Origin of the sequence: Jiangella aurantiaca (genome assembly GCF_004349105.1) — a bacterium.
GTDB lineage: Bacteria > Actinomycetota > Actinomycetes > Jiangellales > Jiangellaceae > Jiangella > Jiangella aurantiaca.
In genome coordinates this window covers 1-53,391 of the sequence record NZ_SMLB01000044.1, presented here as the reverse complement: position 1 = coordinate 53,391, position 53,391 = coordinate 1, and the positions used below count along the sequence as shown (strand labels likewise).

46 protein-coding genes and 1 pseudogene are annotated in these 53,391 nt (G+C 72.3%); 37 read left to right on the top strand and 10 right to left on the bottom strand.

Features of this window, described 5'->3' with window-relative positions; genetic code table 11:
• The first annotated feature begins 281 nt into the window (after nucleotides 1-281).
• The 9 genes from E1262_RS23520 to E1262_RS23485 all read left to right on the top strand — a co-directional run bounded on the left by E1262_RS23520 (nucleotide 282) and on the right by E1262_RS23485 (nucleotide 8,275).
• Nucleotides 282-782: a mycothiol transferase gene (locus tag E1262_RS23520; protein WP_132106195.1), complete on the top strand. Its 501-nt coding sequence runs from the start codon at nucleotides 282-284 to the stop codon at nucleotides 780-782.
• A 195-nt stretch (nucleotides 783-977) separates the two neighbouring features.
• On the top strand, nucleotides 978-1,106 hold the full coding sequence (locus tag E1262_RS31810) for a hypothetical protein (protein ID WP_275261804.1): 129 nt from the start codon (nucleotides 978-980) through the stop codon (nucleotides 1,104-1,106).
• Between the two features lie 578 nt (nucleotides 1,107-1,684).
• Nucleotides 1,685-1,960, top strand: a complete 276-nt coding sequence (locus E1262_RS23515) for a helix-turn-helix domain-containing protein (protein ID WP_132106193.1) — start codon at nucleotides 1,685-1,687, stop codon at nucleotides 1,958-1,960.
• A complete protein-coding gene (gene argS, locus E1262_RS23510; RefSeq protein ID WP_132106191.1) occupies nucleotides 1,957-3,615 on the top strand; it encodes an arginine--tRNA ligase in 1,659 nt (552 codons plus the stop codon). The genes E1262_RS23515 and argS overlap by 4 nt, the downstream gene beginning before the upstream one ends.
• Before the next feature lie 2 nt (nucleotides 3,616-3,617).
• On the top strand, nucleotides 3,618-5,027 hold the full coding sequence (lysA, locus tag E1262_RS23505; RefSeq protein WP_132106189.1) for a diaminopimelate decarboxylase: 1,410 nt from the start codon (nucleotides 3,618-3,620) through the stop codon (nucleotides 5,025-5,027).
• Nucleotides 5,028-5,275: 248 nt separating this feature from the next.
• A complete protein-coding gene (locus E1262_RS23500; RefSeq protein WP_132106187.1) occupies nucleotides 5,276-6,220 on the top strand; it encodes a S1C family serine protease in 945 nt (314 codons plus the stop codon).
• Nucleotides 6,221-6,288: 68 nt separating this feature from the next.
• The gene (locus tag E1262_RS23495) at nucleotides 6,289-6,516 is read left to right on the top strand and encodes a hypothetical protein (RefSeq protein WP_132106185.1); all 228 of its coding nucleotides are present in this window, start codon (nucleotides 6,289-6,291) and stop codon (nucleotides 6,514-6,516) included.
• A gap of 23 nt (nucleotides 6,517-6,539) precedes the next feature.
• Nucleotides 6,540-7,673, top strand: coding sequence for a sensor histidine kinase (locus tag E1262_RS23490; RefSeq protein ID WP_203454275.1), 1,134 nt, complete (start codon nucleotides 6,540-6,542; stop codon nucleotides 7,671-7,673).
• Nucleotides 7,670-8,275: a response regulator transcription factor gene (locus E1262_RS23485; RefSeq protein WP_132106181.1), complete on the top strand. Its 606-nt coding sequence runs from the start codon at nucleotides 7,670-7,672 to the stop codon at nucleotides 8,273-8,275. Before E1262_RS23490 ends, E1262_RS23485 begins: the two co-directional genes overlap by 4 nt.
• Before the next feature lie 36 nt (nucleotides 8,276-8,311).
• Here E1262_RS23485 and E1262_RS23480 read toward each other — a convergent pair whose 3' ends face one another.
• A complete protein-coding gene (locus tag E1262_RS23480) occupies nucleotides 8,312-10,672 on the bottom strand; it encodes an ATP-binding cassette domain-containing protein (protein WP_132106179.1) in 2,361 nt (786 codons plus the stop codon).
• Between the two features lie 167 nt (nucleotides 10,673-10,839).
• Between E1262_RS23480 and E1262_RS23475 the strand changes: the two genes are divergently transcribed.
• The 22 genes from E1262_RS23475 (at nucleotide 10,840) to E1262_RS23365 (ending at nucleotide 32,539) form a co-directional block, all read left to right on the top strand.
• Nucleotides 10,840-12,132, top strand: a complete 1,293-nt coding sequence (locus E1262_RS23475) for a homoserine dehydrogenase (RefSeq protein ID WP_132106177.1) — start codon at nucleotides 10,840-10,842, stop codon at nucleotides 12,130-12,132.
• Between the two features lie 13 nt (nucleotides 12,133-12,145).
• On the top strand, nucleotides 12,146-13,231 hold the full coding sequence (thrC, locus tag E1262_RS23470) for a threonine synthase (RefSeq protein ID WP_238993027.1): 1,086 nt from the start codon (nucleotides 12,146-12,148) through the stop codon (nucleotides 13,229-13,231).
• A complete protein-coding gene (thrB, locus tag E1262_RS23465) occupies nucleotides 13,228-14,130 on the top strand; it encodes a homoserine kinase (protein WP_132106173.1) in 903 nt (300 codons plus the stop codon). Before thrC ends, thrB begins: the two co-directional genes overlap by 4 nt.
• Nucleotides 14,131-14,503: 373 nt before the next feature.
• Nucleotides 14,504-16,477 carry a transcription termination factor Rho gene (rho, locus tag E1262_RS23460; protein ID WP_420810558.1) on the top strand — a complete coding sequence of 658 codons (1,974 nt, stop codon included), beginning with the start codon at nucleotides 14,504-14,506 and terminating at the stop codon, nucleotides 16,475-16,477.
• A 241-nt stretch (nucleotides 16,478-16,718) separates the two neighbouring features.
• Nucleotides 16,719-16,940, top strand: a complete 222-nt coding sequence (gene rpmE, locus E1262_RS23455) for a 50S ribosomal protein L31 (RefSeq protein ID WP_092623147.1) — start codon at nucleotides 16,719-16,721, stop codon at nucleotides 16,938-16,940.
• Nucleotides 16,941-17,030: 90 nt separating this feature from the next.
• Complete coding sequence (prfA, locus tag E1262_RS23450; RefSeq protein ID WP_132106169.1) at nucleotides 17,031-18,122, top strand: peptide chain release factor 1; 1,092 nt, start codon at nucleotides 17,031-17,033, stop codon at nucleotides 18,120-18,122.
• The gene (gene prmC / locus E1262_RS23445) at nucleotides 18,119-18,988 is read left to right on the top strand and encodes a peptide chain release factor N(5)-glutamine methyltransferase (protein ID WP_132106167.1); all 870 of its coding nucleotides are present in this window, start codon (nucleotides 18,119-18,121) and stop codon (nucleotides 18,986-18,988) included. Before prfA ends, prmC begins: the two co-directional genes overlap by 4 nt.
• Nucleotides 18,989-18,995: 7 nt before the next feature.
• Nucleotides 18,996-19,703 carry an L-threonylcarbamoyladenylate synthase gene (locus tag E1262_RS23440; RefSeq protein ID WP_132106165.1) on the top strand — a complete coding sequence of 236 codons (708 nt, stop codon included), beginning with the start codon at nucleotides 18,996-18,998 and terminating at the stop codon, nucleotides 19,701-19,703.
• A gap of 14 nt (nucleotides 19,704-19,717) precedes the next feature.
• Nucleotides 19,718-20,833 carry a glycosyltransferase family 4 protein gene (locus E1262_RS23435; RefSeq protein ID WP_132106163.1) on the top strand — a complete coding sequence of 372 codons (1,116 nt, stop codon included), beginning with the start codon at nucleotides 19,718-19,720 and terminating at the stop codon, nucleotides 20,831-20,833.
• A gap of 52 nt (nucleotides 20,834-20,885) precedes the next feature.
• Nucleotides 20,886-21,335 carry a hypothetical protein gene (locus tag E1262_RS23430; RefSeq protein WP_132106161.1) on the top strand — a complete coding sequence of 150 codons (450 nt, stop codon included), beginning with the start codon at nucleotides 20,886-20,888 and terminating at the stop codon, nucleotides 21,333-21,335.
• Nucleotides 21,336-21,741: 406 nt separating this feature from the next.
• Nucleotides 21,742-22,527: a F0F1 ATP synthase subunit A gene (gene atpB, locus E1262_RS23420; RefSeq protein WP_132106157.1), complete on the top strand. Its 786-nt coding sequence runs from the start codon at nucleotides 21,742-21,744 to the stop codon at nucleotides 22,525-22,527.
• A gap of 29 nt (nucleotides 22,528-22,556) precedes the next feature.
• A complete protein-coding gene (atpE, locus tag E1262_RS23415) occupies nucleotides 22,557-22,760 on the top strand; it encodes an ATP synthase F0 subunit C (protein ID WP_046771352.1) in 204 nt (67 codons plus the stop codon).
• Between the two features lie 2 nt (nucleotides 22,761-22,762).
• The gene (locus E1262_RS23410) at nucleotides 22,763-23,344 is read left to right on the top strand and encodes a F0F1 ATP synthase subunit B (protein ID WP_238993026.1); all 582 of its coding nucleotides are present in this window, start codon (nucleotides 22,763-22,765) and stop codon (nucleotides 23,342-23,344) included.
• 3 nt (nucleotides 23,345-23,347) lie between these two features.
• Nucleotides 23,348-24,163 (top strand): F0F1 ATP synthase subunit delta, encoded by an 816-nt coding sequence (locus E1262_RS23405; RefSeq protein ID WP_132106155.1) that lies wholly within the window; start codon nucleotides 23,348-23,350, stop codon nucleotides 24,161-24,163.
• A gap of 58 nt (nucleotides 24,164-24,221) precedes the next feature.
• Nucleotides 24,222-25,901 (top strand): F0F1 ATP synthase subunit alpha, encoded by a 1,680-nt coding sequence (gene atpA / locus E1262_RS23400; protein ID WP_132106153.1) that lies wholly within the window; start codon nucleotides 24,222-24,224, stop codon nucleotides 25,899-25,901.
• 50 nt (nucleotides 25,902-25,951) lie between these two features.
• Nucleotides 25,952-26,932, top strand: a complete 981-nt coding sequence (locus tag E1262_RS23395) for a F0F1 ATP synthase subunit gamma (protein WP_132106151.1) — start codon at nucleotides 25,952-25,954, stop codon at nucleotides 26,930-26,932.
• Nucleotides 26,933-26,938: 6 nt separating this feature from the next.
• Nucleotides 26,939-28,393 carry a F0F1 ATP synthase subunit beta gene (atpD, locus tag E1262_RS23390; RefSeq protein WP_132106149.1) on the top strand — a complete coding sequence of 485 codons (1,455 nt, stop codon included), beginning with the start codon at nucleotides 26,939-26,941 and terminating at the stop codon, nucleotides 28,391-28,393.
• 85 nt (nucleotides 28,394-28,478) lie between these two features.
• Nucleotides 28,479-28,850, top strand: a complete 372-nt coding sequence (locus E1262_RS23385) for a F0F1 ATP synthase subunit epsilon (RefSeq protein ID WP_132106148.1) — start codon at nucleotides 28,479-28,481, stop codon at nucleotides 28,848-28,850.
• A 40-nt stretch (nucleotides 28,851-28,890) separates the two neighbouring features.
• Entirely contained in the window at nucleotides 28,891-29,331 is a 441-nt protein-coding gene (locus E1262_RS23380; protein WP_203454273.1) for a DUF2550 domain-containing protein, read from the top strand.
• 49 nt (nucleotides 29,332-29,380) lie between these two features.
• A complete protein-coding gene (gene murA / locus E1262_RS23375; protein WP_132106146.1) occupies nucleotides 29,381-30,655 on the top strand; it encodes a UDP-N-acetylglucosamine 1-carboxyvinyltransferase in 1,275 nt (424 codons plus the stop codon).
• Nucleotides 30,648-31,685: a phosphatase PAP2 family protein gene (locus E1262_RS23370; RefSeq protein ID WP_132106144.1), complete on the top strand. Its 1,038-nt coding sequence runs from the start codon at nucleotides 30,648-30,650 to the stop codon at nucleotides 31,683-31,685. Before murA ends, E1262_RS23370 begins: the two co-directional genes overlap by 8 nt.
• A gap of 5 nt (nucleotides 31,686-31,690) precedes the next feature.
• Nucleotides 31,691-32,539 (top strand): 3-hydroxyacyl-CoA dehydrogenase family protein, encoded by an 849-nt coding sequence (locus E1262_RS23365; RefSeq protein WP_132106142.1) that lies wholly within the window; start codon nucleotides 31,691-31,693, stop codon nucleotides 32,537-32,539.
• Nucleotides 32,540-32,707: 168 nt separating this feature from the next.
• On the opposite strand, the gene E1262_RS23360 is transcribed toward E1262_RS23365, so the two are convergent.
• From E1262_RS23360 to E1262_RS23340, 5 genes are all read right to left on the bottom strand, one after another.
• Nucleotides 32,708-33,877 carry an ROK family glucokinase gene (locus E1262_RS23360; RefSeq protein ID WP_132106140.1) on the bottom strand — a complete coding sequence of 390 codons (1,170 nt, stop codon included), beginning with the start codon at nucleotides 33,875-33,877 and terminating at the stop codon, nucleotides 32,708-32,710.
• Nucleotides 33,878-33,912: 35 nt separating this feature from the next.
• Nucleotides 33,913-34,563, bottom strand: a complete 651-nt coding sequence (locus E1262_RS23355; protein WP_275261803.1) for a response regulator — start codon at nucleotides 34,561-34,563, stop codon at nucleotides 33,913-33,915.
• Between the two features lie 76 nt (nucleotides 34,564-34,639).
• A complete protein-coding gene (locus E1262_RS23350) occupies nucleotides 34,640-35,821 on the bottom strand; it encodes a sensor histidine kinase (RefSeq protein WP_162606043.1) in 1,182 nt (393 codons plus the stop codon).
• Nucleotides 35,822-35,850: 29 nt separating this feature from the next.
• Nucleotides 35,851-36,714 (bottom strand): ABC transporter permease, encoded by an 864-nt coding sequence (locus E1262_RS23345; RefSeq protein ID WP_132106136.1) that lies wholly within the window; start codon nucleotides 36,712-36,714, stop codon nucleotides 35,851-35,853.
• Nucleotides 36,711-37,598: an ABC transporter ATP-binding protein gene (locus tag E1262_RS23340; RefSeq protein ID WP_132106134.1), complete on the bottom strand. Its 888-nt coding sequence runs from the start codon at nucleotides 37,596-37,598 to the stop codon at nucleotides 36,711-36,713. The genes E1262_RS23345 and E1262_RS23340 overlap by 4 nt, the downstream gene beginning before the upstream one ends.
• 85 nt (nucleotides 37,599-37,683) lie before the next feature.
• On the opposite strand from E1262_RS23340, the gene E1262_RS23335 reads away from it, so the two are divergent.
• From E1262_RS23335 to E1262_RS31805, 3 genes are all read left to right on the top strand, one after another.
• Nucleotides 37,684-38,262 carry a sugar O-acetyltransferase gene (locus E1262_RS23335; RefSeq protein WP_203454271.1) on the top strand — a complete coding sequence of 193 codons (579 nt, stop codon included), beginning with the start codon at nucleotides 37,684-37,686 and terminating at the stop codon, nucleotides 38,260-38,262.
• A 1,537-nt stretch (nucleotides 38,263-39,799) separates the two neighbouring features.
• Entirely contained in the window at nucleotides 39,800-39,970 is a 171-nt protein-coding gene (locus tag E1262_RS30500) for a hypothetical protein (protein ID WP_162606042.1), read from the top strand.
• A 68-nt stretch (nucleotides 39,971-40,038) separates the two neighbouring features.
• On the top strand, nucleotides 40,039-42,945 hold the full coding sequence (locus E1262_RS31805; protein WP_162606041.1) for a helix-turn-helix transcriptional regulator: 2,907 nt from the start codon (nucleotides 40,039-40,041) through the stop codon (nucleotides 42,943-42,945).
• Nucleotides 42,946-43,024: 79 nt separating this feature from the next.
• Here the strand turns inward: E1262_RS31805 and E1262_RS23325 are convergent, their stop codons facing one another.
• On the bottom strand, nucleotides 43,025-43,795 hold the full coding sequence (locus E1262_RS23325) for an NAD-dependent epimerase/dehydratase family protein (RefSeq protein ID WP_132106130.1): 771 nt from the start codon (nucleotides 43,793-43,795) through the stop codon (nucleotides 43,025-43,027).
• A 7-nt stretch (nucleotides 43,796-43,802) separates the two neighbouring features.
• Complete coding sequence (locus E1262_RS23320) at nucleotides 43,803-44,939, bottom strand: mandelate racemase/muconate lactonizing enzyme family protein (protein ID WP_132106128.1); 1,137 nt, start codon at nucleotides 44,937-44,939, stop codon at nucleotides 43,803-43,805.
• Nucleotides 44,940-45,020: 81 nt separating this feature from the next.
• On the opposite strand from E1262_RS23320, the gene E1262_RS23315 reads away from it, so the two are divergent.
• The 3 genes and pseudogenes from E1262_RS23315 to E1262_RS32195 all read left to right on the top strand — a co-directional run bounded on the left by E1262_RS23315 (nucleotide 45,021) and on the right by E1262_RS32195 (nucleotide 47,426).
• Nucleotides 45,021-45,758 carry an SDR family NAD(P)-dependent oxidoreductase gene (locus E1262_RS23315; RefSeq protein WP_132106126.1) on the top strand — a complete coding sequence of 246 codons (738 nt, stop codon included), beginning with the start codon at nucleotides 45,021-45,023 and terminating at the stop codon, nucleotides 45,756-45,758.
• 47 nt (nucleotides 45,759-45,805) lie between these two features.
• Nucleotides 45,806-46,714, top strand: a pseudogene (locus tag E1262_RS32200) (DUF222 domain-containing protein); the annotation flags it as partial.
• 199 nt (nucleotides 46,715-46,913) lie between these two features.
• Nucleotides 46,914-47,426 carry an HNH endonuclease signature motif containing protein gene (locus E1262_RS32195; RefSeq protein WP_420810557.1) on the top strand — a complete coding sequence of 171 codons (513 nt, stop codon included), beginning with the start codon at nucleotides 46,914-46,916 and terminating at the stop codon, nucleotides 47,424-47,426.
• A 64-nt stretch (nucleotides 47,427-47,490) separates the two neighbouring features.
• Here the strand turns inward: E1262_RS32195 and E1262_RS23300 are convergent, their stop codons facing one another.
• Nucleotides 47,491-48,621: a mandelate racemase/muconate lactonizing enzyme family protein gene (locus E1262_RS23300; RefSeq protein WP_203454269.1), complete on the bottom strand. Its 1,131-nt coding sequence runs from the start codon at nucleotides 48,619-48,621 to the stop codon at nucleotides 47,491-47,493.
• Nucleotides 48,622-48,643: 22 nt separating this feature from the next.
• Nucleotides 48,644-53,368, bottom strand: coding sequence for a golvesin C-terminal-like domain-containing protein (locus E1262_RS23295; RefSeq protein WP_132106120.1), 4,725 nt, complete (start codon nucleotides 53,366-53,368; stop codon nucleotides 48,644-48,646).
• Nucleotides 53,369-53,391: the final 23 nt, after the last annotated feature.

Genomic DNA, 53,391 nt, shown 5'->3' with positions numbered 1-53,391 from the left:
GAGAAAGGGGCGACGTCGATCGGCTGGGTTCCCGGCCTCGGTGCGGGCGGCGGTGCCGTCACCCGCCCGGACGGCGGAGGCGGGACCGCCGCGGCCACAGGTGCCGGCGAGGCCGCGATCGGTGCGCGGCACCGGGCGCACTCACGGGCCAGCTCCGAGACGCGGTTCCCGCACGAGCCGCAGACGGCCATCTCGCTGCCCTCCTCATCGCTGCGCCGCGACACGCTACGCGACGCCGCCGCCCGTCGTCGAGCCCAGTCCGTGGCTGTTAGCCTCTGCCGATGGCCGAGCGGGTGCCGGAACCACAGGACGGTGACGAGCGGGCGATCCTGCTCGGCTGGCTCGCCTTCCACCGCGACGCGCTGCGGGCCAACTGCGCCGGGCTCGACGCCGGCCAGCTGGCGCAGCGGCCGGTGCCGCCGTCGTCGTTGTCGTTGGTCGGCCTCGTGCGGCATCTGACGGAGATGGAGCATGCCTACGCGGCCTGGGCCCTCGGGCCGGCCGGGCCGTGGCGCGGCGTGTGGGGCGAGTACACCGACGACGGGCCCGAGTGGGACTTCGACGTGGACGCCTCCGTGGTCGACCAGTCGCTGGCGGCGTGGGAGCGCATGCGTGCGCTGGCCGACGAGCGAATCGCCGAGCACGTCACGCTCGACTCCACCGGCGCCGGCAACAGCCGCAGCCTGCGCTGGAACCTGCAGAAGCTCATCGGCGAGTACGCGCGGCACAACGGCCACGCGGACCTGATCCGCGAGCGCATCGACGGCTGGACCGGCGAGTAGCCCCTCGGCGCGTGCCCCGGCCGTCCGAGCCGCGCATTTCCGTGTGGGGTGGACCGTCATGGGGATTTCCCGAGCGTCACCACGATTGCAGACCTGGTGAAGCACGGGATTTCGTGGTGAACGTGATCATTTCCGGGCTCTTCTGCTGCTTCCGTGGGCCGGTGTCACCATGTGGTGATGCCGACGGTGGCGGACATGACCGTGATCGTGAGGGAGTTTTCCTGCTGTGACGGGGTGAAGTCCCTCCTAACCAGGCCTGTCGATGATGCTGGTGATGGCGTCATCGGGCTTGCGGATCTGGCGATCGTGGGCCAGATCGCGTGATCGGCGCGGCGGTGCGTGGTCACGCCGTCGGCCGGGCAGCCCAGCCCGCCCGGCATCGTCGGCACGCGCCCGGACGACACCTCACCCGGGTGAGGGCCGTGACGGGGACCCATCGACGCGCCATATGGCGTTCAGGCGGGTGAGGTGTCCGCGCGGCGGGTGAGGACACCAGCTGATGCCCGCGAAACCGGCGGATGCCCGCCCCGCCGACCGATGCCGGAGCGATCCCGGCCGTGTCCGGCGGTTTCGCGGACATCCGCCGCTTCCGCGGGTACCAGCGACGGCACCGTTCCACGACCGGACCTGAGGCGCCCACACACCCACGGAAGCAGTAAGAGAGCCTCATTCCGACCCGCCGATGGCCGTCGGACTAGGCGTGTTCACGGATCACCAGATGCCTGGTAAAGCGGGCACACACACCTACTTGACGTGATCAACTCGGGGCCGGAGCCGGACCTGCGGAGTCGTGGCCGTGGTGACGAGCCTCGCGGTCCGCGGCCGGGACGGGCATCGGACCGAGGCCGAGCGCGTCGAGACCATCGGCGCTACCGTCGCGCACCGGTATTAGTATCACTGTCATGGTGCGTGTCCCGTTGACGATCTCCGAGCGCGAACGCGGCGAACGGCTGGGCCGGGCGCTGCGCACCGCCCGGGCCGGGCGCAGCATCGTCGACGTCGCGACACAGGCGGGCATCTCGCCCGAGACACTGCGCAAGATCGAGCGCGGCCGCATCCCGACGCCGGCGTTCTTCACCGTCGTGGCGGTCGCCGACGTGCTCGGGCTGTCCCTCGACGACCTGCTGGCCGGACTGGGCGCCGACGATGCGGCCGAAATGGCTACGCTTGGCCGGTGACCCCCGAACAGCTCTCCACCGCGGTACGTGACGTCCTCACCGCCGCCGTCGACGCGGGTGACCTCGCCCTGCCCGACGGTGTACCGGCCCAGGTGACCGTCGAGCGCCCGCGCAACCGCGACCACGGCGACTACGCCACCAACGTCGCGCTCCAGCTGGCGAAGAAGGCGGGCACGAACCCGCGGGCCCTGGCCGAGCTGCTGGCCGCCCGCCTGCGCGAGGTCGGCGGCGTCGAGGCGGTCGACATCGCCGGACCGGGCTTCCTCAACATCACCGTCTCCGCCGCCGCGCAGGGCGAGCTCGCCCGCGCCGTCGTCGAGGCGGGGGAGTCCTACGGCCACGGCGACGCGCTGGCCGGCACCACCATGAACGTCGAGTTCATCTCGGCCAACCCGACCGGCCCGCTGCACCTCGGCCACGTCCGCTGGGCCGCCGTCGGCGACGCCCTCGCCCGGGCGCTCGAGGCCGCCGGTGCCGCCGTCACCCGCGAGTTCTACATCAACGACCGCGGCGGCCAGATGGACAAGTTCGGCGCGTCGATCATGGCCCGGGCGCACGGCGAGCCGGTGCCCGAGGACGGCTACCACGGCGAGTACATCGCCGACCTCGCACAGGCCGTCGTCAAGGAGAACCCCGGCCTGCTGGAGCGCCCGCGCGACGAGCAGCTCGTCGTCTTCCGCGACGAGGGCTACCGCCTGCAGCTCGCCGAGCAGCAGGCCCAGCTCGACGAGTTCCGCACCCACTTCGACGTCTGGTACTCCGAGCGCAGCCTGCACGAGAACGGCCGGGTCGAGCACGCGCTCGACGTCCTGGCGCAGAAGGGCCATCTGTTCGAGGCCGACGGCGCGCTCTGGATGCGCACCACCGACTTCGGCGACGACAAGGACCGCGTGCTGCGCCGCAGCAACGGCGAGTACACCTACTTCGCCGCCGATGCCGCGTACTACGTCGACAAGCGCGAGCGCGGCTTCGACGTCTGCGTCTACCTGCTGGGCGCCGACCACCACGGCTACATCGGCCGGCTCAAGGCGCTGGCGGCCTGCGCCGGCGACGACCCCGACAAGAACATCGAGATCCCGATCGGCCAGCTGGTCAAGATCGTGCAGGACGGCCAGGAACTGCGGCTCTCCAAGCGGGCCGGCACCATGCTGACGCTCGGCCAGGTGGTCGAGGCGGCCGGCGTCGACGCGCTGCGGTACTCGCTGTGCCGGTATCCTGCCGACTCCCCGCTCACCCTCGACGTCGCCCAGATCACGAAGCACGCGCCGGACAACCCGGTCTTCTACGTGCAGTACGCGCACTCGCGGCTGGCCTCGCTCCTGCGCAACGCCGCGGAGCTGGGCGTCGACAAGGGCGAGCTGCGGCCGGAGTTGCTCGACCACGAGCGCGAGTCGCTGCTGCTGGGGGCGCTGGCGGAGTTCCCGCGCGTCGTCGCCACCGCGGCCGAGCTGCGCGAGCCGCACCGCATAGCCCGGTACTTGGAAGACACGGCGGGCACCTTCCACAGGTTCTACGACGTCTGCCGGGTGCTGCCCATGGGCGACGAAGAGACCACCGACGTGCACCGCGCCCGGCTGTGGCTGGTCGAGGCCACCAAGGTGGTGCTCGCCAACGGCCTGGGCCTGCTCGGCGTCGTCGCACCGGATCGGATGTAACCATGCGCGCACACGAAGCCGGCGCCCTGCACGCGGAAGCCGGTCACCGCGGCCCGTCCTGGCTGCGCGAGCCCGAGGACGTCAACGCGCTCTACCCGGGGCTGTGGGCCGCAGGGGTCGCGCGCGACGACGACGGCGTCCTGCGGGTCGGCGGCGTGTCGGTGAAGGAGCTGGCGACCGAGTTCGGCACGCCGCTCTACGTCGTCGACGAGGGCGACTTCCGGTCGCGGGCCCGGGCGTACCGCGACGCGTTCGGTTCCGTGCTGGGCGGGGCGGACGTCTTCTACGCCGGCAAGGCGTTCCTGTCCGTCGCGACCGCCCGCTGGGTCGCCGAGGAGGGCCTGAACCTCGACGTCTGCTCCGGCGGCGAGCTGACCGTGGCGCTGCGGGCCGGGTTCCCGCCCGAGCGGATCGGCCTGCACGGCAACAACAAGTCGGTCGCCGAGCTGGTCCGGGCCCTCGACGCGGGCGTCGGGCGGATCATCGTCGATTCCTTCGAGGAGATCGACCGGCTGGCGACGCTGGCCGCCGCGCGCGGGGTGCGGGCCGCCGTCCTCCTCCGCACGAAGGTCGGCGTCGAGGCGCACACGCACGAGTACATCGCCACCGCGCACGAGGACCAGAAGTTCGGGTTCTCCATCGCCTCCGGCGAGGCGGCCGAGGCGGTTCGTGCGGTGCTGAGGTCGCCGTCGCTGCATCTGCTCGGGCTGCACTCGCACATCGGGTCGCAGATCTACGACACCGCCGGCTTCGAGGTGGCCGCCCGCCGGGTGCTCGGCCTGCAGGCCGCCATCCGCGACGAACACGGCCTGGAACTGCCCGAGCTCGACCTCGGCGGCGGCTTCGGCATCGCCTACACCAGCCAGGACGACCCGCAGCCGCCCGCCGTCCTGGCCGCAGGCATGGCCGAGATCGTCGTGCACGAGTGCGCCGGCTACGGCCTGGCCGTGCCGCGGCTGAGCGTCGAGCCCGGCCGCTCCATCGCCGGCCCGTCGACGTTCACGCTGTACGAGGTCGGCACGGTCAAGTCCGTCCCGCTCGACGGCGGCGCGTCGCGCCGGTACGTGGCCGTCGACGGCGGTATGAGCGACAACATCCGCACCGCCCTCTACGACGCCGACTACTCGTGCACCCTGGCGTCGCGAGCGTCGTCGGCCGCGCCCGTGCTGTCGCGGGTGGTCGGCAGGCACTGCGAGAGCGGCGACATCGTCGTCAAGGACGAGTTCCTCCCCGACGACGTCGCGGCCGGCGACCTCGTCGCCGTCCCGGGCACGGGTGCGTATTGCCGCAGCATGGCCAGCACCTACAACCACCAGCCCCGCGCCGCCGTCGTCGCCGTCCGCGACGGCGAGGTCCGGCTCATCATGCGGCGCGAGACCGAGGACGACCTGCTGGCCCTCGACGTCGGCTGAGCGTCAGCGACCGGAACGGGTTGGGGCCTGGGTCGACGACGTCGAAGTGCGTGCTCATCCGACCATGCTGCCCGCTCACCGCGTTGATCTTGGAGTAACGGTGGTATTGCGGTCCGATTCGCCCGATTGATCCCACGGTTACTCCAAGATCAACGGGGGCGGGCGGGAGTTCCGCTGTGGGCGGACACGGGGATGCGGCTCGGCGCCGTCGGCGTTCATCTCACATCTCGAACGTCAGGAGGTGCGCCGTGGCTGACGAGCTCGACGCGTATTCGCAGGTGGTCACCAAGGTGGCGCGCACGCTGCTGCCGTCCGTCGCGAGCCTCGCGGTCCAGGGGGAGCGGCGCGGCCGCACAGGCATCGTCGGCACCGGGTCGGCTGTGGTGTTCACGGGCGACGGTTTCCTGCTGACGAACGCGCACGTCGTGGGTACGTCGTCCCGCGGAACGGCGGCGTTCGCCGACGGTACCGAGGTCGGCTACACCGTCATCGGGCGGGACCGGCTGTCCGACCTCGCCGTGGTCCGCGCCGACGGCGAGACCCCGCCGCCGGCCGCGCTGGGCGACGCCGACGGACTCACCGTCGGGCAGTTGGTGGTCGCCGTCGGCAGTCCGCTGGGGCTGTCCGGGTCGGTGACGGCGGGCGTGGTCAGTGCGCTGGGCCGGTCGATGCCGGCGCAGAGCGGCCGCACCGTCCGCATCATCGAGGACGTCATCCAGACCGACGCCGCGCTGAACCCGGGCAACTCCGGCGGCGCCCTGGCCGACTCGAACGCACGGGTCGTGGGCATCAACACCGCCGTCGCCGGGGTCGGGCTCGGCCTCGCGGTGCCGATCAACGTGACCACGAACCGCATCGTCACGACGCTGCTGCGCGACGGCCGGGTGCGGCGGGCCTTCCTCGGGGTGGCGACGGCGCCCGCGCCGGTGCCGCCGTCGCTGGCCGAGCGGATCGGCCGCACCAAGGGCGTCCGCATCGTCCACGTCGAGCCGGGCAGCCCCGCCGACGTCGCCGGACTGCGTCCCGGCGACCTGGTCGTCACGGTCGCGGGTCAGCCGGTCGACGACGCGCAGGCGCTGCAGCGGCGGATGTTCGCCGACGCCATCGACGTGCCGCTGCCGATCACCACGTTCCGCAACGGCGCCATGGTCGACGTCATCGCCCGGCCGGTCGAGCTGGTCGACCAGGCATGACAACTGTCATCCCCAGAACCGGACGGCGGTGACCTCCGCACGAGCCGTCGCCGCCGGACGCTGGAGGCATGACCGAACAACCCACCGCGGCGCTGATCCTCACCGCCTGCCTGCCGACCGGGCTGTACCTGCTGTACGACGCGATGTGGGGGAATGAGACCGGCGCCACCACGTCGCTCGCGCAGGCGCCGTTCGGCGAGCCCGTCGACATCGTGCGGGCGGTGCTGACGCTGGCGGCGTGGACGCTGGCGCTGGCCGCGTTGGTGCGCTGGCGCTACGGCAGGGCGGACCGATGAGCGGCCGCGCTAGGTTGGCGGCGATGACTCCCGCACCGGTCGAGACTGCGTCGCCCGTGGCGCGGGACGACGAGCGGCGCAGGCCGCTGTTCGTCGCCCTGGTGTGGGCCGTCATCCTGACGCCGACCGCTGCCGGGGTCTACCAGCAGCACTACCCGGTGGTCTGGGCCGTTCTCGGTTACCTCTCGCTGGTGGCGTTCCTCATCGCGTACTACTACGTCTTCACCCAGGCGGTGGCCGCTCGGCGGCGTGGGGTCGAGGTGCCGTGCGCGATCCGCCGGTTCGGCTTCGTGGTGCTGTGCCTGCTCGCCTCGCTGGTGGTCGGGTTCGCCGGCGAGAACGGCGTGGTCATGTGGTTCGCGCTGAGCCAGATCGCCCTCGTCGTCATGCCGCGGCGAGAGGCGTGGGCCACCATCGGCAGCATCTGCGTCGCCGTCGTGCTGGTCCCGTGGTCGCTCGGCCTGGACTGGGAAGTCAATGTCTGGTTCCTGGTCGCCATACTCGGCTCGTCCTGGGCCACCGACGCGATCTTCCGGCTGCGCGACACCAACCGGCGGCTCGTCCGGGCGCAGGAGCAGATCGCGTCGATGGCGATCGAGCAGGAGCGGCTGCGCTTCGCCCGCGACCTGCACGATGTCGTCGGCCACAGCCTCACCGCCGCGACGGTCAAGGCGCAGCTGGCTCGCCGCATGGCCGGCACCGACGACGATCGCGCCCGGGCCGAGCTGCGCGAGGTCGAAGGGTTGCTGCGCGAGGCGCTCAAGGACGTTCGCGGCACCGTCGCCGGCTACCGCGACGTCACGCTGACCTCGGAGCTGGTGCGGGCGGCGACGGTGCTCGAGGCGGCCGGCATCGCGGCCGAGCTGCCCGGGGCCGTCGACCACGTCCCCGCCGACCGGCGCGAGATCTTCGGCTGGGTGCTGCGCGAGGCCGTCACGAACGTCGTTCGGCACAGCCAAGCGCGGCACGCCCGGATCACCGTCACGGCCGGCGCGATCGAAATCTGGAACGACGGCGCCGACGGCGGCTCGCCGGGATCGCCCTCCTCGTCGGGGCTGGTCGGGCTGCGTGAGCGGGTCGAAGCGGCCGGAGGGACGTTGCAGGCCGGGCCCGACGGGACCGGCGGGTGGACCACGGCCGCGATGATGGTGACGTGATCCGGTTGCTGCTCGCCGACGACCAGGCGCTGGTCCGCGGCGCGATGGCCGCGCTGCTGTCGCTGGAGTCCGAACTCGAGGTCGTCGCTCAGGTCGACCGCGGCGACGAGGTGGTCGCTGCCGCGCTGGAGCACCGCCCGGACGTCGCGCTGCTGGACGTGGAGATGCCGGGACTCGACGGCATCGCGGCGACGGCCGTGCTGCGCGAGCAGCTGCCGTCGTGCCGCGTGCTCATCGTGACGACGTTCGGCCGGCCCGGCTACCTGCGCCGGGCCATCGAGGCCGGGGCCGGCGGCTTCGTCGTCAAGGACAGCCCGGCCGAGCAGCTGGCCGACGCGATCCGCCGCATCCACGCCGGCCTGCGCGTCGTCGACCCCGCACTGGCGGTCGAGTCGCTGGCCGCCGGCCCGTCGCCACTGACCGCACGCGAGGCCGACGTGCTGCGCGCGTCGCGCGACGGCTCCAGCGTCGCCGCCGTCGCGGGGAGGCTCTACCTGTCCGAGGGGACGGTGCGCAACTACCTGTCCAGCGCCATCGGCAAGACCGGCACCCGCAACCGGGTCGAGGCCGTGCGGGTGGCCGAGCGCAACGGCTGGCTGTGAACGGAGGCTACGTCTGTGTCACGTGTTGGGTCTGTGTCACGCCGAACGGCCGTTTCGGGCCCGCAAACGTGACTGAGACCCAGGACGTGCCCCACCGCGGCGGCGGGCCAGCCAGGTGTAGGCGGCGCCCAGCACGGCCAACGCCAGCAGCGCGCCCAGCCACGCCACGGCGTTGTGGCTCCACAGCGCGTCGTCCGGCGCGTTGGGGACCAGCTCGGTGACGTTCACCGTCGACGCGGCCGCGGCGTAGCCCCAGCGCGACGGCACCAGCCAGGACAGCTGCGACACGACCGCCTGCCCGGTGACCTCGATCAGCCCACCGCACAGCACCAGCTGCGCCATGATCGCCACCACCAGCGGCGGCATGGTTTGCTCCGGCGTCGCCACCAGCGCCGAGATCAGCAGTCCGAGCAGCGCCGACACGATCGCCGTCGCCCCCAGCGCCACGCCCACCTCGACGTTGCCCGTGCCGAACAGCACGCCGTCCTCCGGGCCGGCCCGGAACCAGTACACCAGCCGGAGCAGGATCAGCGTCTGCACCAGGACGACGCCGCAGAACACCGTGATCTTCGCCGCCAGGTAGGCGTCCGGCATCAGGCCGGCGGCGCGCTCGTGCCGGAAGATGCGCCGCTCGGCGACGAGGTCGCGGACGGTCGCGGCCATGCCCATGAACGCGGCGCCGACGACGAGGACGACCAGCAGCCGCATCGCCTCGGTGCTGCCCGGGCTCGTCGGCCGCCCCAGCCCGGTCTCGTCCGGGATGGCGAAGGTCAGCAGCGCGAGGACCATCGGCAGCACGATCAGGAAGCCGGCGTAGCCGCGGTCGGCCCAGATGAGGCGGAGCTGACGGCGGATCAGCACCCAGGTCTGCTGCCGGCGCCGGCGCTGGTCGATGGCCTGCGGGCCGACGATCTCCGGTGCCTCGCCCACCGCGCGCGGTCCGGCGGCCGTCCCGAGACGGGCCAGGCGACGCGCGTCGGCGGCGTCCGGGCGGCCGTAGCCGCTGAGGCGGTCCAGCCAGGTGAGCGGGTTCAGCCGGCGCACCCACTCACTCAGGCCGGGTCCCGCGGTGGCCGGCGCAGGTGGCGGCGGCGTCGCGGCGTTCAACCGCTCGAAGATGTCCGCCCAGTCACCCGTCCCGAAATGCGCCGCGATGCCATCCGGCGGGCCGAAGTACTCGACCCGGCCGCCCGGCAGCATGATGAGGACGTCGTCGCACAGGTCCAGGTGGGCGAGGTCGTGCGTGGTGACGATGACCTGCCGGCCGCCGTCGGCCAGCTCGCGCAGCCCGGTCATGATCTGCCGGACCAGCGCGGGGTCCAGCCCGGCGGTGGGCTCGTCGAGGATCAGCAGCGACGGGCGGGTGAGCAGCTCGAACGCGATGGCCAGCCGGCGCTGCTGTCCGCCGGACATCCGCTTCACCGGGATGTCGGCGTGCTCGGCCAGCGACAGTTCGGCCAGCACGTCCTCGACCCGCCGGCGCCGCTCGGCCGCCGTGGTGTCCTGCGACAGCCGCAGCTCAGCGGCGTACTGCAGCGCCTTACGGGCGGTGAGCTGGGCGTGCGCGATGGTGTGCTGCGGCACGACGCCGATGCGGCCGTGCACCTCCTCCTGCTGCCGGTGTGGGTCGATGCCCTGGTACCGGATCGAGCCCTGCGACGGCTCCAGCTCGCCGCTGATCAGCCGCAGCAGCGTCGACTTGCCCGACCCCGACGGCCCGATCAGCGCGACCAGCCGCGGCCCGGCGACGTCGAGCGAGACGCCCGAGGTGAGCACCTTGCCGCCGGGCAGTGCGTAGTGCACGTCGGTGACGTCCAGCCCGCCGCTCGACGGGGAGTCCGGCACCGGCAGCAGGCCGTCGCCGGTGACGACGAAGCGCACCTTGCCGAACGTGACGACGTCGCCCTCGCGCAGCTGGGCGGTCTCGACGTCGGCGCCGCGGACGAACGTCTGGTGGTGCTTGTCGAGGTCCTCGAGGAACCAGCCGTCGGCGTTCGGCGTGAGCCGTGCGTGGTGCCGGGCCGTAAGGAGGTCGTCGATGACGATGTCGTTGTCCGGCGCGCGGCCGACCCGGATCGTCCCCGGCGGCCGCGGCGGCGCGCCGTCAGTGCCGGTCGCCAGCGACACCGCCGGCCCGGACGGCCCGCCCAGCGTCAGCTCGACGGCGCCGTCGACCGGCACCTCGCTGACCTGGACGCCGTCGCGCCAGGTGCCGCCGGAGCTGCCCTCGTCGCGGGCGACCCAGCCGCCGTCGTACGACACGACCAGGTGCTGCCGTGACACCCTGGACTCGGGCACGACGACGTTCGCGCCGGCCGCCCGCCCGATCCGGACGTCGCCGGCCGACGGCGGGAAGTGCTGCGTCACCCCGCCGACGGTGACCCGCAGCACGCTCACGCGCGAAGATGATACGGGGTGAGGGCGGCCCTCTGGGGCAACGAAGGACTTGCGGTGTCGCAACGTATGGTGAGACGGATGTCTCGCATCATGGATAGAACGCGCGAGATCGTCCGGACCTCCCGGAGACTGGTGCCCGTGCGTACCGGTGTGAAGGAGGGGGACTGATGGCCAGCCTGCGCGTGGCACTGCTCGGATGCGGTGTGGTGGGCACGGAGGTCGCCCGCCTCCTGCACGAGCACGCCGACGACCTCGCCGCCCGGGCCGGCGCCCGGCTCGAGCTCGCCGGCATCGCCGTCCGCCGGCTCGGCCGCGACCGCTCCATCACCGGCGTCGACCCCGGCCTGTTCACCGCCGACGCCCGCGCGCTGGTCGAGCGCGACGACGTCGACCTCGTCGTCGAGGTCATCGGCGGCATCGAGCCGGCCCGCGGGCTGCTGCTGGCCGCCATGGAGCGAGGCGCCTCCATCGTGACGGCGAACAAGGCGCTGCTCGCCGAGGACGGCGTGACGCTGCACACGGCCGCGGAGAAGCACGGCGTCGACCTCTACTACGAGGCCGCCGTCGCAGGCGCGATCCCGCTGCTGCGGCCGCTGCGCGAGTCGCTGGCCGGCGACCGCATCAAGCGCGTGCTCGGCATCGTCAACGGCACCACCAACTACATCCTCGACCGCATGGACAGCGAGGGCAGCAGCTTCACCGAGGCGCTGGAGGAGGCGCAGTCGCTCGGGTACGCCGAGGCCGACCCCACCGCCGACATCGAGGGGTTCGACGCCGCCGCGAAGGCCGCGATCCTCGCCGGCATCGCGTTCCACTCGCCGGTGGTCGCCGCCGACGTGCACCGTGAGGGCATCGCCGACGTCACCTCTGCCGACGTCGCGTCGGCCAAGGCGATGAACGCCGTCGTCAAGCTGTTGGCCATCTGTGAGCTGTCCCCCGACGGTCAGGGCGTCGGCGTCCGCGTCCACCCGGCGATGCTGCCGCGCACCCATCCGCTGGCCAGCGTCCGCGGCGCCTACAATGCCGTGTTCGTCGAGGCCGAGGCGGCCGGCCGGCTGATGTTCTACGGCCCCGGCGCCGGCGGCGTGCCCACCGCGAGCGCCGTCCTCGGCGACCTCGTCACCGCGGCCCGCAACCGCCTCGGCGACGCCGTCGGGCCGCGCGGCTCCTGGTATGCCGACCGTCCGGTCCGTCCGATGGGCGAGACGGTCACCCGCTACCACATCAGCCTCGACGTCGACGACCGCCCGGGCGTGCTCGCCGCCGTCGCCGCGGTGTTCGCCGAGCACGACGTGTCCATCGAGACCGTCCGGCAGCGCTCCGAGGGCCCCGACGACGCCGAACTGGTGGTCGTCACGCACCAGGCCACCGACGACTCACTGGCCGCGACTGTCGACGGGCTCACGCGACTCGATACCGTTCGTGCTGTCCTGTCGGTGATGCGGGTAGAAGGCGAGTGACACGATGGCTGTCGTGACTCAGTCTCGGCTGTGGCGCGGGGTGATCGAGGAGTACCGCGACCGGCTGCCGGTCACCGCGGCCACGCCGGTGGTGACGCTGCGCGAGGGCGGGACGCCGCTGGTCCCGGCGCCGTGGCTGTCCGACCAGACCTCCTGCGAGGTGTACCTCAAGGTCGAGGGCGTCAACCCGACCGGCTCGTTCAAGGACCGCGGCATGACGGTGGCCATCTCGAAGGCCGCCGAGGAGGGCGCCGAGGCCGTCGTCTGCGCGTCCACCGGCAACACCAGCGCCTCGGCCGCGGCGTACGCCGTCCGGGCGGGCATGCGCCCCGTCGTGCTGCTGCCCGACGGCAAGATCTCCGGCCCGAAGCTGGCCCAGGCCGTCGTGCACGGCGGGGTCATCGCGTCGGTGCAGGGCAACTTCGACGACTGCCTGCGGCTGGCCCGCGAGTTGTCGGAGACGTACCCCGTCGCGCTGGTCAACTCGGTGAACCCGTACCGGCTGGCCGGGCAGAAGACCGCCGCGTTCGAGGTGGTCGACGACCTCGGCGACGCGCCCGACCTGCACGTTCTGCCGGTCGGCAACGCCGGCAACATCTCCGCCTACTGGCTCGGCTACTCGGAATACACCGCATACGCCACCGACAATCCGGGACCGGCCAAGCGCCGCCCCCGCATGTGGGGCTTCCAGGCCGCAGGCGCGGCGCCGTTCGTGCACGGCGGCCCGGTGTCCGCGCCCGAGACAGTGGCCAGCGCCATCCGCATCGGCAACCCGGCGTCGTGGGATCTCGCCATCGCCGCACGTGACGACTCCGGCGGCCTCATCGACGCCGTCACCGACGAGCAGATCCTCGCCGCACAGCAGGAGCTGTCCGGCCGCGAGGGCCTGTTCGTCGAGCCGGCGTCGGCGGCCGGGGTCGCCGGTCTGCTGCACTACAGCCGCACCGGGCGCCTCGACGCCGGGCAGCGCATCGTCGTCACCGTCACCGGACACGGCCTCAAGGACGTCGACACCGCCAGCGCCTACTACGGCGAGATCCGCCCCTACGTCGTGCCGGCCGAGGCCGGCGCCGCGGCGAAGGCGCTGGGCCTGGCGTGACGACGGCCACCGTCCGCGTCCGCACGCCGGCCACCAGCGCCAACCTCGGCCCCGGGTTCGACGCGCTCGGCCTCGCGCTGTCGCTGCACGACGAGGTCGAGGTGACGGCGGAGTTCGGCGGGCCCGCGACCCCGATCGAGGTGACGGTCGACGGCGAGGGCGCGGGGTCGGTCCCGCTCGACGAGCGGCACCTCGTGGTCCGGTCGCTGCGCGCCGCGTTCGCCGAGCTCGGCGAGCAGCCGTCGGCGTTGCGGCTGAGCTGCCGGAACGCGCTCCCGCACGGCCGCGGGCTGGGCTCGTCGGCGGCCGCCATCGTCGCCGGCGTCGTCGCGGCGCGCGCGCTGACCGGCCTGACGAGGCATGACGACGCGCTCGCTCTGGCCGACCGGCTCGAGGGCCACCCGGACAACGTCGCGGCCTGCCTGCTCGGCGGTCTCACGGTGGCGTGGCGCGACGACACCGGCACCGCCCGCGCGACCCGCGTCGACGTCCACCCCGACGTCGCGCCGATCGTGTGCGTCCCGTCCTTCGAGGTGTCGACGGAGAAGGCCCGCGGCCTGCTGCCCGACGCCGTCCCGCACGCCGATGCCGCCGCCAACGCCGGACGGGCCGCGCTGCTCGTGCACGCGCTGGGGCGGCGGCCGGACCTGCTGCTCGACGCGACCGCCGACCGCCTGCACCAGCACTACCGCGAACCCGCGATGCCCGAGACGTTCGCGCTGGTCACGCTGCTGCGCGCGGAAGGGCTGGCGGCCGTCGTGTCCGGTGCCGGTCCGACGGTTCTGGTGCTCGCGACCGGCGACGAGGCCGGCGGCGTCCGCGCCCTCGCCGAGGGCTGGGACGTCCGCGCGTTGCAAGTGGACACGCGGGGTGCCGTCGTGGAGTACGCCACCGCATGAGCGGTGGGGACGGGGGTGGGTCAAACGGCCGGCGACGTGCTACTCTCGCTGTGCACCGACGTTCTGCTGGTCGGTATCCCATGGTGGTGACGTTCGTCGCCGAGGGCCATGGTCTTCGCCCATCTCCCCGGGGTTCGCTGGCGCGGACCTCACGGAGGGGCGGCCTATCAGTTCGCGTCGTGCCTTTCCTCGGGAGCCACCCGAGGTGTTCGATGCATCGGCTTGTCTGAACCGATGCCGGTCCAGGGAAGGACCCTGAGTGACTAATACCGAGATCCCCGGCGTCGGTGGGACGCCGGACGTTCCGGCGTCGTCCACTGACGCCACCGCGGCGAAGCGCCCGGCGCGCCGCCGCGCAGCCGGCCTCGAGGGCATGGTTCTGGCTGAGCTCCAGCAGCTCGCCGCCGGCCTCGGGCTGAAGGGCACCGGCCGCATGCGCAAGGGCGAGCTGGTCGAGGCCATCAAGGCGGCTCAGTCCGGCGGCTCGGCGCCGGCCGTCGCTGACACTCTTCCGGTCGAGTCCGCGGCGCAGCCCGCCGCCCCGGCCGCCACCGACCAGCCCGCCGCCGAGGCACCGGCCCCCGCGCGTGGCCGTACCCGTCGCCGGGCCGAGCGGCCGCAGGCCGCCGCCGAGCTCCGTCCCGACGAGGTCGTGGTCGCCGCCGACGCCACGGCTCCCGAGTCTCCCGCCGTGGAGGTCCCGGCCGGCGAGGCGCCGAGCCGCGCCGAGACGCCGGCCGACGCGCCCGCGCGCACCGACGCTCCGGCCGACGACGAGCAGGCCGAACGCCGCTCCGAGCGGCAGGACAACCGCCGGGGCCGCCAGGGTGGCCGCGACGGCGACCGCCAGAACGACCGCGACGGCGGCCGGCAGCGCGACCGCGACAACGCCCGTCAGGAGACCGCCCGTCAGGACGGCGACGGCGACCGCCAGGGCGGCCGCGACGGCGACCGCGATGGCGGCCGGCGCCGCGACGACGCGCGCCGCGACGACGCGCGTCAGGACGCCGACGGCGGCCGGCAGGGCGGTGGACGCGACGACGCCCAGGACGAGGACGACGACCGCGGTCGCCGGCGGCGCCGGCGCGACCGGCGCGGCAACAGCCGCGACCGCGACCGCGACCGCGATCGCGACCGTGACCGCCGTGGTGGCAGCCGCGAGCGCATCGAGGAGCCGACGGTCACCGAGGACGACGTCCTCATCCCGGTCGCCGGGATCCTCGACATCCTGGACAACTACGCGTTCGTCCGCACGTCGGGCTACCTGCCCGGGCCCAACGACGTGTACGTGTCGCTGGCCATGGTCCGCCGCTACGGGCTGCGCAAGGGCGACGCCGTCACCGGCGCCGTCCGGCAGCCGCGCGAGGGCGAGAAGCAGCAGAAGTTCAACGCGCTGGTGCGGGTCGACACCATCAACGGCGCCGACCCCGAGGCGGCCAAGCAGCGGCCCGAGTTCTCCCGGCTGACGCCGTTGTACCCGCAGGACCGGCTGCGTCTCGAGACCGACGCCGCCAACATGGCGACGCGGATCATCGATCTCATCGCGCCCATCGGCAAGGGGCAGCGCGGCCTGATCGTGTCGCCGCCGAAGGCCGGCAAGACGCTGATCATGCAGGCGCTGGCGCACGCGATCACGCAGAACAACCCCGAGACCCACCTCATGGTCGTGCTGGTCGACGAGCGGCCCGAGGAGGTCACCGACTTCCAGCGCACCGTCAAGGGCGAGGTCATCGCCTCGACGTTCGACCGCCCGCCGGTCGACCACACGATGGTCGCCGAGCTCGCCATCGAGCGGGCCAAGCGGCTGGTCGAGCTGGGCCACGACGTCGTCATCCTGCTCGACGGCATCACTCGTCTGGGCCGGGCCTACAACCTGGCCGCGCCGGCCAGTGGCCGCATCCTGTCCGGTGGTGTCGACTCCAGCGCTCTGTACCCGCCGAAGCGGTTCTTCGGCGCCGCGCGCAACATCGAGAACGGCGGCTCGCTGACCATCCTCGCCACCGCGCTGGTCGAGACCGGCTCGAAGATGGACGAGGTCATCTTCGAGGAGTTCAAGGGCACCGGCAACATGGAACTGCGGCTGCGCCGCGACCTCGCCGACAAGCGCCTGTTCCCGGCCATCGACGTCGACGCGTCGAGCACCCGGCGCGAGGAGATCCTGGTCTCCCGCGAGGAGCTGGCCATCATGTGGCAGTTGCGCCGCGTTCTGTCCGCGCTCGACCCGCAGCAGGCCATCGAGCTGATGCTCGACCGCCTCAAGAAGACCAAGAGCAACGCCGAGTTCATGCTCACGGTCCAGAAGACGACGCCGGCCGTCGGCGGGAACGGCTCCAAGGACGCCGACTGACCCCGCAGGGCCGCGCAGTCCGGGACGCCGGGGTTTCAGGGGCCATCATGAGGTTTTCTGGAGCGTCACTATGCCTGCAATCGTGTTGAGGGTCGGGTGATCCTGGTGATGTGCGGGGCCTTCGACGTCGCGGTTTGGCGGCGGCGGCGCGGCCTGGAATACTGATCTGCTGGCTCCGGTTCACGGTGCGACGCCCCGTCGTGCCGACCCGGCGGCCCATGACACGCCAGGAGTACACAGCATGAAGTCCGACATCCACCCGGCCTACGTGGAGACCACGGTCACCTGCACCTGTGGCAACACGTTCACCACCCGGAGCACGGCGGCCAACGGCGTCATCCACGCCGACGTCTGCTCCGCCTGCCACCCGTTCTACACGGGCAAGCAGAAGATCCTCGACACCGGCGGCCGGGTCGCGCGCTTCGAGTCGCGGTACGGCAAGAAGAAGGCCGACGCCAAGTAGAGCTCTCCGGGCGGGGCGTGCGAGGTTCTCTTCGCACGCCCCGCCCCCTTTGTGCCGTCGTCACACCGCGTCCTCGGAAGGAGCCGACCCGTGTTCGAAGGTGTCGAGACGCTGGTGTCCGAGCACGCCGAGCTCGAGCAGCGCCTGGCTGACCCGTCGGTGCACGCCGACCCCGCGCTGGCCAAGCGGCTGAACCGCCGCTACGCCGAGCTGTCGGCCATCGTCGAGGCGTACGCCGCCTGGCGGCAGGCCGGCGACGACCGCGCCGCCGCTCTGGAGCTGGCCGCCGCCGACGCCGCCTTCGCCGCCGAGGCCACCGAGCTGGAGGCGCGCCAGGACGGCCTCGCCGAGCGGCTGCGCATGCTGCTGCTGCCGCGCGACCCCAATGACGGCCGCGACGCGATCCTCGAGATCAAGGCGGGGGAGGGCGGCGCGGAGTCCGCGCTGTTCGCCGGCGACCTGCTGCGCATGTACCTGCGCTTCGCCGAGCGGGCCGGCTGGAGCACCCAGGTGCTCGACGCCGAGGAGTCCGATCTCGGCGGCTACAAGGACGTCTCCGTCGCGGTGAAGGCGCGCGGCACGCCAGAACCCGGCGCCGCGCCGTACGCCCGGCTCAAGTACGAAGGCGGCGTGCACCGCGTGCAGCGGGTCCCGGTCACCGAGAGCCAGGGGCGTATCCACACGTCGGCCGCCGGCGTGCTGGTGCTGCCCGAGGCCATTGAAGATGACGTCGAGGCGGTCATTAGTCCGAACGACCTCCGCATCGACGTGTTCCGGTCCTCCGGCCCCGGCGGGCAGAGCGTCAACACCACCGACTCCGCGGTGCGCATCACCCATCTGCCCACCGGCATCGTCGTCTCCTGCCAGAACGAGAAGAGCCAGCTGCAGAACAAGGAGCAGGCCATGCGCATCCTGCGGGCGCGGCTGCTCGCGGCGGCGCAGGAGGAGGCCGAGCGCGAGGCGTCCGACGCGCGGCGCAGCCAGGTGCGCACCGTCGACCGCTCCGAGCGGGTGCGCACGTACAACTTCCCGGAGAACCGCATCTCCGACCACCGCACCGGCTACAAGGCGTACAACCTCGACGCCGTGCTCGACGGCGACCTCGGCCCGGTCGTGCAGTCGCTGGTCGACGCCGACGCCGAGGCCGCGCTCGCCGCCACCGCCGAGGGCGGCATCGCATGACGGCGGCGCCGCTGCGCGAGCAGCTCCGCGCGGCCACCGGGGTGCTGGCCGCCGCCGAGGTGCCGTCGCCGCGGCACGACGCCGAGGCGCTGGCCGCGCACGTGCTCGGGGTCGAGCGCGGCGCGCTGCTGTCCCAGCCGGAGCCGGACGCCTCGTTCGCGCCCCGGTTCGAGGAGCTGGTGCGCCGCCGGGCCGGCCGCGAGCCGCTGCAGCACCTCACCGGCCAGGCGCACTTCCGGCACCTGACGCTGCAGGTGGGGCCGGGGGTGTTCATCCCGCGGCCGGAGACCGAGCTGACCGCCGGCGCGGCGATCGACGAGGCGGCGGCGGTGGCCGCGGCCGGCCGGGTGCCCGTCGTCGTCGACCTGTTCGCCGGCTCCGGTGCCATCGCCATCTCCGTCGCGACCGAGGTGCGCCCGGTCATGGTGCACGCCGTCGAGCGCGAGGACGACGCCGTCGCCTGGCTGCGTCGCAACGCCGCCGGCAACTCCGTCATCGTGCACCGCGACGACGTCGCGCTGGTGGCCGAGCGCAGCCTGTCGATGCTGCTCGGACAGGTCGACGTCGTGGCCGCGAACCCGCCGTACATCCCGGCCGACGCCACCATCCGCGACCCCGAGGTGGCCGAGTACGACCCGCCTGCCTCTCTGTGGTCCGGCGCCGACGGCCTCGACGCCATGCGGGTACTCGCCGACGTCGGCGGGCGGCTGCTGCGGCCCGGCGGTCTGCTGGTCGCCGAGCACGCCGACGTGCAGGGCGAGGCGGCGCCGGAGGTGTTCCGGCGGCACGGCGGCTGGACCGAGGTCGCGGACCATCTCGATCTCGCGGGCCGCCCACGCTACATCACGGCGCGGCGTGCGGGATGATGGCATCGTGAGTCCGCTGTACGACTGTTCTGACGAGACCAAGCGGAAGCGCGGCATCGCCGCCGCGGCCCGCGCCATCCGCAACGGCAAGCTCATCGTGCTGCCCACCGACACCGTCTACGGCATCGGCGCCGACGCGTTCACGCCCGAGGCGGTCGCGGGGTTGCTGCAGGCCAAGGGCCGCGGCCGCGACATGCCGGTGCCGGTGCTGGTCGGCTCGCCGGCCACGCTGGGCGGCGTCGCGATCACCGACAAGACCATCGACGCGCTGGTCGAGGCGTTCTGGCCGGGCGGGCTGACGCTCATCTGCCGGCAGCAGCCGTCGGTGCGCTGGGACCTCGGCGACACCGGTGGCACCGTCGCGGTGCGGATGCCCGACCACGAGGTGGCCGTCGAGGTGCTGAAGACCACCGGCCCGCTCGCCGTCAGCAGCGCCAACGTCACCGGCCAGCCGCCGGCGCGTTCGGCCTACGACGCCCGCGACCAGCTCGGCGACAGCGTCGCCGTCTACCTGGAGGCCGGCGACACCGAGAGCGACACGCCGTCGACCATCGTCGACGTCTCCGGCCCGGTCCCGCGGGTGCTCCGGCAGGGCGCCCTCGGCCTGGCCGAGCTGCAGTCCGTCGTCCCCGAGCTGCAGGGCCCGGAGGGTTCCCACCAAAGCCGACCGCGAGGTCCCCGGGGGCAACGAGTCCCGCAAGGGAAAGGGAACTAGGAAACGGTCGCCCGGTGCGCGAGTATCTTCTGACCTTCTTCATCGCGGCCTCGGTCACGTACCTGGTGGTGGGGCTCGCGGGACGGTTCGCGTACTGGGTCGGCGCGGTGCCGCCGACGCGCGACCGCGACGTGCACCGCGAGCCGGTCCCGCGGCTCGGCGGCATCGCGATGCTGGTCGGCATGCTGGTCGCGATGCTGGTGGCGAGCTACCTGCCACGCATGCGCAACGTGTTCACCGAGTCCAGCGACGCGTGGGCGCTGATCCTCGCCGCCGTCGTCATCTGCCTCATCGGCGTCGCCGACGACATCTGGGAGCTGTCCGCGCTGGCCAAGTTCGCCGGGCAGGTCGTCGCGGCCGGACTGCTGGTCGCGCTCGGCGTCCAGCTGCTCTACCTGCCGCTGCCGGGGGGCACGTTCGTGCTCGACCAGACCCAGGGCGCGATCATGACGGTCGTGCTGGTGGTGGGCGCCACCAACGCGGTCAACTTCGTCGACGGCCTGGACGGGCTGGCGGCCGGCGTGGTCGGTATCGGTGCTGCGGCGTTCTTCGCCTACGCCTACCTGCTGTCGGTCGAGAACAACAACAGCTCGTACATGACGACGTCGGCGCTGGTGTCGATCGTCGTGGTGGGCATCTGCGCCGGGCTGCTGCCGCACAACGCGCACCCGGCGAAGATCTTCATGGGCGACTCCGGCGCGATGCTGATCGGGCTGCTGCTCGCCGCCGGGTCGATCAGTCTGACCGGCCGGCTGCCCAGCCAGGACGTCGACACCTCCAGCTTCCTGCTCACGCTGCTCCCGCTGGTGCTGCCGCTGGCGGTCATCCTGCTGCCGTTCCTCGACATGATGCTCGCCGTCGTGCGCCGCACCCGGGCCGGCAAGTCGCCGTTCGCGCCGGACAAGATGCACCTGCACCACCGCCTGCTCGAGATCGGCCACTCGCAGTGGCGCGCGGTCGCGATCATGTGGGTGTGGGCGGCGCTGGTCTCCGGCGGCCTGGTGGTCATCGCGCTGGTCGGCGGCTGGACTACCTACGTGCTGCTGGCGCTCGCCGTCGTCGTGATGATCGCGTTCACCACCGGCCATCCGCGCCGGCTCTTCCGCCGTGGACATCCGGCCGCGGTGTGAGAAATGGCACGTCGTGCCGAGAGAGGACGCCGCCACGTAGGCTGGGGCCGCCATGACCGAATCCGTTTCCCCACCTTCGCGCCGGCGTAGCCCGGCCGCGGCCGCCCGGCCCGCTCTGCTGCTCACCCTCGCCGTCGGTGCCGGCTGTGCCGTGGCTGCGGCGCTCACCGCGGGCAGCGCCGGACTGTGGTCCGCCGTCGTCGCGACGGTGCTGGTCATCGCGTTCTTCGCGAGCGGATCGCTGCCCGTCCTGCTGGCCCGCCACCTGCCGCCCAGCGGGCTGGCCGGGGCCGGCGTGCTGATCGTGACGTACTCGCTGCGGCTGGCGCTGATCTTCATCGCGCTCGGCGTCCTGACCAGCATCGACGGCGTCGACGAGCGCTGGCTGGGGTTGTCGCTGATGGCCTGCGCACTGGTCTACACCCTCACCTACGCGGTGACGATGTTCCGCGAGAACGCGCAGCGGGGGAGCGCCACGGCCCGCGTCGGCGGCCCGGAATGACCTTGCCCGTGACGGCGGGCGCGGGTGGTGAGTGGACGCCGACCGCGAGGTCCCGCGCGGGCACGAGTCCCACAAGGGCAAAGGGGAACAGTGGGACCCGATTTCGTTACCGGCAAGGGCACCCAGTAGTATTCGAGGCGCCATGAGTCCGGACGATCCCGATGACACACGTCGGACGGATCAGAACGGTGCGTGGGATGCCTTCGCACTGGTCGTGTCCGGAGTAGCAGTATGGGGTGGCGTCGGCTGGCTCGTCTCCGAGTGGCTCAACAGCCGCGTCTTCCTCGTACTGGGGCTCTTGGTAGGGATGGGTGCCGCTCTGTACCTCGTATGGGTCAGATACGGTAAGCCCTGACCTGGACCTCCTCGTCGGGCGCGTCCGCGAGCGCGCTGAAGAAAGGACCCCGTGAGCACTCGGATCGTGGCCGAGTCGGGCTTCCACAGTCCCGGGCCGGCCGACTTCGAATTCCCGCCGTTGTTCGGCGAGGGTACGTTCTTCACCAAGCCGATGCTCGTCATCGTGCTGGGCACCGTCGCCGTCGGCGCTTTCTTCTACTTCGCGGCCCGGCGCAGCACACTCGTCCCCGGCAAGTTGCAGTTCGCCGGCGAAGCGGTCTACGGATTCGTGCGCGACGGAATCGCGCGTGACGCCATCGGCCGCGAGGGCATCAAGTACGTCCCCTATCTCGTGACGCTGTTCGGCTTCATCGCCGTACTGAACATCTCGGGCATCATCCCGGTCCTGCAGCTGCCGGCCACCTCGAAGATCGCGATCCCGCTGTTCCTGGCGCTGATCTCGTGGGTCATCTACAACTACGTCGGCATCCGGCGGCAGGGTTTCGGCGGATACTTCAAGAACATGATGTTCCCGCCCGGCGTGCCGAAGGCGATCTACCCGCTGCTGGCGCCGCTGGAGTTCTTCTCCACCTTCATCGTGCGGCCGTTCACGCTCACCCTCCGTCTCACGTTCAACATGTTCGCCGGGCACCTCGTCCTCTTGCTGACGATTCTGGGTGGCGAATATCTGCTTCTCGAGTACTCGGGTGTCGTCGGAGTAGCGGCCGGCAGCGTGTCGATTCTGTTCAGCATCGTGCTGACTTTCTTCGAGGCATTCGTCCAGATCCTCCAGGCTTACGTTTTCGTCCTGCTCTCCGCCATTTACATCGGCGGCGCTCTCACCCACGAGCACTGAGCTTCACCTTAAAAAGGAAAGGAAGAAAGATGGAAGGCTCGCTCAACATGGTCGGTCTCGGCCTCGCGGCCATCGGCCCGGGCGTCGGCATCGGTCTGATCTTTGCTGCCTACATCAACGGCGTGGCTCGCCAGCCGGAGGCGCGCAGCGTCCTCCAGGGCATCGCGATCCTCGGCTTCGCCCTTGCCGAGGCGCTGTTCATCATCGCCATCGGCCTCGCGTTCGCCATCTGATCATGGCTCTCTCGATGGCACCGATCGCGGTGATGGCGGCGGAGGAGGGTCCCGATCCGCTGCTGCCGCACACCTCCGAGCTGATCGTCGGTCTGGTCGCCTTCGCTCTGCTGTTCTTCTTCCTCCGCGCGAAGGTCTACCCGATCTTCGAGAAGACCTACGCGGAGCGTGCCGCCGCCATCCAGGGCGGCGCCAGGAAGGCCGAGGAGGCGCAGGCCGAGGCCCAGCGCCTGCTCGAGGAGTACCGCGCCCAGCTGGCCGACGCCCGCAGCGAGGCGGCTCGCATCCGCGAGGACGCCAAGCAGCAGGGGGCGGCCATCATCGCGCAGGCGCGCGAGGACGCCGAGGCCGAGGCCAAGCGGGTCGCCGCGCGGGCCGAGGCGCAGCTGCAGGCCGAGCGCGACCAAGTGATGCGCGAGCTGCGCGGCGAGGTCGGCACGCTGGCGACCACACTGGCCGGCAAGGTGGTCGGCGAGTCGTTGCAGGACGACGACCGGTCCCGCCGCGTCGTCGAGCGGTTCCTGGCCGACCTCGAGACCGCCCAGGCCTCCGACGCCGTGACGACGGCCCCAGGGGATTCGTGAGCAATGCCTGACACCAACGAGAGCCACGGCGGACTGCGGTTGCGGTTCGAGAGCATCGTCGACCAGGCCGCCGACCGCGCGTCGGCGGTCGGCGACGCTCTGTTCGCGTTCGCGAACCTGCTCGACTCCCGTCCGTCGGTGCGCCGTGCGCTCACCGACACCGGCCGGACGCCCGACGACCGCGAGGCGCTGGTGCGCCGGCTGCTCGGTGACCGCATGGAGCCGGCCGCCACGGACGTCCTCGCCGCGGCCGCGCGGGAGCGCTGGGCGAACCCGGGCGACCTCACCTCCTCGGCCGAGGAGTTCGGCCTCCAGGCAGTGCTCCTCGCCGCCCGGTCGGCGGGCCGCCTCGACGACGTCGAGGAGCAGATCTTCCGCTTCGGGCTGGTCGTGCGCGGCAACCGCGACCTGCGGTCGGCCCTGATCGACCGCGCCGCTCCCGCCGATGCACGGCGGCAGCTGGTGCGGTCGCTGCTGCAGGACAAGGCGGCGCCGGAGACCGTGGCGCTCATCGAGCACGCGGTCCTCGACCGCCGGGCGCGTAGCCTGGAGGCGGAGCTGGCCCGTATCGCCGACTTCGCGGCGCGGTTGCGCGAGCGCCGGGTGGCCGTGGTTCACGTCGCCACCCCGCTCGGCGTCGAGCACCGCGAACGGCTGGAACGGGTGCTGGCGGTCCGCGCCGGCGGTCCGGTCCTGCTGAACGTCGTCGTCGAGCCTGACGTCGTCGGCGGCATCCGGGTCGAGCTCGGTGACGAGGTCGTCGACGGCACCGTGACCAGCCGCCTGGACGCCGCCCGCCGGCAGCTGGTCGTCGGCTGACCGGCATCCACCCAGACTTGAGACCACCGTTCGAAGAGCGAAGAGAGCAGGAGCAACGATGGCGGAGCTGACAATCCGTCCCGAGGAGATTCGCGAGGCGCTCGACGCCTTCGTCGAGTCCTACCAGCCGGCGGCCGCCGTCCGCGAAGAGGTCGGCCACGTCACGATCGCCGGCGACGGCATCGCCCGGGTCGAGGGCCTGCCCTCGGCCATGGCCAACGAGCTGCTGGAGTTCGAGGACGGGACCCTTGGGCTGGCGCTGAACCTCGACGTGCGCGAGATCGGTGTCGTGGTGCTCGGTGACTACGCCGGCATCGAGGAGGGCCAGACGGTCCGCCGCACCGGCGAGGTGCTGTCGGTTCCGGTCGGCGATGCCTTCCTCGGCCGGGTGATCGACCCTCTGGGCGCCCCGCTCGACGGGCTGGGCGAGATCAAGGCCGAGACTCGTCGCGCGCTGGAGCTGCAGGCTCCCAGCGTCGTGCAGCGGCAGAAGGTCGCCGAGCCGCTGCAGACCGGCATCAAGGCCATCGACTCCATGACCCCGATCGGCCGGGGCCAGCGCCAGCTGATCATCGGTGACCGGCAGACCGGCAAGACCACGGTCGCCGTCGACACCATCCTCAACCAGCTGGACAACTGGAAGAGCGGCGACAAGAAGAAGCAGGTCCGCTGCATCTACGTCGCCACCGGCCAGAAGGGCTCCACCATCGCCGGCATCCGGCAGCAGCTGGAGGAGGCGGGCGCGCTCGAGTACACCACCATCGTCGCCGCCCCCGCGTCCGACGCCGCCGGCTTCAAGTACCTGTCGCCGTACACCGGCTCGGCCATCGGCCAGCACTGGATGTACCAGGGCTACCACGTCCTCGTCGTCTTCGACGACCTGTCCAAGCAGGCCGAGGCGTACCGCGCCGTGTCGCTGCTGCTGCGCCGCCCGCCGGGCCGCGAGGCGTACCCCGGCGACGTCTTCTACCTGCACTCGCGGCTGCTCGAGCGCTGCGCGAAGCTGTCGAACGACCTCGGCGGCGGCTCGATGACCGGCTTGCCGATCATCGAGACGAAGGCCAACGACGTGTCGGCGTTCATCCCGACCAACGTCATCTCCATCACCGACGGCCAGTGCTTCCTCGAGACGGACCTGTTCCACGCGGGTGTCCGCCCGGCCATCAACGTCGGTATCTCCGTCTCCCGGGTCGGTGGCGACGCGCAGATCAAGGCGATGAAGCAGGTCGCCGGTACGCTGCGCCTCGACCTCGCCCAGTACAACGAGCTCAAGGCATTCGCCGCGTTCGCGTCTGACCTCGACCCCGCCAGCAAGGCGCAGCTGGAGCGTGGCGAGCGGCTCACCGAGCTGCTCAAGCAGCCGCAGTCGGCGCCGCTGTCGGTCGGCCGCGAGGTCGTGTCGATCTGGTCGGGCACCACCGGCAAGCTCGACGACGTCCCGGTCGAGGACGTCCGCCGATTCGAGGGCGAGTTCCTCGACTACGTCGGCCGTGAGCACGGAGCGGTCTTCGAGAGCATCGAGGCCTCCGGCAAGCTCGACGACGAGGTCGTCAAGACGCTCGAGCAGGCGATCGACGACTTCAAGCAGACCTACGTCACGGTGTCCGGCCAGCCGCTGATCAAGGACGAGCCGGTCGAGGCCCTGGGCGAGGGCGAAGAGGACCTGACGGTGCTGCGCCGGCGCAGGCGCGACGCGGAGGCCATCCAGGAGGCCGCCCGTCCCGACGCGGGCGAGTGAGCCGTGACCGTCACGTCCGACCGAGGCACTGAAGGGAGGTCGCCCGCGTAATGGGAGCTCAACTTCGTGAGCTGCGGCAGCGCATCCGCTCTGTCGAGTCCATCAAGAAGATCACCCGCGCCCAAGAGCTGATCGCGACCTCGCGGATCGCCCGGGCCCAGCAGTTCGCCGAGGCGGCGCGGCCGTACAGCCAGGCGCTGGTGCGGGCCATGGAGGCGGCCGCCGAGCGGGCCCGCCTCGACAACCCGCTGCTGGAGGGCGTCGAGGAGCCGCGCCGGTCAGCCATCCTGGTCGTCACCAGCGACGGCGGCTTCGCCGGCGCCTACTCCGCCAACGTCATCCGGCAGAGCGAGGCGCTGGCCGGCCTGCTGCGTGAGCAGGGCCAGGAGGTGGTGCCGTACGTGGTCGGCAAGAAGGGCGTCAGCTGGTTCACGTTCCGCGGCCGCGAGCTCGGCGGCCAGTACGTGGGGTTCACCGGCAAGCCGTCATACGCCGACGCCCGGAAGATCGCCGACGACATCCTCGACGCCATCAACACGCCCACCGAGGAGGGCGGCGTCGACGAGATCCACATCGTCTCGACGCACTTCCGCAACATGGTCACGCAGGAGGTCCGGGCCCGCCGGCTGTTCCCGATCATGGTCGAGGACGTGCCCGAAGAGATCCACCACGCCGAGGCCGGCGCGGTGCGGTCCGACAACGGGGGCACGGGCTCGGGTGCTGCGGGCAACGGCCGGCCGGCGCGCACCGACGTGCTGCCGCTCTACGAGTTCGAGCCGTCGGCCGACGAGGTGCTCGACGCACTGCTCCCGCAGTACGCCGGCAACCTCGTCTACACGGCGCTGCTCGACGCAGCGGCGTCTGAGTGGGCGGCCCGGCGCCGGGCCATGAAGAACGCCACGGACAACGCCGGTGAGCTGCAGGAGTCGCTCACCCGCGAGTCCAACTCGGCACGCCAGGCCGAGATCACCCAGGAGATCAGCGAGATCGTCGGCGGCGCGGACGCGCTGGCGGCCGCAGGGAGCGAGTAGGACCTCATGACTGCCACCATCGAAAACACAGCAGAGACCACCGCTGCTGCTACAGGCCGGGTGGTCCGGGTCATCGGACCTGTCGTCGACGTCGAGTTCGGCGGGGGCTACATGCCCGGCATCTACAATGCGCTCGAGGTCGACGTGAAGCTGGCCGACGAGGCCGGCGGCAATCGCACGCTGACGCTCGAGGTCGAACAGCACATCGGCGACGGCCTGGTGAAGGCCATTTCGATGCAGCCCACCGACGGCCTCGTCCGCGGTACCACCGTTCGCGACACAGGCAAGGGCATCTCGGTGCCGGTCGGCAACGGCGTCAAGGGCCACGTGTTCAACGCGCTGGGCGTGCCGCTCGATGTCGACGCGTCGGAGATCAAGGCCGACGACCGTTGGGAGATCCACCGCGACCCGCCGCCGTTCGCCGACCTCGAGGGCAGCACCCAGATGCTCGAGACGGGCATCAAGGTGCTCGACCTCCTCACCCCGTACATCCAGGGCGGGAAGATCGGCCTGTTCGGTGGCGCCGGTGTCGGCAAGACGGTGCTCATCCAGGAGATGATCACCCGGGTGGCCCGGAACTTCGGTGGCACGTCGGTCTTCGCCGGCGTCGGCGAGCGCACCCGTGAGGGCAACGACCTCTGGGTCGAGATGGGCGAGGCCAACGTCCTCAAGGACACCGCGCTGGTGTTCGGCCAGATGGACGAGCCGCCGGGCACCCGCATGCGGGTCGCGCTGTCGGCGCTGACGATGGCCGAGTACTTCCGCGACGTGCAGAAGCAGGACGTGCTGCTGTTCATCGACAACATCTTCCGGTTCACCCAGGCCGGCTCGGAGGTCTCCACGCTGTTGGGCCGGATGCCCTCGGCCGTGGGCTACCAGCCGACGCTGGCCGACGAGATGGGTGAGTTGCAGGAGCGCATCACGTCGACCAAGGGCCACTCGATCACGTCGATGCAGGCCATCTACGTCCCGGCCGACGACATCACCGACCCCGCGCCGCACACCGCGTTCGCGCACCTCGACGCCCGGACGGTGCTCTCGCGGCCGATCTCGCAGCTGGGCATCTACCCGGCCGTGGACCCGCTCGACTCCTCCAGCCGGATCATGGACGCCGCCTACATCGGCGATGACCACTATCGCATCGCGACGCGGGTGAAGGAGATCCTGCAGAAGTACAAGGAACTGCAGGACATCATCGCGATCCTCGGTGTCGACGAGCTGTCCGAGGAGGACCGCGTCACCGTCAACCGGGCGCGGCGCCTGCAGCGGTTCCTGTCGCAGAACATGTTCGTGGCCGAGTCGTTCACGGGCCAGCCGGGCGTGTTCGTCCCGCTGTCGGAGTCGCTGGAGTCGTTCGACGCCATCACCAAGGGCGAGTACGACCACCTGCCCGAGCAGGCGTTCAGCTACGTCGGCAACATCGAGGACGCCGAGAAGAAGGCACGCGAGCTCGCCTCCTGAGGCTGACATTCCGCGGTGATCGACAGGGAGTCGTCCCCTTAGGGAGACGGCTCCCATGTCGGTCACTGGGAGAAAGGGATAGATCGTGGCCGAAGATCTGAACGTCGAGGTGGTGGCCGCCGACCGCAAGGTGTGGTCCGGCGAGGCCTCGATCGTCATCGCGCGCACGCCGGAGGGCGAGATCGGCATCATGTCCGGTCACGAGCCGGTGCTCGGCCTCCTGGTGGCCGGCTCGGTGACGGTGCGCTCGACCGGCGGCGAGGCGGTCGTGGTGGCCGTGTCGGGCGGGTTCCTGTCGGTGTCCGAGAACCACATCGCGATCCTGGCCGAGCAGGCCGAACTGGCTGACGAGATCGACGTCGCCGCTGCTCAGGCGGAGCTTGCCGAACTGGGCGAGGACCGCGAAGGCGCGGGCCGGTGGGCACAGGCGAGGCTCGACGTCGCGGCGAGCCGATAGATCTGAGAGCATTCGGTATCACGCTCGGGGGAGGTGATCGGTGGCGCTGGTGTCGTGGACCCTGCTGGTGCTGGGTGCGCTCGCGCTCGCCGCTGTCCTGGTCCTCCTGGCCCTGTACGTCCGCCGGGGCTTTCTGCAGCGTGACGGTGGCTTCGACATGTGCGTGCGCGGCGACAGCCACGACGGCTGGTCCGGCGGCTGGGCGTTCGGCATCGGGCGCTACCGCGAGGACGCCCTCGAGTGGTTCCGCACGTTCAGCTTCACCACCTGGCCCAAGCGGACGTTCCGGCGCAGCGAGCTGGCCGTCGACGGCCGCCGCCAGCCCGACGCCGAGGAGAGCTACGAGCTGCCCGCCGGCCACGTCGTGCTGGTCTGCCGGTCCGGCGGCGCCACCGTCGAGGTGTCGATGACCGAGGCCGCGGCCACCGCCTTCGTCACCTGGCTGGAGGCGGCGCCGCCCGGGGGTCAGTTCGTCGGGTGACGCCGTCGGGGCGTACCGTTCATCGGAACGGCGAAAGGGTTCAGCGGGCGTGGAGAGATTTCGGGTCACCGGGGGGAGCTCCCTGCGGGGTGAGGTCCGGGTCAGCGGCGCGAAGAACAGCGCACTGAAGTTGATGGCGGCGGCACTGCTGGCCGAGGGGCGCACCGTGCTCCACGACGTTCCCGCCATCACCGACGTCGACTACATGGGCGAACTGCTGCGCCAGCTCGGCGCGGACGTGCACCGCGACGGCGGCACCGTCGCCATCGACGTCCCAGCCGAGATCGATCACGAGGCGCCTTACCACCTGGTGCGCCGGCTGCGCGCGTCCATCTGCGTGCTCGGCCCACTGGTGGCCCGGTGCGGCGCGGCGAACGTGGCATTGCCCGGCGGCGACGCCATCGGCTCGCGCGGCCTCGACATGCACATGGCCGGGCTGGAGAAGCTGGGCGCGCAGGTCGAGATCGAGCACGGCTTCGTGGTCGCGCGGGCGCCTCGAGGCCTGCACGGCACCAGCATCTGGCTCGACTTCCCCAGCGTCGGCGCCACTGAGAACATCCTCATGGCCGCCGTCATGGCCAAGGGCACCACGGTCATCGACAACGTCGCCCGCGAGCCCGAGATCGTCGACATCTGCCGCATGCTCGGCGACATGGGCGCCAAGATCGACGGCGCCGGCACGTCGACGCTGCGGGTCGAGGGCGTCGACTCCATGAACCCGACCGAGCACACCACCATCCCGGACCGCATCGTCACCGGCACGTGGGGCGTCGCGGCCGTCATGACCCGTGGCGACATCACCATCGCGAACGGCCGCGGCGAGCACCTCGAGATCGTGCTCGACAAGCTGGCCGCCGCGGGTGCGACGGTCGAGTCCGGCCCCGCCGGGCTGCGGGTGGCGATGTCCGGCCGGCCGCGCGCCATCGACGTCGTCACGCTGCCGTACCCGGGCTTCCCGACCGACCTGCAGCCGATGATCGTCGCGCTGGACGCGGTCGCCGATGGCACCGCGATGATCACCGAGAACGTGTACGAGGCCCGGTTCATGTTCGTCAACGAGCTGGTCCGTCTGGGCGCCGAGGTCCGCATCGACGGCCACCACGCCGTCGTCCGCGGCCGGCCAGGGCTGTCCGGCGCGCCGGTCGTGGCCACCGACATCCGCGCCGGAGCCGGCCTGGTGCTGGCCGGCCTGCTGGCCGAGGGCGAGACGCTGGTGTCCGCCGTCCATCACATCGACCGCGGGTACCCCGACTTCGTCGGGCAGCTACAGTCTCTGGGCGCCGACGTGGTCCGCGAGCCCGATCCGGACCACTTCGATGACTGACGAGGCGGAGGTCGCGGCCGCCCCCGGGGACCGCTGGCGCGGCTGGGTGACTCCGGGCCGCGTCTGCCTGGCCGTCTACCTGGGCGTGCTGCTGGTCTACAGCGCTGTCGAGGGCATCCCGATGGACCGCGTCGGGCAGACCGGCTGGATCATCGCCGGGATGATCGCGATCAAGATCGGCCGGCCGTGGCGGCAGCACGTGCGCACGTTCCTGGACTGGCTGCCGCTGCTGGCGGCGCTGATCATCTACGACCACACCCGCGGCATCGCCGACACGCTGGGCATGCCGCTGCGCGTCGGCGGGGTCGTCGACATCGAGCGCTGGCTGTTCGGCGGCACCGTTCCGACGGTCTGGCTGCAGGAGCAGCTGTTCCAGCCGACGGTGCGCTGGTGGGACGTCGGCGCCGCGGTGGTCTACTTCAGCCACTTCGTCGTGCCGTGGGTGCTGGCCGCCGTCTTCTACATGCGGTCGCGGCCACGATGGGTCTCCTACATCCGGCGGGTGCTGCTGCTCACCTACGCCGGCCTGCTGACCTATGTGCTGCTGCCGGCCGCGCCGCCGTGGTACGCGTCGGCCCGCACCGGCGACATCGCCGAGCCCGTCTACCGGCTGGTCGGACGCGGCTGGAACGAGCTGGGGCTGCGCAGTGCGCACGCCTGGCTGTCCGACGCCCAGGGCGGCGCCAACGAAGTGGCGGCGCTGCCGTCGCTGCACGCCGGGTTCGCCATGCTGGTCGCGGTGACGCTCTGGCCGCTGGCCAAGCGCTGGTGGCTCAGGCTGCCCATCGCGGCGTACCCGCTGGCCATGGCGTTCACGCTGGTCTACGGCGGCGAGCACTACGTCGTCGACGTCCTCCTCGGTTGGCTGTACGTCGCCGCCGTCGTGGTCGTCGCACAGTTGTGGGAGCGGTGGCGCGAGCGGCGGCAGCCGGTCGTGACGCTGTCGGCCGGCACGCCCGCGCCGGTCGAGCCGGCCATGCGCACCGACCCGGACATCGCGACCGAGCCGAACGAACCAGCAGGAAGGTAGTCAGCATGACACGCAGCGTGGCCGTCGTCGGGGCCGGCCTGATGGGATCGGGCATCGCCCAGGTGGCGGCGACCGGCGGCTGGGACGTCGTGTTGCGCGACCTCGACGACGACGCCGTCGCCCGGGGCCGCGCGGCCATCGAGGCCAGCACCGCTAAGTTCGTCGAGAAGGGCAAGCTGACCGAGGCCGACCGCGACTCCGCCCTGGGCCGCATCACCGCCACGACCGACCTCGACGCCGTCGCCGGCGCCGACATCGTCGTCGAGGCGGTGTTCGAGAACGTCGACGTGAAGCGGGAGCTGTTCGCCGAGCTGGACCGCGTCTGCCGCGACGGCGCCGTCCTGGCCACGAATACCAGCGCCATCCCGATCACCAAGATCGCCGCGGCCACGCAGCGGCCGGAGTCGGTGGTCGGCACCCACTTCTTCTCGCCGGTGCCGATGATGGCGCTGTGCGAGCTGGTCCGCGGCCTGCACACGTCCGACGCCACGCTGGCGGTGGCCCGCGAGTTCGCCGAGTCGGCCGGCAAGACCTGCATCGTCGTCAACCGTGACGTCGCCGGGTTCGTCACCACGCGGCTGATCAGCGCTCTCGTCGTCGAGGCGGTGAAGCTCTACGAGTCCGGCGTCGCCTCGGCCGAGGACATCGACGTCGCCTGCAAGCTCGGCTTCGGCCACGCCATGGGCCCGCTGGCCACCACCGACCTCACCGGCGTCGATGTCCTGCACCACGCGACGTCGAACATCTGGGACGAGACCGCCGACCCCAAGTTCTTCCCGCCGGAGCTACTGCGCCGCATGGTCGACGCCGGCGAGCACGGCCGCAAGACCGGTCGCGGCTTCTACTCCTACTGATCCTACTGACGCCCCTCGGTGGTTGATCACGTCAAGTTGGGCCGCTCGCGCTTCACCAGGCAGGCATTCCTGGCGAAGCGGGAAAACGCCTGGTGATGGGCGTGGAACACACCGGCACACCCGGCGAACCTGACGCGCCGACCCACGGAAACAGCGGGAGCGCCTCATTCAGGACGCGCTGCGGCGCCAAGTGCCGTTCGCGCGGCGGCTCGCCGGCTCGATCGCGGTGCCGGTGCCGCCGACGCGGCGCGAGCTGCGCCGGATCGGGGTGCCGTTGCCGTTGAGCTCGCGCCGCCGCGGCAGCAGCAGGCGCGTCGTCACCAGCTTGGCGCGGTCGCGACGGCGGCGGGCCCGCTCCCGCCGGGCGAGGTCGGCGGCGCCGATGAGCCCGGCGTCGTTGCCCAGCGCCGCCCGGACCACGTTCGCCTCGGGACGGAAGCCACGCCCGCTGAGCGTCCGCCGGAACGTCGTCCGGGCCGGCTCCAGCAGCAGGTCGCCGACGTCGGAGACGCCGCCGCCGATGACGAACAGGCCGGGGTCGAACGCGGCGGCCAGGTTGGCCAGCCCGACGCCCAACCAGTGGCCGATCTCCTCCAGCAGCTCCAACGCCGCTGGGTCGCCCTGCGCGGCCAGCGCGCTGACCATGGGACCGGTGATGCGCGACGGGTCGCCCTCGCAGGTCTCGGCGATGCGGTAGGCGACGGGGGAGCCGTTCAGCACCAGCTCGCGCGCCTCGCGGACCAGCACGTTGCCGCTGGCGTACTGCTCCCAGCAGCCGCGGTTGCCGCACTCGCAGCGATGCCCGCCCGGGACGACCACCATGTGCCCGAACTCGCCGGCCACGCCGAACCGGCCGCGGTGCAGGACGCCGTCGAGGACAACGCCGCCGCCGATGCCGGTGCCGAGGTTGACGCAGACGACGTGCGACTCGCCCTGGGCGGCGCCGAACCGGCACTCGGCCCACAACGCGGCGTTGGCGTCGTTGTCGACGACCACGGGCAGCCCGATGCGCCGCTGGACGGCGTCGCGCAGCGGCTCGTTGCGCCAGGCGAGGTGCGGGGCGAACAGCACGGACGACTGCGTACCGTCGACGAAGCCGGCGGCGCCGATGCCGACCGCCAGGACGTTGTGGCGGGCGCCGAGCTCGGCCACGACGTCGGCGATGGTGTCCTCGACGACGCGGGGGCTCTTGCTCTTGCTCGGCGTCTCGCGGCGGGTGCGCTCGATGATGGTGCCCTCGGGGTCGACGACGCCGGCGGCGACCTTGGTGCCGCCGATGTCGATGCCGATGGTGGGCCGTAGCGCCAGCCGGGACACCCGCGTCCGGGTTGGAGACATGCCCACAGTATGGCCGGGAGGGGTCAACGAGCCGGTCAAGGGGCCGTGGCCGGCCCAGGCGGCGTCAGGATGCCCAGCGCGTATGCCGTCGTCACGGCGGCGGTGCGGTCGTCGACGCCCAGCTTGGCGAAGACCCGCAGCAGGTGCGTCTTCACCGTCGCCTCGCCGATATGCAGCGCCCGCCCGATCTCGGCGTTGGACAGCCCGGTGGCGACGGCGGCCAGCACCTCGCGCTCGCGCGGGGTGAGCGGCGGCACCGACGGCGCCCGCAGGCGGTGCACCAGTCGCGCGGCGACCGGCGGCGCCAGGATGGTCTCGCCCCGGTGCGCCGCCCGGACGGCGGCCGCCAGCTCGACTCGCGGAGTGTCCTTGAGCAGGTAGCCGGTGGCCCCCGCCTCGACCGCACGGACAATGTCGGTGTCGGTGTCGTACGTGGTCAGCACCAGGATCCGGACGCCGGGCAGCTCGGCCAGGATGCGCGCCGTCGCCTCGGCGCCGTCGAGCCGGGGCATCCGCAGGTCCATGAGGATGACGTCGGGACGCAGCCGGCGGGCCAGCACCAGTGCCTCCTCGCCGTCACCGGCCTCGCCGACCACCTCGAGGTCGTCCTCCGCGCCGAGCATGCCGGCCAGCCCCGTCCGCACGACCGGGTGGTCGTCGACCAGCAGCAGCCGCAACGTCGTCACGGCTGCCCACGCTACCCTGAGTCCCCTTTCCCTCGCGGGACTCGCCGCCGCCTGGGACTCGCGGTCGGCCTCGTTCCTAGGCAGGCCCGACGGTGGCACGGACGGTGGTCCCGGCGCCCGGCGCGCTGACGATCTCGAGCAGCCCGCCCACCTGCTCGACCCGCGCCCGCATGCCGCGCAGGCCGTAGCCGTCCAGCGTGGCGGTGCCGGGCAGGAAGCCGCGGCCGTCGTCGACGACGGCGACCGTGGTGGCGCCGGGCTGGGAGCGCAGCGCGACGACGACTCGGCGGGCGCCGGCGTGCTTGCGCACGTTCGTCAGCGCCTCCTGGGCGGTGCGCAGCAGGACGACCTCGACGTTCGCCGGCAGCGGCGGGCCGGTCCCGTCGACCTGCAGGCTGACGTCGAGGCCGGTCTCGTCGGCGAACCGGGCGGCGATGCGCTCGATCGCCTCGGGCAGCGTCGCGTTCTGCAGGTTGACTGGCGCCAGCGAGCTGACCAGAGCCCGGGCCTCGGCCAGGTTGTCGCGGGCGGTCTGCTCGAGCAGCGCCAGCCGGTCGCGGACGGCGGCCGGGTCGCGGTCCAGCGCCACCTCGATGGCCTGTGCCAGCGTGAGGATGCTGGTGAAGCCCTGGGCCAGGGTGTCGTGGATCTCGTGCGAGAGCCGCTCCCGCTCGGCCAGCACGCCGCGGGAGTGCTCGAGCTGCGCCAGCTCCGTCCGGGTGCGTTCCAGCTCGTCGATGAGCGACGCCCGTTTCTCCGCCTGGACGAAGACGCCTGTGATGAACAGCCCCAGCAACAGTGAGAGCCCGGTGTTGATGGCCCACTGCGGGAGCGCGTCCAGAGCGGCGTCGGCGGACCAGCCGGCCCGGCCGACCTCGACGACGGCGACACCGGCGATGAAGACGAACGTCGCGCCGACGGCCCAGCGCGTGGACAGGTAGGCCCAGATGTGCGGAATCAATGCGAACAGCAGGAAGTACGCATCGATGCCCATGCCGAGCAGGGCGTACAAGCACCCCCAACTGGAGGTGAGCTGCACCAGCGCCCGCAGGCTGTTGTCGTCGCGGCCCAGCAGCGGCCGGCCGATTAGCAGGTAGGTGATCACCATGGCTGTCACGACCAGCAGGCCGGCGAGCCGCTCTCCGCCGGTCCGGTCGTCCGAGCTGCCGATGATCAGCGCGAGCACGCCGAGCAGCCCCAGGTAGACCGTGTGCCAGCCGACCGTGATGCGCTGCCAGAAGGCGTCGAGGTCGTCCAAGCTGCTTCGCGGAGGAAGGGGGTCCGGGCTCAGCCGTCGTCCCGGCGCTGCCATCGGAACCTCCGCACGCAGATCACCAGGCCCACGATCAGCCACAGCGACAGGATCAGCACCGTCTGGCCGTGCTGCCATGATCCGGACACCTCCACCTGTTCGAAGCGGTCGGGCAGGAACACCGAACGCATACCTTGGGCCAGCCACTTCAGCGGGAACACGGATGCGATGTTCTGCAGCCAGCTTGGCAGGTCGTTGAAGACGAAGAACACGCCGGAGATGAACTGCAGCACGATCAGCGGTCCGACGACGACGGCGGACGCGCTCTTCGCCGACCGCGGCACCGACGAGTACGCGATGCCGAGCACGGTGCCGCCGGCCGTCCCGAGGACGTAGCACCAGGCGAACGTGAGCCACTTCGCCGGCTCGGTAGGCGGCTCGACGCCGAAGGCGAGCGCGGCCACCGCCAGCAGCAGCGCGATCTGGCTCAGCCCGACGACGAGGATCATGCCGACCTTGCCGAGGAAGTACGCCACAGGCGGCATCGGCGTGCCGCGCAGCCGCTTCAGCGTGCCGTCCTCCCGCTCGATGGCCAGGCTGATCGCCAGCGTCTGGAAGCTGACCAGCATGATTCCCGAGGCGAGCATTCCCGGGAGGAAGTAGCGGGCGAAGTCGATGCCGCCGCCCGGGGCGTCGCTGAACGTGTCCTCACCACCGCCGAAGACCACCGAGAACAGGCCGAGCATGATGATCGGGAAGAGGAACGAGAAGATGACGGAATCGCGCTCGCGGAAGTAGCTCTTCAGCTCCAGCACGGCGCGGGACACGGCGATGCGCGGCGGCGTCGCCTTGCGACGTGCGATGCGGCGTTCTCCGGATCGCAGGGTGGGCGTGGTCACGGCGCCGGCTCCAAGGTCTCGATGGATGTCGTGGGTGTCGCGGGTTCGCCGATCAGCCGCAGGTAGACGTCCTCGAGCGTCGGCCGGCTGACGGTGAGGCCGGGCACCTCGCCGCCGAGGCGCTGGGCCAGCCGGGCGATCAGCGCAGTGGGCTCACTGGTGTGCTCGGTGTGCGGCCGGCCGTCGTCGATCCACCGCACGACGGCGCGGTCCTGGTCGCGGCCGCCGAGCCGGTCAGGGGTGTCGAGGGCGACGACGCGGCCCGCGGTGATGACGCCGACGCGGTCGGCCAGGTGCTCGGCCTCGTCCAGGTAGTGGGTGGTGAGGATGATCGTCGTGCCGCCGTCGGCGAGCGAGGAGATGAGTGCCCAGAACTCCCGCCGCGCCTCCGGGTCGAACCCGGTGGTCGGCTCGTCGAGGAAGAGCAGCGCCGGGTTGCCCAGGATGCCCAGCGCGACGTCCAGTCGGCGGCGCTGGCCGCCGGACAGGTGCCGCGCCCGGGTGCCGCGCTTCTCGTCCAGCCCGACGGATGCGATCACCTCGTCCGGGTCGCGCGCGTCGGGGTAGTAGCCGGCGAAGTGGTGCACCAGCTCGCCGACGGACAGCTCGTCGTGGCCGCCGGAGCTCTGCAGCACGATGCCGATGCGGGCCCGCCAGCCGGCGTCCGGCCGGGCCGGGTCGGCGCCGAGGACGCTGACCTCGCCGACGTCGCGGCGGCGATAGCCCTCGAGGATCTCGACGGTGGTGGTCTTGCCGGCGCCGTTCGGCCCCAGCAGGGCGAAGACCTCGCCGTGCGCGACGTCGAGGTCGAGCCCGTCGACGGCGGTGACTCCGGCGTAGGCCTTGCGCAGCCCGCGAACCCGGATGGCGGTGGTGGTGGTCATGGCTCCACGATTCCCGCCGGACCCCGGCGGCCGCGAGCACCGCGTGGTGGGATCCGGTGTCCACCGTCCGGTGGACAATCGTCGAATGACCAACGACCGCTTCATGCTGATCCACGATCCGGAGCTCCAGGCGAGGGGCGAGCGTGTCTTGGGCGTCGAGTTCAGAGCGATGAGCGAGAGGGTGTTGCGGGTCACCGAGCTGACCTCTCGTCTCAACGTCCTCCCGTTCGATGACGAGGCGGGCAAGGCGGCACTGCTCGAGCAGATTCTGGGTGCCCCTCTCCCAGCGAGGGTCACGATCTACCCGCCCTTCTACACCGATCACGGCCTTCGCTTGGACTTGGCAGAGCGTGTCTTCATCAATCAGGGCTGCACGTTCCTCGACTACGCCGGCATCCGGTTGGGCGAGGGCGTGATGGTCGGCCCGAAGGCCACGTTCATCACGATGGGCCACCCGGTGGACCCTGACGAGCGGCGCCAGTTCCTCACGGGTGCGCCGATCGATGTGGCGGAGAATGTGTGGATCGGTGCCGGCGCGACGATCCTGCCTGGCGTCAGCATCGGTCGCGACGCCGTGGTCGCGGCCGGGACGATCGTGGCCGACGATGTGCCGGCGGCGAGCTTGGTAGCCGGGCCCAAGGGCACTGTGCGCCGGCGTTGGTAGTACCGGACTGCGCCAGCACCGGTTCGGCGGGCTCGCGCCCTCAGCTCGAGCCGCCGCGGTCCACCGGCCGACGCCCGTGAGCGTGGCGGCACTCGCGCGGAAGACACGTCACCCGCGTCAGGGCCGAATGGCGCCCGAGGACCGCACGGTGTGCGGTCCTCGGGCGAGTGAGGTGTCCGCATCGCGGGTGACGCACGCCGCCGCCAGCCCACCGATCGGGTCGGAGAGCCGGAAATGACCACGTTCACCACGAAATCCCGTGCCTCACTAGGCCCGCAATCAAGGCCCGCAATCGTGGTGACGCTCGGTAATCCTCGTGATGGCCGACGCCACCCAGCAGCGCCATTGCACCGCCGATCCTTATGAGGCTCTTCTGTTGCTTCCGTGGGTCGGCGGGTCAGGGTTCGCCGGGTGTGCCGGTCGTCGGGGTCGGTGGCGTTCGCCGTCCCCCTGCTGCCCCACTCTCTTGCCGCGACCGCGCGCCTCAAGCCGACCACCAGGGGCGCTTCGCGCGGACGGGGATCGGCTTGACCCGCGCGCCCGCGGCCAAGAACGGGCAGTTATCAGGGGGACGGGGCGAGTCTGGGCACTCCTCGAGGTGCACTGGCGTGGTCCCGGCACGTCGAGAGGCATTGGCCGGCTGAGAACCGTGGTCATTGGCCGGTTACTGCTGCCCCGGCGACACCAACTCGGCCACGATCGCCGGTGATCATCGCTTTCCACAGCTGTTAGCCGCCATTGAAAACGCCGATGATGGCGTCACTGATCACGAGGATCTGGCGGTCACGGGCGAGGTCGTGTGATCGGCGCGGCGACATCGCCGTCGTCACGGCGTCGGCCGCCCCCGCGACGCTGGGCCGGCCCGGGCCGGGCACCGATCACAACCGGGCGTGTTGACACCAGCGCCAACTGTTGGCGCTCATGTCAACACCTCCGCGGCCATCACCGGCGCCGGCAGGGATGCGAGCCGCCCCGGCGGGCAGCGCCTGGAATGACCTGCCCCCCATGGCGGCTCACACCCTCCCTCACCGAGTTGATCATGGAGAAGGTCGGGTTTCCCGCGACTCCAAAGGCGACCTTCTCCATGATCAAGCGTGCCGGTCGTCGTCGCAGTGTGCGACTCATCCGACATCGGACCGATTGTCCACACCTGGTCGTCAACGTCAACGACGACCCATCGTCATCGACAACGGCGGCGAACACACAGCCACCAACGCCACACCACAAGCCCACGCCAACCATGGCTCGGGGGGTGCCTGGGACGCCCCGATCGTCGTCCACAGCGGCGAACCACAGGCGAGAAGGACCCACGGAAGTGTCAGAAGAACCCCTTATGATCACACGCCGGGCGGCCATTACCAGGCACGTAGTACCGGACAAGACACGCCCTAGGCCGCTCGGGCCACCTTAGGCGCAGCCTCAGGCCGCCTTAGACGATCCGGCCGGCCAGAATGCGGAAGTCTCCCGATGTGTCACACGGCGCCTCAGAACCATGCTCGACGACAGAACGAACGAGTATGGCGAGGAGCCGAACATCATGAGCATCCACGGGGACTACGCGGCACGGATCATCCACGACCAGAGGTCGCACGATCTGCGGGCCGAGGCACGCAACGACGGGCTCGTCCGGCAGGCGCTGGCCGCGGCCAAGGCCGCCACCGGCCGCAAGGCCGCCGCTAGGGCGCGCAGCCGGGCGCGGACGGCCTGAGCTGGGGACCGATCTGCTGGAAGGAAATTCGGATGGGGCTGTCGGTGGCGGGTGGCAGGATGAATGACGTGGTCATTCACGTCACCCGCACCACGGGCCTCGTCGGGAGGGCCCGGCAGCTCGCCGACCTCCGCGCGGCCTACGCCGTGGCGCGTGCGGGTGAGCCGGTCACCGTCCTCGTCGGGGGCGAGGCCGGCATCGGCAAGACCCGCCTCGCCGAGGAGTTCGTGGCCGAGGTGGCCGCCGGCGGCACGCGGGCGGTTGCCGGGCAGTCCGTGCCGCTCGACGGCGAGGGGCCGGCGTTCGCGCCGCTGGTGGGCGCGCTGCGTGGGCTGCACGCCGAGTTCGGGGCACAGCGGCTGCTCGAGCTGGCCGGCCCGGGCGGCGAGGCGCTGGCTGGGCTGGTGCCCGAGCTGGGGGTGGCGCCGGCCGAGGGGCCCGAGGGCCGCGGCCGGCTGTACGAGGTGGTCACGTCGTTGTTCGAGCGGGTGGCGGCCGACCGCCCGCTGGTGGTGGTGCTCGAGGACTTGCAGTGGGCCGATAGCCCCACCCGCGACCTCCTGCGCTTCCTGGTCCGCGGGGTGCGCGACGCCCAGTTGATGCTCCTCGTCACCTACCGCTCCGACGAGCTGCACCGCGGCCATCCGCTGCGCCCGCTGCTGGCCGAGCTCGACCGTCTGCGCCAGGTGCGCCGCATCGAGCTGCCCCGGCTCGACGCCGACGAGGTCGTCCAGCAGCTGCGCGAACTGCTCGGCCGGCCGCCCGAGCGCGCCCACGTCGACCGCGTCGTCAAGCGCAGCGAGGGCATCCCGTTCTTCGTCGAGGAGCTCGCCCACGCCGACCACGGTTGCGCCGAGCTGCCGGGCTCGCTGCGCGACCTGCTGCTGGTCCGGGTCGAGCCGCTGTCCGAGGAGGCCCAGCGGCTGCTGCGGCTCATGTCGGCGGCCGGCAACCGGGTCGACCACTCCGTGCTCGAGATGGTCGCCGGCGAGCAGTCCGGCCCGCTGGAGACCGCGCTGCGCGAGGCCGTCTCGGCCGGCGTCATCGTGGTCGACGGCGACGGCTACGCATTCCGGCACGCGCTGCTGCGCGAGGCGCTGCACGACGACATGCTGCCGGGCGAGCACGCGCGCATGCATGCCCGCTACGCGCAGGCGCTCGAGGCGCATCCCGAGCTGATGCCCAACACGCCCACGGCGGCCGAGGTGGCGCACCACTGGTACTCCGCCCACGACGTCGAGCGGGCGTTCGCCTGGTCGCTGACCGCCGCCGACGAGCTGGTCCGCAGCTACGCCCACGCAACCGCGCAGCAGCTGCTGGAACGGGCGCTGGAGCTGTGGGACCAGGTGGCAGAGCCCGAGCGGGTGGCCCGCAGCGACCGCCTCGACGTCCTCATCCGGGCGGCCACCGAGGCCTACGCCGCCGGCGATTTCGAGCGCACCTTGTCGCTGGTCAAAGAGGCACTGCGGTTGGTCGACCGTGCGGCCGACCCCGCCCGGGCCGGCTGGCTGCTGGCGCTCCAGGGCAATGTGAAGAACCGGCTCGGCCGCCACGGCGCGATCGAGGCGCTCATGGAGGCGCGCGAGCTCATCCCGGCCGAGCCGTCGGTGCAACGGGCCGAGGCGCTGGACTGGCTGGCCACCATGCTCATGCTCGACTGGCGGTTCGACGAATGCCTGGCGATCGCCGACGAGGCCGAGCAGGTCGCGTCGGCCACCGGGCTCGACCGCATCGTCGCCTCCGCGCAGATCACCAGGGGCACCGCCTGGGTGCACGTGGGCGACGCCGAGAAGGCACTCGCCGAGCTGCGCCGGGCCGGGCCCACCGCCACCGCGGAGCCCGATCACCTGCACCGCTACTTCGTCAACCTGTCCGACGCCTACACCCTGCTCGGCCGCTACCGCGACGCCGTCGACGTCGCCACCGAGGGCTACGAGCACGCCCGCAACCGCGGCCGCAAGCGCACCTCCGGCGTGGTGCTGGCCGGCAACGCGGCCGAGCCGATGCTGGCGCTGGGCGACTGGGAGCGGGCCGAGCGGATGATCGAGCGCGGCCTCGAGCTGGTGCCGCCGCCCAACCACGAGCGGCACATGATCGGCCTGCAGGCCTGGCTCGGCCTGTGGCGCGGCGACGTCGACGCGGCGGCCGCGGCGGTCGAGCGGCTGCGGGCCGGCATGACGCGCCGGGTCGTGCTGCCGCAGGACAGCCGGCTGGTGGCCCGGCTCGAGGCCGACGTCGCGCTTGCCCAGGACGACCCTGAGCGGGCCTGGGCCACGGTCGCCGGCGAGATCGGGGCGCACGCCGACGCCGCGGTGCCCGGTTACGACCTGCCGCTGGCCTTCGCCGGTGCACAGGCGCTCGGCGCGCGCATCCGGTCCGCCGGCACCGCCGACGGATTCGAGTCCGACGCCGCCTGGCTGCGCGCTCTCACCGCGGACGCGGCCCGCGGCTGGCCGGTCGGCGTGTGGACCGTGCTGGTCGAGGCCGAACTGGCCGGCCTCGGTGGCACCGACGTCGAGGCGTGGGACCGCGCGCTGACCGCGTTGCGGGCGGCCGAGGGCCCGGTGCACCTGGTCCCGTACGCCGGCTACCGGCTCGGACAGGCGCTCGCCGCCACCGGCGACCGCGACCACGCCCTCGACGCGCTGCGCCAGGCGGCCGCCGCGGCCGACGCTCTGGGCGCGGCGCTGTTCCGCGGCTGGATCGACGCGTTCTCCCGGCAGGCCCACTTGCCGCTGGTCTCCGGCGTCCCGGCCCCGGCGGCGCCGTCCGGCCTGACGGTGCGCGAGCACGAGGTGCTCCGACTGGTCGCCGCGGGGCGGAGCAACCGCGAGATCGGTGAAGAGCTGTTCATCAGCGCCAAGACCGCCAGCGTGCACGTGTCGAACATCCTGGCCAAGCTGGGCGCCTCCGGCCGCGGCGAGGCGGCCGCCATCGCCCACCGCGACGGCCTGCTCGACACCGCCGCCTCCTGACGGGCCGTTCAGCGCTGGACGTGAGGCGCCCTGCTGCGCAGCAGGCTCATTTCACCTTCGTGGCGGCTGGCACCGTCTGTCAGAGGGCGGCGGTGCGCTCGGTGCGCCACCGGCACAGGCCGCCATCGCGGGGTGTGACCTCCGCAGCGTAGGCCTCGGAGTCGGACTCCGGCCGGTAGCCCAGCTCGTCCGTCGCGTTGGTGAAGTCGAACACGCCCCGGGCGTTCGCCGACACCCCGAAGTAGCAGCCGTACCGGACGTCCGCCACCAGCGCGGCCCGCACCAGCAGCCGCAGGTCACTAGGGGAGAGCCAGCCCAGCAGGGTGCCGGTGTCGGTCGGCCGCGGCACCACGCCGCCGAGCCGCAGGCACATCATGGCGGGCCCGCCGCCGTCCGCGACGGTGCGGGCGTAGGCCTCGGCGAACACCTTGCTGGCGCCGTACGTGCAGCACGGCCGCACCGGCCACGCCGGGTCGACCAGTGTGCCGGCGGGCAAGCCGTCGGCGATATAGCCGCCCATCGCGTGCACCGAGCTGGCCAGCACGACCTTCGCCACCCCGGCTGCCCAGGCCGCGTCCAGCAGGGTCACGACGGCGTCGACGTTCGGACGGCGAAACTGCGACCACGACGCGCCGGGCGACGGGTTGGCGGCGAGGTGCACGACGGCATCCATGCCGTCGACCGCCGCCGCGGTGAACCCTGGGTCGGCGAGGTCACCGGTGCCGGTGTCGGCGTCGTCCCAGCCGATCACCTCGCGGGTGTCCACGGCGCGCACGTCGAGGCCGGTCAGGCCGGGCCGGAGCATTCCGGCGACCTTGCCGGCCGCGCCCGTCACGAGCACAGCGGTCATGCGCACCTCACCAGTTCGTCAGCGAGCCGTCGGGACGACGGTAACGGGGCGGCGGCCCGAGCTCGCCCGCGGCCGCCCGGCGTGCCACCGGCAGGTCGATCTCCACCCCGAAGCCGGGCCCGTCGCCGGGGCGGACGACGCCGGCCCCGACCACCGGGCCGGTCAGCACCAGCGGGTCGCCGGCCCAGCCGTGCGGGTGGCCCTGCTCCTGCACACTGACGTTCGGCAGGCTCAGGTTGAGGTGTGCGGACGCCGCGGTGCAGACCGGGCCGAGCGGATTGTGCGTGGCGACCTGGATGTGGTGCGCCTCCGCCATCGCGGCGATCTTGCGGCCCTGGGTGAGCCCGGTGTTGGCGAGGTCGATGCGGGCGTGGTCGACGAGGTCGCCCTCCAGGAGCGGCCGGAACTCCCATATCGTCGTCAGCTGCTCGCCGGCCGCCAGCGGCACCCCGGTCCGAGCCCGCAGGGTCCGGTACGCGTCCAGGTTCTCCGCGCGCAGCGGGTCCTCGACGAAGAACGGCCGGGCCGGCTCGACCTCGCGGCAGAAGACGGCCGCCTCGGCCGGGTCGAGCCGGGTGTGCACGTCGATGAGCAGCTCGACGTCGTCGCCGAGGGCCTCGCGCAGGCCGTGGAAGACGGCGATGTTGTCGCGCAGCGTCGCCCGCGGCTCGAGCACCGGCTCGGCCGGCGGCTGCAGCCCGAGGCGCAGGTGCCGCCAGCCCTGCTCGACCAGCCGGTGCGCGTGGTCGACGTACTCGGGCAGGCCGCGGCCGGACACGTGCACGTAGGCGGGGACGTGCTCACGGACGGCGCCGCCGAGCAGCTCGTGGACGGGGACGCCGAGCGCCTTGCCCCGCAGGTCCCACAGCGCGAGATCGATGCCCGCCGCGGCCGCCGCGACGTCACCGACGGCGGGGAAGAAGCCGCCGCGCAGGAGCAGCTGCGACAGCTCCTCGATCCGGTGTGCCTCGGTCCCGGTGGCGAGGTCGGCGAAGTCGGCCAGCGCGCCCAGCACGGCGCGCGGCCGCGAGCGCATGCCGACCTCGCCGAGGCCGTGCAGGCCCTCGTCCGTGTGCACGACGACCAGCAGATATGTCCCGGTACCCGTGGCGATGACCAGCGGTTCGATCTCGGTGATCTTCATCGACGCTCCCCATCTCGATATCCATATGGTGATAGTGTCATGCTGATGATGCACTAGCTGTGCAACCGCGAGGAGGTCGGGGTGTCTGGACGCGGAGTCCTGCTGATCGGTGCGTCGTCGGAGATCGGCCGCGCCATCGCCGACCGGTTCGCCGCCGGCGGTGACGCCGTCGTCGGCGTCAGCGTCCACCCGCTCGACCACCCCGCCCTGGTCGCGCACCTGGAGGCCGACTGTGCCACCGAGGTCGGCGCCCGGCGGGTCGTCGACACCGTACTCGAGCGCGGCGGCCGGCTCGACGTCATCGTGCCCGCGGCGGCCGTTCAGCCGACCGCGCCGCTCGTCGAGACCACCGACGAGCAGTGGCACGCCAGCCTCGACGCCGTCATGACCACAGCGTTCCAGGTCTGCAAGCAGGGCCTCCCGCACCTCGCCCCGGGCTCGTCGATCGTCGCGGTGTCGTCGGTGAACGGACGGATCGCCTCGCCCTGGCTGCCCGCGTACGCCGCCGCGAAGGCCGGCCTGGAGGGCCTGGTCCGCCAGCTCGCGCTGGACTACGGCCCGCGCGGCATCCGTGTCAACGCCGTCGTCCCCGGCCTCATCACCACCGACGCCGACGACCGGCCCGGCCTCGCGGAGGGCTACCCGCTGTGCCGCACCGGCCGCCCGGCCGAGGTCGCCGAGGTGGTGCATTTCCTGGCCGGTGACGGCGCCTCGTTCGTCACCGGCGTGGCGCTGCCGGTCGACGGCGGCCTGACCATCTCGAGCCCGTCGGCGTTCGCCCGCCCGGAGATGCGGGCGCGGTTCCTCCCCGCCCGCTGACGGTTGCCTCGCCGACGTTGTCGGTGGGGGTCGGTAGAGTGGCTCGCATGTTCGAAGAAGCGCCGCTGACTGCTCCGTTACCGGGTGATGGCCCGGTGGTGGAGGGGTGGGTGGTGTGGCCGCCGTACGACGACCCGGGCGTCGGCGACATCGACCCGGCGCTGCTGCGCGAGCTGTGCACCGGCGGGTCGGTGCCGGTGATCGCCGACGCCGATGCGGTACCGGTGGGGCCGGAGTTGGCGGCGCTGCTGGCGCGGTTCGACCCGGCGACGGCGGACGCGCACGACCTGGTGGAGGCGCTCGCAGGATGCGCGCGGCTGGCCGCGTGGGTGGCCGCTCGTGAGGCGGCCGCGTCGGCGGAGCTGGCGTCGCGGCCGCAGCTGCGCCCGGACGTGTCGGGGTATCGGTCGGTGAACCCGGTGACGAACACCGCGGTCGAGGTCGCCGCACGCTGTCAGGTGACGACCCGGCAGACGGAGACCCAGGTCGGTCATGCGTTGCAGTTGGTGGAGGACTTCCCCGACACGCATGCTGCTCTCGAAGTGGGGGTGATCGATGTGCGGCGGGCGCGGGTGATCACCGACGAGCTCGGCGGGCAAGAGCCCGACGTGCGGGTCCGGGTGGAGGCGGCGGTGCTGCCCAAAGCGCCCTACCTGGACTCGGCCGCGCTGCGGAAGCTGATCAAGCGGCTGCTGCACGAACTCGCGCCGGTCGAGACCGCCGTACGGCACCGGGCCGCGCGTGAGCGCCGCTACGTGGCCGTGACGCCCGCCGGCGATGGGATGGCGCACCTGCAGGCGCTGCTGCCGGCCGACGACGCCACCGCCGTCGACACCGCGCTGAACGCCGCCGCCGCGGACGCCAAACGCGCCGACGCCGCCGCCGGGCACCCGGCCCGCACCAGGGACCAGCGCCGCGCCGACGTCCTGGCCGGCCTGGGCTGGGCCGCGCTCGCCGCCTGCACGCACGCCGCCACCGGCTCAGCCGCGGACCCGGATACGGCCGGCGGGAACGCGGACGGCGGCCATCCCGCGGACGTGAGCGCCGACGCCGACGCCGGCGGGGGGCGGTGGGCAGGCCGCGCCGGGCGGCGTCGCGGGCTTGCTCGGCCGGGTCGCGTCCGGCGGTGGCACGCCACGGCGGCGACCGATCAGCGTGCACGTCACCGTCCCGTTCGCCACGGCCATCGGGCTCAGCGACGAACCCGGCGAGCTCGACGGCTACGGACCCGTCCCCGCCCACGTCGCCCGCACCCTGGCCGCCGAGGGCGTGTGGACCTGGCTGCGCACCGACCCCGGCACCCGGCAGCTCCTCGACCACGGCCGCACCAAGTACCGGCCCACCACAGCGCTCGCGGCGTTCATCACCGCCCGGGACCGGACCTGCCGGGCACCGGGCTGCCACCGCACGGCCCGGAGCTGCGACCTCGACCACGTGATCCCGTTCGCCGCCGGCGGCACCACCTCCGCGGCGAACCTCCAGGCAGTGTGCACCACCCATCACCTGCTCAAACACCACGGCCACTGGACCGTCCACCGACAACCCGACGGCACCACCCGATGGACCAGCCCCACCGGCCACCACTACCGAAGACCACCCGAGGCCAGGGGCCCGAGCACCGAGCCTCAGCTCGAGCCACCCCCTGAACCGGAGTCGTCACCGTTCTGACCTCGACGACCGGGGCGCGACGTCACCCGGCGAGCTGTGGGCGGTGGACGCCGCAGGGGCGGGGTCATCGCTCGACGACGGCGCCGCGGACCTTGTCCTCGTCGACCACGACGCCGAGGCCGGGGCCGTCGGGCAGCAGGTAGGCGTCGGCCTCGGCGACGATCGGCTCGGCCAGCAGGCTGTTGGCCAGCTCGACCGTGCCCGGCGAGTACTCGAAGAACGGCGCGTTGTCGGCCGCCGCCGCGACGTGCAGCCCGGCCGCCAGCGCCAGCCCGAGCGCCGCCGAGTGGTGCGGCATGATCGGCCGGTACGCGGCGTTGGCCAGCGTCGCGATCGCGTTGCCCTCGGTGATCCCGGTGCGGCCGATGTCGGGCTGATAGACGTCGAGCGCGTCGATCGCCAGCCAGTCGGCCACCTCGTAGCGGTGCCGGTGCGCCTCGCCGGCGGCGATCGGAAGGTCGGCGGCGGCCGCGAGCACGGCGTACCCGCGCGCGTACTCGGCCGGCAGCGCCGACTCGAGGAACCACGCCCCGCGCACCGACAGCTCGCGGGCCAGCCGCAGCCCCGACGCGCCGTCCAGCCGGCAGTGCACGTCGACGGCGAACCGCGCGCCCGGCAGCACCGCGGCGGCCCGGTCGAACACCGCGACCGCCTCGTCGACGTCGGGGCCGAGGTGCAGCTTGAACCGCCGTACGCCGTCGTCCCAGTGCCGCCGGAGCTCGTCGGCGGTGGTCGCGGTGCCGACGGACGTGAGGTAGCTGGGGATCCGCCGCTGGTACGCCCCGCCCAGCAGCGCCGCCACCGAGAGCCCGGTGGCCCGCCCGAGCAGATCCCACAGCGCGATGTCGACGGCGGCCAGCGCGTCGGCCTGATGCCCGCCGAGGTGCCCGCGCTCGCGCATCAGCTCGCCCAGGCGGAACCGCAGCGGCCGCACGTCCGCCGCGTCGGCGCCGAGCAGCGCCGGCGTGAGCAGGTCCTCGACGATCGCGGCAACGACACGCGGCCCCACCGGCACCAGCGCTTCACCCCAGCCGACCAGCCCGTCGGTTGTCTCGATGCGGACGAACACCGTCTCGCGGCTCGGCGAGTAGATGGTCGGCCGCTGGTGCGGCGCCTGATAGTCGGGGCCGCCGCGGTCGGGCGTGCCGTCCAGCGCCAGCCGGAGCGGGAACGCCTCGACCGCCGCGATCACCATGCTCTTCACCTGTTCTCCGATCTCACTGCGCAGGCACGACGGGCTCGAACCGGGCCGCGTCGGCGCGATGGTGGCCGGCCGTGACGGAGGCCAGCCGGACCGCCGCAGTCGCGGGGTCCAGGTCGACGATGCCGAGCTGCCGCCACGTGCCGCCGTCGACAGTCTGGTCGACGACGACGGTGAGCGCATCGCCGGCGGTCACGACGGTGTAGCTGGCTGCCGTCGTGGTCGTCGAGTTCGTGGGGTACCAGACGCTGACCCGGTACCGTCCCGCCGCGGCGAGCGCCGGCGTCCACGTCGCGACGGCACCGGTGTTGCCGCCGGTGAAGCGGCTGCGGCTGCCGTCGTGCCCGAGCAGGCTGCTCGCACTCCACGCGCCGGACTCCGTGTAGCCGGCGTCCTCGTCGTCGACGACGACGGCGGCCGCGGAATCCGGCGCACCGACGGCCACGGCGATGGCCTCCTCCGCACCGGCGGCCGACAGCACGATCTCGTGCAGCGTTCCCGTCGTCGCGTCGGCCGGCGCGGTCAGCCGGAACTCCAGCGGCATCGAGGCGCCGCCGGCGAGGTCGACATCCACGGAGGCCGGTGTGACGGCCCAGCCGGCCGGCGCCGCCACCGTCGCGGTACCGCGGGCCGGGGCGCCGTCCCGCGCGGTGAGCGTGGCCGTCAGCGTCGTCGTCCCGCCCGGGCCGGCGACGTCCGCGGCGGACACCTCCGACAGGACCGGCAGCAGCGCGGCCGCGTCGACCGGCTGGAACCGGACCGCGTCGACCCGGAAGAACCCGGGGTTGCGGACCACGGCGCGCACGTAGCCGTCGGTGCCGGCGGCGAACCGGAACCGGCCCAGCGGCCGCCACGTGTTCGCGTCTTGCTGCTGGTCGACCACGAACTCCTCGTCGCCGTCGGCATGGTGGACGACGTAGACCGCCGCCCGCGTCGTGTCCGGGTTCGTCGGGTACCAGACCGCGACGTCGTACATCCCGTCGGCGGGCAGCTCCGGCCGCCAGGTGGCCGTACCGCCGAGCCGGTTCTCCTCGCTGTACCGGGTGGGCGTGCGGTTCCAGCCGGACAGCCCGCTGGGCAGCCACCAGCCCGTCTCCACGTATTGGGGCCACGGGTGCGCGTCGTCGACGATGACGTCCGTGCTCGCGATCCGCACGGTGATCGCCCGCTCGCCGGCGCCGTCGGCCGAGACGGCGACGCGGTGCCCGCTGCCGGGCGCGGCGTCGGCGGAGGATGTGACGGTGGCGGTGTACTCGCGCTCCTCGCGTGCCGGCACGTCGAACGCGATCTCGGCGGTGTCGGCCGTCCAGCCCGCCGGCACACTCACCCGCAGGATCCCGGAGCGGGGGAGCGGCCCGACGTTCAGCACGGCGGCGGTCAGCTCGAACGAGTCGCCCGCGGCGGCCAGCTCGGCCGGGGCCGCCGTCAGGGCCGGCAGCTTCACCGGCGGCAGCACCTCGACGTCCGCTGGGGTGAGGGCCACGCTCCCGCCGGCCCAGGTCGCCGTGGCCGCCAGATCGGCCGTCCCGCTCGCGTCGGCCGGCGCGGTGACGTCGAACGTCCAATCCGCCGTCCCGCCGGCCGGCACCGTCGCCGGCACGTCGCCGACCGGCACGGCCGTCCAGCCCGCCGGCACCGTCAGCCTGACGGAGGCCCCGGCCAGTTCGGCGGCGCCGGCGCGGACCCGGGCCCGCACCCGGACGGCGTCGCCCGGCGTGGTGTCCGGCGACGTCGACAGCTCACCCTTGGCGGCCTGGCCGCTCGGGACGACCCCGGTGACCGACGCCGGCAGCCGCAGCGTCTGAGCGTCCGTCACCGCCGAACCGGAGACGACGCGGTACGTGAACGGCGTCGTGAGTCCGTCGACCGGGACGGTCCACTCGTACGGGAACACCTTGGCCGGCGCCTGTTGCTCCGCGCCGTCGCCGACGGCGTAGAACAGCTGCGGCTGAGGCGACTCGACGTCGACCTGGACGTACGCGTCGTAGCCGGACCGGTCCGGCCGGACCAGCAGGATCGCGCGCACCAGACCGGTCTCGGCGGCCGGGTCGAGGAAGGCCTGGTGGTGGCTGTCCGGCGACCGGTCGGCGGCGTCGGACGTCCAGTGCCACGGGACGTCGATGCCGACGTCGCGGACCACCAGCGCGGCGTGGCCCTTGGCCGGCACGGTCGTGGTGAGCCGCCCGCCGCGCAGGGCACGGGCGGCCCGGACCCCCGTGCCGCGGCCCAGGACCTCGGCCCGGTTCGCATCGCGCCGCGCCAGTCCGGTGACCGGCGTCGCGACGTCGACCGTCACCCGCTCGTCGGTGTCGCTCTCGTTGGTGAGGCTGATGTACAGACTGCCGTTGCCGACCGCTGTCAGCCAGTTGACCTGCGGGTTGTCGACGTTGACGATGCCCTTCGGGAAGTACGGCCAGACGCCGTCCTCGCCGTAGAACGTGCCGGGCGCATGCCCGTAGGTCGCGTACTTGAAGAACACGTAATTGGTCTCGAACTGCCGCGGGAAGTCGATGCGTCCGCCGGACCGGGTGACGTGCTCGGTGATCAGGTAGTCCAACGCCAGGCCCAGCTGGCCCGGGATGTGGTGGAAGTAGATGGTGCTCGACCCGGGCGGACCCTGGTAGGGGAAGTCCGGCTTCATCTGGTCGACGATGAACTGCCGGTTGTAGTAGCCGGGGTAGTTGGTGAACCGGCCGACCACCAGGTTGTGCGCCACGTCGCGGAACAGGTCGTCACCCGTGTGCTCGGCCAGCCGCAGGAAGAACGGCGCCCAGGCCGGGATCCAGGTGAAGCCGCCGCCCGGGTTCACCCGGCCCGCGGCGATCTTGAACGTGGAGAGCTGCTCGAACGTGACGCCGTTGGTCAACGGCATCCACGCCGGTACCTGCTCGCTCTCCACCGTCGTCTCCGGGTAGTCCGGCAGCAGCGGGGTGGTCCAGCGGTCGATCTGGGCGTCGATGAACGGCTGGTTCGGGACGGTCACGGTGGTGTCTGGGACCGGCCGCACCTGCATGAGCGTGACGTAGCGCTGGGCCTCGCGGTACGCGCCGTCGAGGAACTCCCGCTCGCCGGTGAGCTCGAACAGCACCAGCAGCTCGGTCCAGCCCTTGACGTAGTTGTAGCCGAAGCCGTTCTCGGCCTGGTTCGTGGTGTAAGGACGCACGATGAGGTCGCGGATGTACCGGCGCGCCTCCGCCTTCGCCTCGGCCAGGTAGGCCTCGTTGCCGGTCAGTACGTACGCCTGCAGCGGGGTGCTCAAGGGCGTGCGGCCGTCGCGCGAAGGCCGCTGCTCGATCAGGTCCGTGGCCAGGCGGTGGATGCCCGCGTTCTGGCCGCGCGTCTGCTCGTACAGGGGCACCAACGTCGACGCGTCGCCGGGGACGTGGCCGATGCGGTACAGGTTGAGGTCGCCGTACACCGGCTTGCCCTTCACCGGCGTGCTGCCGTGACCGGCTCGCGAGAGGTGATACTCGACGAGCGGGCGGGCCCGGCGTGTGTACAGGTCGTCATTGCCGGTCAGGTAGTACGCGGACAGCAGGACGCCGGCGATCGGCGTGCGCACCGCCTGGTCGTTCTCGATGTCGACGAAGCCCTTCGCTCGGTTCCACCAGCCGCTGAACGACGGCACGAACGACTCGCTGTCGTCGCCGTCCGGCTCGACCATCAGCAGGTCGATGAGGTTGTGGACGGTGTCGGTGAGCGAGGTGTCGTACACGTTGCGCCGGTAGGCGGTGTAGCCGTACTCATGGCGGACGAGGTCCGTGTAGGCGTCGTACATGGTGCCGGCCGCGGCGTAGAGCCCGAACGCGTAGCCGCGGCTCTCGCCCGCGGCGAGCGGGGCCCGGCGGCCGGCCTGCGGTGCGAAGACCACGGGCTGCACGTCGCGGTCGTCGTTGCGCAGGCTCATGCCGAACGGCTGGCCGTCCGGGCCGAGCTCGCGCTCGTGCTCGAACAGCAGCACCTCGCCCGGGGTGTAGACGCCGAGCGTCACGTCGTTGTCGCCGATGCGCCGCTGCGTCAGCGACATCGGCGCGAACAGCTCCCACGCGCCGAGCGACTGCGCACCCTCGACGACCCGGGCATGCTGGCGCGAGCCGCAGAGCACTTCGTCGACGTCGTCGGGGGACGCGGCGTCGACGGACTGGTAACCGACCACGTAGCCGTCGGCGCTGCCCGCGGTGATGGTCCACTGCAGCTCGGGATTCGGGCCGGCCAGCGACCAGCGGACGGTGAGGTCGTAGCCGCCGGGCGGGGTACTGCGCAGCTCGACGGTGTGCGCGTCGAGCTGGGCGAGCGAGTCGAACGCCACCCAGTTCGGCGTCATCGACGTGTAGTAGTCGGTGGGGTTGCCGTCGTCACCGGTCAGGATGATCCACTGCTCGTCGAAGCGGGCGCTGGGATCGGTGACCCGCAGCCAGTCGCCGTCGGCCGTCCGGACCTCCAGGTCGCGCACGTACGTGTGGCCGCCGTCCCAGCTCGCGCGGTGGAAGGTCACCCGGTGCCGGTCGCCGGTGATCGTCGCGGCCGCCTCGATGACCAGGTTCGGCATCGGCAGCCGGCGCAGCGCGTCCGGTAGTGGCGGCTGGCCGTCCGCGGCCGGGGTGGTGGCCGCGGACGCGGACGGCAGCCCGAACGCGTTCACCACCGGCGGCAGCACGGCCGCGCCGAGCAGGAGCCGGATCGCGGAGCGACGGGACAGATTCGGTTTCGGGCAGGCTGACGCCTGGAGTACCTCGTGCATGTGCCAGACCTTTCGTGCGGGGG

Excerpts from the sequence above, each read along its gene's own strand:
- atpE (WP_046771352.1), top strand. The coding sequence starts at position 22,557 with ATGGAAGGCTCGCTCAACATGGTCGGTCTCGGCCTCGCGGCCATCGGC.
- E1262_RS23430 (WP_132106161.1), top strand. The coding sequence starts at position 20,886 with ATGACCGAATCCGTTTCCCCACCTTCGCGCCGGCGTAGCCCGGCCGCG.
- E1262_RS23335 (WP_203454271.1), top strand. The coding sequence starts at position 37,684 with ATGACCAACGACCGCTTCATGCTGATCCACGATCCGGAGCTCCAGGCG.
- E1262_RS23370 (WP_132106144.1), top strand. The coding sequence starts at position 30,648 with ATGACTGACGAGGCGGAGGTCGCGGCCGCCCCCGGGGACCGCTGGCGC.
- E1262_RS23490 (WP_203454275.1), top strand. The coding sequence starts at position 6,540 with ATGACTCCCGCACCGGTCGAGACTGCGTCGCCCGTGGCGCGGGACGAC.
- E1262_RS23405 (WP_132106155.1), top strand. The coding sequence starts at position 23,348 with ATGCCTGACACCAACGAGAGCCACGGCGGACTGCGGTTGCGGTTCGAG.
- prmC (WP_132106167.1), top strand. The coding sequence starts at position 18,119 with ATGACGGCGGCGCCGCTGCGCGAGCAGCTCCGCGCGGCCACCGGGGTG.
- E1262_RS23365 (WP_132106142.1), top strand. The coding sequence starts at position 31,691 with ATGACACGCAGCGTGGCCGTCGTCGGGGCCGGCCTGATGGGATCGGGC.
- E1262_RS23360 (WP_132106140.1), bottom strand. The coding sequence starts at position 33,877 with ATGTCTCCAACCCGGACGCGGGTGTCCCGGCTGGCGCTACGGCCCACC.
- E1262_RS23320 (WP_132106128.1), bottom strand. The coding sequence starts at position 44,939 with ATGAAGATCACCGAGATCGAACCGCTGGTCATCGCCACGGGTACCGGG.
- E1262_RS31810 (WP_275261804.1), top strand. The coding sequence starts at position 978 with ATGACCGTGATCGTGAGGGAGTTTTCCTGCTGTGACGGGGTGAAGTCC.
- E1262_RS23520 (WP_132106195.1), top strand. The coding sequence starts at position 282 with ATGGCCGAGCGGGTGCCGGAACCACAGGACGGTGACGAGCGGGCGATC.
- E1262_RS23300 (WP_203454269.1), bottom strand. The coding sequence starts at position 48,621 with ATGGTGATCGCGGCGGTCGAGGCGTTCCCGCTCCGGCTGGCGCTGGAC.
- rpmE (WP_092623147.1), top strand. The coding sequence starts at position 16,719 with ATGAAGTCCGACATCCACCCGGCCTACGTGGAGACCACGGTCACCTGC.
- E1262_RS23325 (WP_132106130.1), bottom strand. The coding sequence starts at position 43,795 with ATGACCGCTGTGCTCGTGACGGGCGCGGCCGGCAAGGTCGCCGGAATG.
- E1262_RS23295 (WP_132106120.1), bottom strand. The coding sequence starts at position 53,368 with ATGCACGAGGTACTCCAGGCGTCAGCCTGCCCGAAACCGAATCTGTCC.
- E1262_RS23340 (WP_132106134.1), bottom strand. The coding sequence starts at position 37,598 with ATGACCACCACCACCGCCATCCGGGTTCGCGGGCTGCGCAAGGCCTAC.
- atpD (WP_132106149.1), top strand. The coding sequence starts at position 26,939 with ATGACTGCCACCATCGAAAACACAGCAGAGACCACCGCTGCTGCTACA.
- E1262_RS30500 (WP_162606042.1), top strand. The coding sequence starts at position 39,800 with ATGAGCATCCACGGGGACTACGCGGCACGGATCATCCACGACCAGAGG.
- E1262_RS23395 (WP_132106151.1), top strand. The coding sequence starts at position 25,952 with ATGGGAGCTCAACTTCGTGAGCTGCGGCAGCGCATCCGCTCTGTCGAG.
- lysA (WP_132106189.1), top strand. The coding sequence starts at position 3,618 with ATGCGCGCACACGAAGCCGGCGCCCTGCACGCGGAAGCCGGTCACCGC.
- E1262_RS23515 (WP_132106193.1), top strand. The coding sequence starts at position 1,685 with ATGGTGCGTGTCCCGTTGACGATCTCCGAGCGCGAACGCGGCGAACGG.
- E1262_RS23410 (WP_238993026.1), top strand. The coding sequence starts at position 22,763 with ATGGCTCTCTCGATGGCACCGATCGCGGTGATGGCGGCGGAGGAGGGT.
- E1262_RS23495 (WP_132106185.1), top strand. The coding sequence starts at position 6,289 with ATGACCGAACAACCCACCGCGGCGCTGATCCTCACCGCCTGCCTGCCG.
- E1262_RS23475 (WP_132106177.1), top strand. The coding sequence starts at position 10,840 with ATGGCCAGCCTGCGCGTGGCACTGCTCGGATGCGGTGTGGTGGGCACG.
- rho (WP_420810558.1), top strand. The coding sequence starts at position 14,504 with ATGGTTCTGGCTGAGCTCCAGCAGCTCGCCGCCGGCCTCGGGCTGAAG.
- atpA (WP_132106153.1), top strand. The coding sequence starts at position 24,222 with ATGGCGGAGCTGACAATCCGTCCCGAGGAGATTCGCGAGGCGCTCGAC.